55 protein-coding genes and 1 pseudogene (1 of these 56 running past the window's edge) are annotated in these 57,671 nt (G+C 65.8%); 22 read left to right on the top strand and 34 right to left on the bottom strand.

From position 1 onward, the window contains the following. Positions 1-949 carry the 3' portion of a family 43 glycosylhydrolase gene (locus C8J43_RS20035; protein ID WP_133032379.1) on the top strand. It extends 665 nt beyond the left edge of the window, so 949 of the gene's 1,614 nt are visible here — the last part of the coding sequence; its start codon lies off the left edge, out of view; the stop codon is at positions 947-949. Between the two features lie 16 nt (positions 950-965). On the opposite strand, the gene C8J43_RS20030 is transcribed toward C8J43_RS20035, so the two are convergent. Then, positions 966-1,958 carry an alpha/beta hydrolase gene (locus C8J43_RS20030; protein ID WP_133032378.1) on the bottom strand — a complete coding sequence of 331 codons (993 nt, stop codon included), beginning with the start codon at positions 1,956-1,958 and terminating at the stop codon, positions 966-968. Positions 1,959-2,036: 78 nt separating this feature from the next. Continuing rightward, positions 2,037-5,039 (bottom strand): TonB-dependent receptor, encoded by a 3,003-nt coding sequence (locus C8J43_RS20025; RefSeq protein ID WP_243645703.1) that lies wholly within the window; start codon positions 5,037-5,039, stop codon positions 2,037-2,039. Positions 5,040-5,342: 303 nt separating this feature from the next. Between C8J43_RS20025 and C8J43_RS20020 the strand changes: the two genes are divergently transcribed. Beyond that, on the top strand, positions 5,343-5,729 hold the full coding sequence (locus tag C8J43_RS20020; protein WP_197975336.1) for a cupin domain-containing protein: 387 nt from the start codon (positions 5,343-5,345) through the stop codon (positions 5,727-5,729). Here C8J43_RS20020 and C8J43_RS20015 read toward each other — a convergent pair. The 6 genes from C8J43_RS20015 to C8J43_RS19990 form a co-directional block, all read right to left on the bottom strand. Next, positions 5,726-7,285 carry a carboxylesterase/lipase family protein gene (locus C8J43_RS20015; protein ID WP_133032397.1) on the bottom strand — a complete coding sequence of 520 codons (1,560 nt, stop codon included), beginning with the start codon at positions 7,283-7,285 and terminating at the stop codon, positions 5,726-5,728. The genes C8J43_RS20020 and C8J43_RS20015 overlap by 4 nt on opposite strands. Further along, positions 7,272-8,279 (bottom strand): sugar kinase, encoded by a 1,008-nt coding sequence (locus tag C8J43_RS20010; RefSeq protein ID WP_133032377.1) that lies wholly within the window; start codon positions 8,277-8,279, stop codon positions 7,272-7,274. The genes C8J43_RS20015 and C8J43_RS20010 overlap by 14 nt, the downstream gene beginning before the upstream one ends. 142 nt (positions 8,280-8,421) lie before the next feature. Continuing rightward, complete coding sequence (gene kduD / locus C8J43_RS20005) at positions 8,422-9,177, bottom strand: 2-dehydro-3-deoxy-D-gluconate 5-dehydrogenase KduD (protein ID WP_133032376.1); 756 nt, start codon at positions 9,175-9,177, stop codon at positions 8,422-8,424. Positions 9,178-9,293: 116 nt separating this feature from the next. After that, positions 9,294-10,136, bottom strand: coding sequence for a 5-dehydro-4-deoxy-D-glucuronate isomerase (gene kduI / locus C8J43_RS20000; protein WP_133032375.1), 843 nt, complete (start codon positions 10,134-10,136; stop codon positions 9,294-9,296). 12 nt (positions 10,137-10,148) lie between these two features. Continuing rightward, complete coding sequence (gene uxaC / locus C8J43_RS19995) at positions 10,149-11,591, bottom strand: glucuronate isomerase (RefSeq protein ID WP_133032374.1); 1,443 nt, start codon at positions 11,589-11,591, stop codon at positions 10,149-10,151. A gap of 88 nt (positions 11,592-11,679) precedes the next feature. Next, positions 11,680-12,717 carry a LacI family DNA-binding transcriptional regulator gene (locus tag C8J43_RS19990; protein ID WP_133032396.1) on the bottom strand — a complete coding sequence of 346 codons (1,038 nt, stop codon included), beginning with the start codon at positions 12,715-12,717 and terminating at the stop codon, positions 11,680-11,682. Positions 12,718-12,811: 94 nt separating this feature from the next. Between C8J43_RS19990 and C8J43_RS19985 the strand changes: the two genes are divergently transcribed. From C8J43_RS19985 to C8J43_RS19950, 8 genes are all read left to right on the top strand, one after another. Continuing rightward, the gene (locus C8J43_RS19985) at positions 12,812-14,290 is read left to right on the top strand and encodes an altronate dehydratase family protein (protein WP_133032373.1); all 1,479 of its coding nucleotides are present in this window, start codon (positions 12,812-12,814) and stop codon (positions 14,288-14,290) included. Then, positions 14,287-15,726 carry a mannitol dehydrogenase family protein gene (locus tag C8J43_RS19980; RefSeq protein WP_133032372.1) on the top strand — a complete coding sequence of 480 codons (1,440 nt, stop codon included), beginning with the start codon at positions 14,287-14,289 and terminating at the stop codon, positions 15,724-15,726. Before C8J43_RS19985 ends, C8J43_RS19980 begins: the two co-directional genes overlap by 4 nt. A gap of 73 nt (positions 15,727-15,799) precedes the next feature. Further along, a complete protein-coding gene (locus tag C8J43_RS19975; protein ID WP_243645702.1) occupies positions 15,800-16,594 on the top strand; it encodes a fumarylacetoacetate hydrolase family protein in 795 nt (264 codons plus the stop codon). 24 nt (positions 16,595-16,618) lie between these two features. Continuing rightward, complete coding sequence (locus tag C8J43_RS19970) at positions 16,619-17,938, top strand: MFS transporter (RefSeq protein ID WP_133032370.1); 1,320 nt, start codon at positions 16,619-16,621, stop codon at positions 17,936-17,938. 130 nt (positions 17,939-18,068) lie between these two features. Beyond that, positions 18,069-21,869, top strand: coding sequence for a LamG-like jellyroll fold domain-containing protein (locus tag C8J43_RS19965; RefSeq protein ID WP_133032369.1), 3,801 nt, complete (start codon positions 18,069-18,071; stop codon positions 21,867-21,869). 150 nt (positions 21,870-22,019) lie between these two features. After that, entirely contained in the window at positions 22,020-23,459 is a 1,440-nt protein-coding gene (locus C8J43_RS19960) for a DUF885 family protein (RefSeq protein ID WP_133032368.1), read from the top strand. Positions 23,460-23,565: 106 nt separating this feature from the next. Beyond that, entirely contained in the window at positions 23,566-23,931 is a 366-nt protein-coding gene (locus tag C8J43_RS19955) for a hypothetical protein (RefSeq protein ID WP_133032367.1), read from the top strand. Between the two features lie 85 nt (positions 23,932-24,016). Further along, positions 24,017-24,349, top strand: coding sequence for a hypothetical protein (locus tag C8J43_RS19950; RefSeq protein WP_133032366.1), 333 nt, complete (start codon positions 24,017-24,019; stop codon positions 24,347-24,349). Here C8J43_RS19950 and rlxS read toward each other — a convergent pair. From rlxS to C8J43_RS19915, 7 genes are all read right to left on the bottom strand, one after another. Beyond that, positions 24,342-26,327 (bottom strand): relaxase/mobilization nuclease RlxS, encoded by a 1,986-nt coding sequence (rlxS, locus tag C8J43_RS19945; protein WP_133032365.1) that lies wholly within the window; start codon positions 26,325-26,327, stop codon positions 24,342-24,344. The two genes, C8J43_RS19950 and rlxS, sit on opposite strands and share 8 nt — an antisense overlap. 342 nt (positions 26,328-26,669) lie before the next feature. Beyond that, on the bottom strand, positions 26,670-27,041 hold the full coding sequence (locus C8J43_RS19940; RefSeq protein ID WP_133032364.1) for a hypothetical protein: 372 nt from the start codon (positions 27,039-27,041) through the stop codon (positions 26,670-26,672). A gap of 302 nt (positions 27,042-27,343) precedes the next feature. After that, on the bottom strand, positions 27,344-27,925 hold the full coding sequence (locus C8J43_RS19935) for a lytic transglycosylase domain-containing protein (RefSeq protein WP_243645701.1): 582 nt from the start codon (positions 27,923-27,925) through the stop codon (positions 27,344-27,346). A gap of 26 nt (positions 27,926-27,951) precedes the next feature. Then, positions 27,952-28,524, bottom strand: a complete 573-nt coding sequence (locus tag C8J43_RS19930; RefSeq protein ID WP_133032362.1) for a S26 family signal peptidase — start codon at positions 28,522-28,524, stop codon at positions 27,952-27,954. Then, complete coding sequence (locus tag C8J43_RS19925; protein WP_133032361.1) at positions 28,517-28,750, bottom strand: helix-turn-helix domain-containing protein; 234 nt, start codon at positions 28,748-28,750, stop codon at positions 28,517-28,519. Before C8J43_RS19925 ends, C8J43_RS19930 begins: the two co-directional genes overlap by 8 nt. A 184-nt stretch (positions 28,751-28,934) precedes the next feature. Then, the gene (locus C8J43_RS19920) at positions 28,935-29,255 is read right to left on the bottom strand and encodes a DUF736 domain-containing protein (RefSeq protein ID WP_133032360.1); all 321 of its coding nucleotides are present in this window, start codon (positions 29,253-29,255) and stop codon (positions 28,935-28,937) included. A gap of 154 nt (positions 29,256-29,409) precedes the next feature. Continuing rightward, on the bottom strand, positions 29,410-29,598 hold the full coding sequence (locus tag C8J43_RS19915) for a hypothetical protein (RefSeq protein ID WP_133032359.1): 189 nt from the start codon (positions 29,596-29,598) through the stop codon (positions 29,410-29,412). Between the two features lie 138 nt (positions 29,599-29,736). Here C8J43_RS19915 and C8J43_RS19910 point away from each other — a divergent pair, with 138 nt between their 5' ends. Continuing rightward, complete coding sequence (locus C8J43_RS19910) at positions 29,737-30,150, top strand: thermonuclease family protein (protein ID WP_133032358.1); 414 nt, start codon at positions 29,737-29,739, stop codon at positions 30,148-30,150. Beyond that, positions 30,147-30,548 (top strand): hypothetical protein, encoded by a 402-nt coding sequence (locus C8J43_RS22460; protein ID WP_243645700.1) that lies wholly within the window; start codon positions 30,147-30,149, stop codon positions 30,546-30,548. The genes C8J43_RS19910 and C8J43_RS22460 overlap by 4 nt, the downstream gene beginning before the upstream one ends. Before the next feature lie 162 nt (positions 30,549-30,710). Here the strand turns inward: C8J43_RS22460 and C8J43_RS22060 are convergent, their stop codons facing one another. From C8J43_RS22060 to C8J43_RS19880, 7 genes are all read right to left on the bottom strand, one after another. Continuing rightward, positions 30,711-30,881, bottom strand: coding sequence for a hypothetical protein (locus tag C8J43_RS22060; protein ID WP_165899711.1), 171 nt, complete (start codon positions 30,879-30,881; stop codon positions 30,711-30,713). 95 nt (positions 30,882-30,976) lie between these two features. Next, entirely contained in the window at positions 30,977-32,251 is a 1,275-nt protein-coding gene (locus C8J43_RS19900) for a chromosome partitioning protein ParB (RefSeq protein WP_347812526.1), read from the bottom strand. Beyond that, positions 32,252-32,875, bottom strand: a complete 624-nt coding sequence (locus tag C8J43_RS22640; RefSeq protein ID WP_347812525.1) for a ParB N-terminal domain-containing protein — start codon at positions 32,873-32,875, stop codon at positions 32,252-32,254. A 119-nt stretch (positions 32,876-32,994) separates the two neighbouring features. Continuing rightward, positions 32,995-33,447 carry a DUF2958 domain-containing protein gene (locus C8J43_RS19895; RefSeq protein WP_133032357.1) on the bottom strand — a complete coding sequence of 151 codons (453 nt, stop codon included), beginning with the start codon at positions 33,445-33,447 and terminating at the stop codon, positions 32,995-32,997. A 1-nt stretch (position 33,448) separates the two neighbouring features. Continuing rightward, a complete protein-coding gene (locus C8J43_RS19890; protein ID WP_133032356.1) occupies positions 33,449-33,748 on the bottom strand; it encodes a hypothetical protein in 300 nt (99 codons plus the stop codon). Then, entirely contained in the window at positions 33,745-34,785 is a 1,041-nt protein-coding gene (locus C8J43_RS19885; protein ID WP_133032355.1) for a zincin-like metallopeptidase domain-containing protein, read from the bottom strand. The genes C8J43_RS19890 and C8J43_RS19885 overlap by 4 nt, the downstream gene beginning before the upstream one ends. An 894-nt stretch (positions 34,786-35,679) precedes the next feature. Then, positions 35,680-36,204 (bottom strand): DUF2285 domain-containing protein, encoded by a 525-nt coding sequence (locus tag C8J43_RS19880; protein WP_165899710.1) that lies wholly within the window; start codon positions 36,202-36,204, stop codon positions 35,680-35,682. A gap of 553 nt (positions 36,205-36,757) precedes the next feature. Here C8J43_RS19880 and C8J43_RS19875 point away from each other — a divergent pair. The 7 genes from C8J43_RS19875 (at position 36,758) to C8J43_RS19845 (ending at position 41,935) form a co-directional block, all read left to right on the top strand. After that, the gene (locus C8J43_RS19875) at positions 36,758-37,501 is read left to right on the top strand and encodes a LuxR family transcriptional regulator (protein WP_133032353.1); all 744 of its coding nucleotides are present in this window, start codon (positions 36,758-36,760) and stop codon (positions 37,499-37,501) included. A gap of 120 nt (positions 37,502-37,621) precedes the next feature. Further along, positions 37,622-38,194 carry an acyl-homoserine-lactone synthase gene (locus C8J43_RS19870; protein ID WP_347812524.1) on the top strand — a complete coding sequence of 191 codons (573 nt, stop codon included), beginning with the start codon at positions 37,622-37,624 and terminating at the stop codon, positions 38,192-38,194. Positions 38,195-38,206: 12 nt separating this feature from the next. Continuing rightward, complete coding sequence (locus C8J43_RS19865) at positions 38,207-38,596, top strand: hypothetical protein (RefSeq protein ID WP_133032351.1); 390 nt, start codon at positions 38,207-38,209, stop codon at positions 38,594-38,596. A gap of 34 nt (positions 38,597-38,630) precedes the next feature. Continuing rightward, positions 38,631-39,251 (top strand): GntR family transcriptional regulator, encoded by a 621-nt coding sequence (locus C8J43_RS19860; protein ID WP_165899709.1) that lies wholly within the window; start codon positions 38,631-38,633, stop codon positions 39,249-39,251. Positions 39,252-39,369: 118 nt separating this feature from the next. Then, on the top strand, positions 39,370-39,492 hold the full coding sequence (locus C8J43_RS19855) for a benenodin family lasso peptide (RefSeq protein ID WP_133032349.1): 123 nt from the start codon (positions 39,370-39,372) through the stop codon (positions 39,490-39,492). Between the two features lie 134 nt (positions 39,493-39,626). Then, positions 39,627-40,199, top strand: coding sequence for a lasso peptide biosynthesis B2 protein (locus C8J43_RS19850; RefSeq protein WP_165899708.1), 573 nt, complete (start codon positions 39,627-39,629; stop codon positions 40,197-40,199). A gap of 140 nt (positions 40,200-40,339) precedes the next feature. Beyond that, positions 40,340-41,935, top strand: coding sequence for an asparagine synthase C-terminal domain-containing protein (locus tag C8J43_RS19845; RefSeq protein ID WP_165899707.1), 1,596 nt, complete (start codon positions 40,340-40,342; stop codon positions 41,933-41,935). Here the strand turns inward: C8J43_RS19845 and C8J43_RS19840 are convergent. The 5 genes from C8J43_RS19840 to C8J43_RS22455 form a co-directional block, all read right to left on the bottom strand. Then, complete coding sequence (locus C8J43_RS19840; RefSeq protein ID WP_133032346.1) at positions 41,878-43,914, bottom strand: Atxe2 family lasso peptide isopeptidase; 2,037 nt, start codon at positions 43,912-43,914, stop codon at positions 41,878-41,880. The genes C8J43_RS19845 and C8J43_RS19840 overlap by 58 nt on opposite strands. Continuing rightward, positions 43,908-46,778, bottom strand: a complete 2,871-nt coding sequence (locus tag C8J43_RS19835) for a TonB-dependent receptor (protein WP_165899706.1) — start codon at positions 46,776-46,778, stop codon at positions 43,908-43,910. Before C8J43_RS19835 ends, C8J43_RS19840 begins: the two co-directional genes overlap by 7 nt. 132 nt (positions 46,779-46,910) lie before the next feature. Beyond that, positions 46,911-47,924, bottom strand: a complete 1,014-nt coding sequence (locus C8J43_RS19830; RefSeq protein WP_133032344.1) for a FecR domain-containing protein — start codon at positions 47,922-47,924, stop codon at positions 46,911-46,913. Beyond that, positions 47,917-48,399 (bottom strand): sigma-70 family RNA polymerase sigma factor, encoded by a 483-nt coding sequence (locus C8J43_RS19825; protein ID WP_243645699.1) that lies wholly within the window; start codon positions 48,397-48,399, stop codon positions 47,917-47,919. Before C8J43_RS19825 ends, C8J43_RS19830 begins: the two co-directional genes overlap by 8 nt. 956 nt (positions 48,400-49,355) lie before the next feature. Then, positions 49,356-49,721 carry a hypothetical protein gene (locus C8J43_RS22455; protein ID WP_243645698.1) on the bottom strand — a complete coding sequence of 122 codons (366 nt, stop codon included), beginning with the start codon at positions 49,719-49,721 and terminating at the stop codon, positions 49,356-49,358. Between the two features lie 94 nt (positions 49,722-49,815). On the opposite strand from C8J43_RS22455, the gene C8J43_RS22450 reads away from it, so the two are divergent. Further along, positions 49,816-50,451, top strand: coding sequence for a hypothetical protein (locus C8J43_RS22450; protein WP_243645697.1), 636 nt, complete (start codon positions 49,816-49,818; stop codon positions 50,449-50,451). A gap of 138 nt (positions 50,452-50,589) precedes the next feature. Here the strand turns inward: C8J43_RS22450 and C8J43_RS19815 are convergent, their stop codons facing one another. The 4 genes and pseudogenes from C8J43_RS19815 to C8J43_RS22055 all read right to left on the bottom strand — a co-directional run bounded on the left by C8J43_RS19815 (position 50,590) and on the right by C8J43_RS22055 (position 52,576). Continuing rightward, positions 50,590-51,105 carry a ferritin-like domain-containing protein gene (locus tag C8J43_RS19815; protein ID WP_133032342.1) on the bottom strand — a complete coding sequence of 172 codons (516 nt, stop codon included), beginning with the start codon at positions 51,103-51,105 and terminating at the stop codon, positions 50,590-50,592. A gap of 107 nt (positions 51,106-51,212) precedes the next feature. Further along, positions 51,213-51,704: a nucleoside deaminase gene (locus C8J43_RS19810; protein ID WP_133032341.1), complete on the bottom strand. Its 492-nt coding sequence runs from the start codon at positions 51,702-51,704 to the stop codon at positions 51,213-51,215. Positions 51,705-51,796: 92 nt separating this feature from the next. Next, positions 51,797-52,428, bottom strand: a pseudogene (locus C8J43_RS19805) (SOS response-associated peptidase family protein). A 10-nt stretch (positions 52,429-52,438) separates the two neighbouring features. Continuing rightward, on the bottom strand, positions 52,439-52,576 hold the full coding sequence (locus tag C8J43_RS22055; protein ID WP_165899705.1) for a hypothetical protein: 138 nt from the start codon (positions 52,574-52,576) through the stop codon (positions 52,439-52,441). A gap of 304 nt (positions 52,577-52,880) precedes the next feature. Here C8J43_RS22055 and C8J43_RS19800 point away from each other — a divergent pair, with 304 nt between their 5' ends. Further along, a complete protein-coding gene (locus C8J43_RS19800; RefSeq protein WP_093400291.1) occupies positions 52,881-53,081 on the top strand; it encodes a DUF3606 domain-containing protein in 201 nt (66 codons plus the stop codon). Positions 53,082-53,239: 158 nt separating this feature from the next. Continuing rightward, positions 53,240-54,049, top strand: a complete 810-nt coding sequence (locus C8J43_RS19795; protein WP_133032340.1) for a transglutaminase-like domain-containing protein — start codon at positions 53,240-53,242, stop codon at positions 54,047-54,049. Positions 54,050-54,082: 33 nt separating this feature from the next. On the opposite strand, the gene C8J43_RS19790 is transcribed toward C8J43_RS19795, so the two are convergent. The 3 genes from C8J43_RS19790 to C8J43_RS19780 all read right to left on the bottom strand — a co-directional run. Further along, on the bottom strand, positions 54,083-54,529 hold the full coding sequence (locus tag C8J43_RS19790) for a hypothetical protein (RefSeq protein WP_133032339.1): 447 nt from the start codon (positions 54,527-54,529) through the stop codon (positions 54,083-54,085). Then, entirely contained in the window at positions 54,526-54,813 is a 288-nt protein-coding gene (locus tag C8J43_RS19785; RefSeq protein WP_133032338.1) for a hypothetical protein, read from the bottom strand. Before C8J43_RS19785 ends, C8J43_RS19790 begins: the two co-directional genes overlap by 4 nt. Further along, positions 54,813-57,671 (bottom strand): error-prone DNA polymerase (locus C8J43_RS19780; protein ID WP_133032337.1); only part of this gene is annotated, 2,859 nt, incomplete at its 5' end. The genes C8J43_RS19785 and C8J43_RS19780, both read right to left, overlap by 1 nt.

Here is a 57,671-nt window from a genome sequence, read left to right as displayed (position 1 = left end):
CAGTCCCGAAGGACCGAAGATCGTCCGCCACGGCGGCTGGTTCTACATGATCACCGCGGTCGGCGGCACCGCCGGGCCACCGACCGGGCACATGGTGATCGTCGCCCGCTCGCGCTCGATCCACGGCCCCTGGACGAACGATCCCGCCAACCCGGTGGTGCGGACCGTCAGCACCGACGAGAAATGGTGGTCGCGCGGTCATGCCAGCCTCGTCGAGGCCCCCGACGGCAGCTGGTGGTCGATCTATCACGGCTTCGAGAACGGCTATTGGACGCTCGGACGGCAGGCGCTGCTCGATCCGATCCGCTGGACCGCCGATGGCTGGTTCGCGATGACCGGTGGCGATCTGTCGAAGCCGCTTGCGAAGCCAAAAGGCGGCGCCGCGCTACCCCACGGCCAACCGCTCTCCGACGACTTTCGCACGCTACAAATCGGCAGCAAATGGAATTTCTTTCGACCAGGGCCTGACGAACGCAACCGGGCGCGGGCCGAAGGCGGTGCGTTGATACTCAAGGCCACTGGCACCGCGCCGGTGGATTCGTCGCCGCTGATGCTGATCGCCGGCGACCAAGCCTACCGGTTCGAATGCGACGTCGAGATTGCGCCCGGCGGTACCGCAGGACTCGTGCTGTTCTACGACGACAAGCTGTATTGCGGGCTCGGCTTCGACGAACACCGGTTCGTCACGCACCAATATGGCAATGAGCGCGGGCGTCCCGCCAATCCGCACGGACGCCGCATGCGGATCCGGATTACAAATACGCGTCACATCGTTGCGATCCATACCAGCGGCGATCGAGGCAAGACCTGGCACCGCTTCGATCGCGGCATGGAGGTGTCGGGCTATCACCATAATGTCCGCGGAGGGTTCCTGATGCTGCGTCCCGGCCTGTATTCGGCCGGTAGCGGCGAGGCCCGCTTCCGCGACTTCCGGTACGAGGCGCTCTGACCCCGGCGCGCGTCGCTCACCCAAGGCCTTGCGCGCGTGCCCATTCCTTGAACAGCGTCGGCCATGACGCTGCCGGCTTGCCGACCGCCCTGCTCAGGCCGAAACCATGCCCCCCGGTCGCGAACAGATGCGTTTCCACCGCAACGCCAGCCTTGATCGCAGCCGCCCGGAACGCCAGCGTATTGTCGACGGCGACGCTCCGATCATCTTCGGCGTGGACGAGGAAGCAGGGTGGCGTCGCCGACGTCACGTTGAAGGCGGTCGAATGCGCGCGCTCCAAGGCCGGTGTTGGCGAGGCTCCGAGCAGCAGCGTACGTGACCCGGGATGGGCAAGCGGCAACGCCATCGATTGCACCGCGTACATAAGCGCCGCGACGTCGGGCCGTGCGCTGCTTTGATCCACGGTATCGATCGGCGTGTAAGTTGGCTGCGCGAACCTCGTCGCCAGGTCGCCGCAGACGTGCCCGCCCGCCGAAAATCCCATCGCGGCGATGCGATCTGGCTTGATCCCGTACAGCCCCGCCCGTGCGCGGATCAGCCGCACCGCCCGTTGCGCATCGGACAGCGCAACGTCCGGCCCGGCCGCCCAGCCATCGCCGGGCAACCGATAGAACAGCACGAACACCGTCCAGCCGTGATCCGCCAGCCGGCGTGCGATCTCATACCCCTCGCGGTCGACGACGATCCGGACATAGCTGCCGCCCGGCATCACCAGCACCGCCGATCCGTTCGGCTTAGCGGGTCGAAACACGACCAAACGCGGGCGAGCGACGCCGTGGACGGCGCGATCGGTAGCCTGCGTACCGGTTGCCCGGTCCTCGACGATCTCGACCGGCAATCTCGGTGGCGCCCCCGGGGCTCCGGCTGGCCACAGGTCGATCGTTTCGGTCGGGTCGGGCAGTCGTGGCCCCCGGCTACCGACCTGCACGGGCGCCGGAGTCTGCGCATCGACGCCGGCCGACAGACCGGCGGCCAGCGTCCCCAGGATTGCACTCCGACGATCGATCATATGCTTCGGCCCATCAAAAAAAAGGGCGCACTCCATGAGGAATGCGCCCGAGGAGAGGAGAGACTGTGCTCGGCGCGCCTACATTTTGAAGCGCGCGCCGACGAGGAAGGTGCGGCCGAAATGATTGTTCTCGTAGTTCCGATTGGCATCGAGATCGACGTAGCGGCTACGATAATTGTCGGTCAGGTTGGTCCCTTCGAGCGAGACCTCGAGTGCCGGCGTCAGCTTGTAGCGCATCGACGCATCGACGTTGGTCGTCGCGGCATAGCCCTCGAACAAATTGCCGGTGGCCGATGCCCCGTCGATGTACGGGCTGCGATAGCTGATCGATCCGCGCGCGCTGAACTTCGCGTCCTCGTAATACAGCGTGCCGTTATACGCGCGCTTCGACAGGCCGTAGAGCGTCGCCGAGCGGGTCGTGTTCGGCAGCGCGCCGAGCGTGCCCGCAGGCGTGACGATCGTCGTCGCCGGACCACCTTGCGAATAACCGGCGCTGGAGTCGACGAAGGTCGCGTTGGCCAAGGCGCCGAAGTTGCGCAGGAAACCGGGCAGGAAGCGGAAGGTCGTCTGGAGCGAGATTTCCGCCCCCTTCAACGACGCGCCCGTGCCGTTGATCGGCGAGGTGATCTGCCACAACTGGCCCTCCGGAGCCCCCGCGGCAGGCGAGCTTGCCGGGATCACCGAAAGCGGCAGGCCGGTCGACGCGAACGTCCCGCTGCGCGTCGCCGAGACCGGGAAGCTCTCAACATTCTTCTTGAACAGCGCGACCGAGAAGATCGACTGCGGTGCGAAATACCATTCCGCCGAGATATCGAACGCGGTCGCGCGGAACGGATCGAGCTGCGGATTGCCGAACGTCACGCGGTAGTTGAAGCCATCGACCGAACCGCCCGGCGTCAGGCTGCCGAGGCTCGGCCGGGTCAGCACCTTGGCGATCGCACCGCGGATGATGACGTCTTCGGCCGGGAAAAGCGCGACGTTGATCGCGGGCAACCAATCGTCATAGGTGCGCTCGACCGTCGCGGGGGTATTGACGGTTACACCAGCGACGGTCGCCGAGGACAGCCCGGTCGAGCGCTGCTTGGTGTGGACGTAACGGATGCCGGCATTGGCGGCATACCGCAGCCCGAGGATATCACCCTTAACGTCGAACTCCGTGTAGCCGCCGGTCACCTGCTCGGAGACGCTGCGGGTGTCACCGACCAGCACGGTCGCGGGCCGGTTGTAGAGCCCGGTATACGCCGCCGACGCATCGATGTTGGGGATCAGGAAGCTAGTCGTCGTCCCCGCAGGCTGGCCGGCCTTTCCGAGATTGAAGATCTCGCCAAGGTTTCCGGCTGGGAACCCGTACACCGCGGTCGGTCCGAACAGCGTGTTCGGCGAGCAGGTCAGCGTCCCCAGCACGACGTCCTTGCCGCCGGCGTTGGGGCAGACGACGGCATCGCGCGAGAAGCCCTGCGTGTCGAATGTGAACTTGCGGTACAGCCCGCCTGCCTTGATCTGGAACCCCTCGGCGACGTCCCATTCGGTCCGCAACTGCGCGGTGCGGAACTTGTTGACCGTTTCCGACGGCCGATCGCGGATTTCCGCAAGCTGGAAGTTCGCCGGATCGGTGACGCTGGTGCCGAAGGTCAGCGTCGGGCGCTTCATGTCGGTATAGTCGTAGCTATAGCCCTGCGCGTCGCGATCATCGAACACGAAGGTCGTCTCGACCGGGATCGTTGCATCCGACTTCGAGATGCCGCCCATCAGCGTGAAGCGCAGCTTGTCGGTGACGTCCTGATCCCAGCTGCCGCCGATCTGGTAGAATTCGGTCTGCGACTTGCGCAGATAATGCTCGGTCCGCACCCAGGCGTCGTTGAGCGTTGCCTTAACCAGGTTGTTGTTCGCATCGATCGTGTATTTGCTGATATCGATCGACCGCTCGTTGGAGCGCAGCAGGACTTCGCCCCATTTCTCCTCGCGGGTTTCCTTGAAGCGCGAATACAGCCCGTCGATCGAGATCTTGGTTGCCTCGCTCGGCGACCATTGCACGCTGCCGGTGATACCCAGCCGCTCGCGCTCGTGCCGGACCGAGCCGTAGCGCGGGATGCGCGGGTGGAAGGCGAGCGCAGCCGCGGTGCAGGCCGTGCTCGGTACATAGACGCCGCCGCGGTTCTGCGTGGTGTAGCAGCGCGTGCCATCGACCGAGTCGAACGGCCCTTGCGCCCAGCGGACCGTGTTGTTGCCGAGTTCGAAATTGTTCGTCTTCGAATAGGCGGCAGATGCGGCGACGCCGAAGCTGCCGTCCGCGGACTTCCACGACAGCAATCCGGCAAGGCGCGGCCCGGTATTCTTGCTCAGGTCATTGTAGCTGGCCTGCGCCGACCCGACTGCGGTGAAGCCGATCTTGCCGCCAAGCGGGTTGCCCGTGTTGAGATCGACGACCGCCCCCAGCGAGCCTTCGTCGAGCGAAGCCTCCGCGGTCTTGTGGACGACGATCGAGTTGAACAGCTCGGATGCGAAGACGTTGAAATCGAACGCGCGATCGCGGTTCGAACTGGCGCCGTCGGTCGAGGTGGCGACCGTCTCCATACCGTTGACGCGCACGCGCGTGAACTGCGCGCCGAGACCGCGCACCGTGATCGCGCGACCTTCGCCGGCATCGCGCTGGATCGAAATACCCGGGATACGCTGGAGTGATTCGGCAAGGTTCTGATCGGGAAACTTGGCGATGTCCTCGGCGACGATCGCGTCGACCGCGGCGACCGACTGGCGCTTGACGTTGAGCGCAGCGTCGAGCGACTTGCGGAAGCCGGTGACGATGATCTCGGCGGTCTCGCCTTCCGCCTGCACCGTCTCCGGGGCGGTCTGCGGTGCGGTGGTCGCGGCCTGATCCACGGTCTGGCCCTGCGGCACGACGGCCGTCTGTGCGGGCGACGGATCGACCTGCGCCGGCGTTCCCGGCGATACGCTGTTGGGGATCTGTGCAGCCTGCGCCGCTGCGATCGAAGGCATCGCGAGCGCCAGAACCAGACTGCCCGCAGACACGCCGCCCAGCCAGCCCATCCGTCGAACCGCAACCGTTGCTTGAACTTCCATTGCATCCACTCCCCGTTCGGCGATCACCGATGACACCGGTTGCGCTATCGGCGGCTCGCCGTTGCGCTTCCGACCTGACTATCTTGGAGAGTTCGAACCGTTACTGACCACGGTGGCGCCCGATCCTCTCCCGAAAAGCCAGCTCTTGCTGGTCCTCCCACCCGTCCCTTGTCTGCCTAGGTAACCGGTGTCACAACAATGTCGAAGGATCTTTGGCGTGTCAACATGCCGCGTCACACATCGTATCAAGCAGGAGATGCATCGATGAAATTGTTGCGAATTATCGCCCCCGCGCTCGCCGTCATGCTGTCCACGACGGCACCGGCACAGCAGCGCGCCTCGCGACCGATGGTCATCGTCGACGAGGTTGACACGATCCGTAACGAACCGCCCCCACACGGCGCGATCGGCTCCAGCACCGCCTATCGGATCAGCGACGCCGTACCCGGTCGGACGATGGAGTTCCGCAAGCGTATCCTGCACCCCGGCAGCGCGATCGGCCTGCACCGCATCGCGCATGACGAGGTGTATTACGTGATTTCGGGCACCGGCGCAGTCTCGTCCGACGGTGTGACGCTACCGGTACGGACGGGTATCGCGGCCTATCTGTTCGACGGCGAGACGGTCGGCATCCGCCAGACCGGCAGCGACCCGCTCGTGCTGATCATCGCCTATCCGATCCCGCGCTAGGTTCCGGGCTGGATATACGGGACGCGCGCGAACAGTTCGCGTTCCCATCTACGCGGATCGTTCTCGACCCTGGACCGGGCGTCGAAGATCATCGTCGCTCGCGTCGCCCGATCGTACCGCGGCCAGTGCGGTGCGCCGGCATGACCGGGATCGCCGGTAATCGCGAACGCGACGAAACTGTCCTGCATCGCCTTGGACGCCGCCTGCGCATCCGCCGCGGTGCCGGTCTGCGAGCCGGTCGCCCCCAGCGTGCCGAACACCAGCGGAATATCCATGGTATGGAACGCACCACGCCGCGGGTCCGTCCGCGACGCGAAATCGACCTGATAGACCCAGGTCGGCGTTCCCGTATCGGCGCGCGCCTCGGCCTCGATCACCTGCCCGCGCCAGCTCCGCCCTGCCGTGGTCACGCCGTAGAAGACGTCGGTCGGCGACCAGTCCGGATAGCGCGCGCGGTACTGCGCCACGACCCATTCCGGCAGGATGTCGATCTTCAGCTCGGGCGCCATCCGCGCGGCGACGTTGCTCCAGTCGAGCCCCCTCACCTTCGGCGAATCAAGCCCGATGAACGCCCGCGTCTCGTCATGCGTGTTGCCGAGCAACATCGGGATACGGTTGCCGAGCGGGTTTGCGTCCGGCCAAAACGGGTGCCGCGTGAGCCACTTCATGTCGAGCACCGGCCCGAAATACACCCCGCCACCCATGATCGGATCGGTCGCCGACAGCGCCTCGACCAGCTTTTCGACCGGCATCGTCAGCAACGGCGACAGGTCGCTTTCGGCCACCCCCAGCTTCGTCAGATATGCCCTGGCACGCGCCGTCGCGTTGAGGGGCCCCGATGCGGTCACCTGCTGCCCGCTCATAGTCGCCGCCCGGTGGAACAGCCCCGTAGCGGCGGGCATCCCCATCATCGTCGCGATCTTCGCGCCGCCGCCGGACTGACCGAACACCATTATGCGGGCCGGATCGCCGCCGAACGCCGCGATATTGTCGCGCACCCATTTCAGCGCGAGGATCAGGTCGAGCTGCCCTGCATTGCCACTGTCAGGAAAGCGTGGGTCGAGCCGCGCCAGATACAGATAGCCGAGCGCGTTGAGCCGGTGGTTCACCGTCACGACCACGACATCGCCGCGCGCCGCCAGCGCCTGCCCATCGTTCTGCGGATCGGTGACGCTGCCGTTCGAATACGCGCCACCGTGGATATAGACCATCACCGGCTTCTTCGCGCGGTGGTCGGCGTCTGCGGTCCAGACGTTCAGGAACAGGCAGTCTTCGGATTGCGGAGCGTAAGGGCCCGACTGCGGACAGACCGGCCCGAAATCGCGTGCCGGTCGGGTCTGTCCGGGCATCGCCACGGCTACCGGCGCCCGAAACCGTTCGGAGCGACCGTAGCGTATCCCCTTGAACGCGAGAATTTTCCGGTCCAAGGATCCGACGAAATTGCCAGCTGGAGCACGAACCGTGAGCGACGTCGCCGCGCCAGCGCCGGACGCCAGGATCAGCGCAGCGGCCCCGCTCAGGGTGCCGCGGCGCGTCCAGCCGTCAGCGGCGGACATCGAGCCCGCCCGACAGATACGCATCGATATCGGCTTGGCGGAACAGGCTCGCATCACCCGGCAGCGAATGCTTGAGCGCGGCGAGCGCTAAACCGATCCGCGCAACGTCTGCGATATCCTCGCCCGAGCGCAACCCGTGCAACACGCCCGCCGCAAACGCATCGCCGCCGCCGATCCGGTCGACGATCCCGGCAAGCACGACCTCCTCGGTCTGGACATGCTTCGCGCGCGTGTCGATCCGTGCGGACAACCGGTGGAGATCGACATGCTCAACGTGCCGCGCGGTCGAGGCGATCGTCTGCAACCGGGGGAACGCCGCGAACGCCGCTTCCGCTGCCTCGCGCCGCCGGTCTTCCGCATCGCCGGAAAAATCGCGGCCCAGCAGGAGGGCGATGTCGCGGTGGTTGCCGAACATCAGGTCGGCATGCGCGACGAGGTCCGTCAGGATCGCACGCGGGTTCGAATCCCAGCGCTCCCACAATTTGCCGCGCCAATTGCCGTCGAACGAGACGGGAATCCCGCGACCGGTGGCCGCCTTGGCAGCGGCAAGCGCGGCTTCCGCCGGGACCGGCCCGAGCGCCGGGGTGATGCCGGACAGATGGAGGCGGTCGACGCCCGCCAGCAGCGTATCCCAGTTCCACGCGCTCACTGGCGCCTCGGCAAACGAGGACCAGGCGCGATCGTAGACTACTTCGGTCGCGCGCAGGCCGGCGCCCGAGGTGACGAAATACAGCCCCATCCGCTCGCCGCCGAACACGATGGTCGATGTGTCGACGCCGTGCCCGCGCAGCGTCGTAATCGCTGCGCGGCCGAGATCGTTGTCGGGCACCATCGTCGCCATGCCGACGTCGTGGCCCAGACGCGCAAGCTGCGTAACGACGTTCGCCTCCGCGCCGGCGACCCATACGTCGAGCTTGGGCGTCTGCAACAGCAGTTCGCGACCCGGTGGCGAAAGCCGCAGCATGATCTCACCGAACGCCAGGAATTTGCTCATATCGCCCTCTCTAGTTCCTCCCCGGCGCGGGGAGGGGGACCGCCGCCGAAGGCGGGGGTGGAGGGGGGCCTCCACGACCGCTACGCCCGTGGAAGCCCCCCACCGTCAGCCTGTAGCTCTCACCTCCCGTGCCGGGGAGGATTTACCGCGCCAGCCAGCCGCCATCGACCGCCAGGATATGGCCCTGGACATACTTCGCCGCTGCCGACGACAGGAACACCGCCGCGCCGCCAAGATCGCTCGGATCGCCCCATGCGCCAGCCGGGATGCGGTCCATGATCGACTTGTTGCGCACTTCGTCCGCCTGCAACGCCGCGGTGTTGTTGGTCGCGATATAGCCCGGTGCGATCGCGTTGACGTTGATGCCCTTGCTCGCCCACTCGTTCGCCAGCAGCTTGGTCAGCCCGCCGATCCCCGACTTGGACGCGGTATAGCTCGGCACGCGGATGCCGCCCTGGAACGTCAGCATCGAGGCGATGTTGACGATCTTGCCGCCACCATTTGTGATCATGTGTCTCCCGGCCGCCTGGCACAGGAAGAACACCGACTTCAAATTGGTATCGATCACCGCATCCCAGTCCGCCTCGGTGAAGTCGACCGCATCGGCGCGACGAATGATGCCGGCGTTGTTAATCAAGATATCGAGCCCGCCGAGCTTCGCCACGGTCTCGTCGACGACGCGCTGAACCGGTTCGATCGTCGACAGGTCCGCGGAGACGATCTCCGCTTTCCGCCCAAGCGCGCGGATCTGCGCGACGGTATCCTCGGCAGGTGTCCGGCCGACGCACGCGACGTCAGCCCCGGCCGCAGCAAGCGCAACCGCGATCGCTTGGCCGATCCCTGTGTTAGCGCCGGTCACGATGGCGACCTTGCCGGTGAGGTCGAAGGGATTTGTCATGCTTTCTCTCTCATTCCCCTCCCGCTTGCGGGAGGGGTTAGGGGAGGGGAAATGCGGACCAACGCTCGTGACCACGCCCTCCCCCGACCCCTCCCGTGAACGGGAGGGGAGAAGATTTACGCCAGCTGGCAGATATCCAGCACGTTCATGTCGGTATAATCCTGGTTCTCGCCGGCCATCGCCCAGATGAACGCGTACGCCTTGGTGCCCGAGCCCATGTGGATCGACCACGGCGGGCTGATCACCGCTTCCTCGTTCGCCATGACGATGTGGCGGGTCGCCTCGCCCTCGCCCATGTAATGGAACACGCGATCCTTCTCGAGGTCGTCGAGCTCGAAGTAGAAATAGATCTCGCTGCGACGCTCGTGGATGTGCGGCGGCATCGTGTTCCACACCGAGCCGGGCTTCAGAACGGTGAGGCCCATCACCAGTTGCGCGCTGTCGCAGATGCCCGGGATGACCATCTGGTAGATCGTCCGTTCGTTCGACTCCTCGAGCGAACCGCGCTCCAGCGTGGTCGCATCACCGACCGAGATAACCCGCGTCGTGAACGCCTTGTGCGCAGGGCACGACGCCAGATAGAAGCGCGCACCGTCGCCCGAGAACTGCACGTCCTTCGCGCCCATCGTCACGTACAGGCAATCCTTGTTGCCGAGCGTGAACGTCTCGCCGTCGACGGTGACGGTGCCGCCGACCTTGCCGACGTTGACGACTGCAAGCTCGCGGCGTTCGAGGAACGGGTGCCCCGCTGCCGACGCCGGCTCGGCCTGATTGGGCAGCTTGACGCTACCGCTGGAGACCGCGACGCCGCCGATCACAAAGCGCTCAGCATGCGTGTAGTTGAGCACGCATTCGCCGTCGCGGAACAGGTCCTGGATCAGGTAACGGTCGCGCAGTTCGTCGTTGGAAACGCATTCCATCATGTCGGGGTGCGTGGCATAGTAGGTGCGGTCGTACATGATAGGCTCCGGTCAGGCCGCTTGCGCAGCAAAATGGGGTTCGTCGATACGGTAAGCGCGGCGGACGAGGCCGCTGGTAAGTTCGTGGGCAAGGTCGGCCGCTTCCCAGTCGGCAAGCCGGTGTTCCGCCACCAGCCGCGCGAGGAATCCACAGTCGATCCGCCGCGCGACATCGTGCCGCGCGGGAATGGAGAGGAACGCCCGCGTGTCGTCGTTGAAGCCGACGGTGTTGTAGAACCCGGCGGTCTCGGTCGTCATCTCGCGGAACCGGCGCATGCCCTCGGGACTGTCGTGAAACCACCAGGACGGCCCGAGCTTCAGGCAGGGGTAGTGGCCAGCGAGCGGTGCCAGTTCGCGCGCGTACGTGCTTTCGTCGAGCGTGAAGAGGATGATCGACAGCCGGGTGCTCGTCCCGAACCGGTCAAGCAGCGGTTTCAGCGCATGCACGTAATCGGTCCCCGTCGGGATATCGGCGCCCTTGTCGCGGCCATGGCTCGCGAACAGCCCGGCATTGTGGTTGCGCGACGAGCCGGGGTGAATCTGCATCACCATCCCGTCGTCGACCGACATCGCCGCCATCTCGGTCAGCATCTGCGCCCGAAACAGTTCGGCGTCGGCCGGCGTCCAGTCGCCGCGCGTCACCTTGGCGAACAGTGCCTCGGCCTCGACGCGCGACAGGTTCGCAGTCGCAGCGGTCGGATGTCCGTGATCGGTCGCGGTCGCGCCTGCCGCACGAAAGTCCGCACGACGCTTGCGGTGCGCCGCAAGATAGCCCTTCCAGTCGTACACGTCCTCACCGGTCAGTTCGGCGAAGCGCATCATCGCCGGCTTGAACGCCTCGTGCTCGACGTCGATCACGCCGTCCGGGCGATAGGTCGTCACGACGCGCCCGTTCCAGCCCGACTGGCGGATCCGGCGATGCGCGGCGAGATCGTCATGCGCGCCCTCGGTGGTCGCGAGAAACTCGATCCCGAACCGGTCGAACAATGCGCGCGGACGGAACGCGTCGGAGGCAAGCATCTCGCCGATGAGGTCGAAATACCGGTCCGCGGTCGATGCCTCCAGCGCGACGTCGATCCCGAACACGTCGCTAAATACATGATCGAGCCACAGCCGCGACGGCGTGCCGCGGAACAGCGTGTAATGCTCGGCGAACAGCTTCCACGCCGTCCGCGGATCGGTCGCGGGCATGCCGCTCAGCCGCGGGATCGCCAGCGCGTCCAGGTCCACGCCCTGACTATAGAGCATCCGATAGAGATAATGGTCTGGCGCGAGAAGCAGCGAAGTCGCGTCAGTCCAGTTGGCGTTCTCTGCGAACCAGGTCGGATCGGTATGCCCGTGCGGGCTGACGATCGGCAGCGTCGCCACCTCGGCGTACAACGCCCGCGCAATCGCGCGCGTCGCCGGTTCCGCCGGGAAAAGGCGGTCCGGATGCAGTTCCAGAGCCCTTGCCATCGTCCATCCTCCTTGCCGCTTCGCGCGATCCTCTGACAATCTGGTAACCGGTGTCACAGGGTCGCGCAACCACGAATTCGGCCCGATACTACGTCTCGATGTCGACCGGCGGCGAAACCGACGCGCGCCGGATCAGCGTCGAGAGGAACAACGACGGCTCCTCGACCAGATCGCTGCCGTCATCGACGCCTGCGATCAACTTCAACGCGGCCGAGCGCGCCATCGATGCGATCGGCCATCGCACCGTGGTCAGCGGCGGCCAGACATGCGCGGCGATCGGCGTGTCATCGAACCCGATGATCGACAGGTCGCGCGGGATGTCGAGCCCGCGTTGCCGCGCGGCATGAATGATCCCCGCCGCCATCTCGTCGTTGGACGAGAAGATCGCGGTTGGTCGCGGCATCACGTCGAGCAACCGCTCCGCCGCGACCAGCCCAGACTCGAACGTGTAATTGCCATCCGCGATCATGCTCCGCGGCAAGGCAATCCCCGCTGCGGCCAAGGCGTCCTCGAACCCCAGACGCCGCTCGCGCGCCGAGCGGAACCCGTGCGGTCCTGCGACCAGTCCGATCCGGCGATGCCCCTGCTCGATCAAATACTCGGTCGCGGTCCGCACCGCCTCGCGGTCGTTCGATGCGACCATATGCTCGGTATCGTCGATCACCGCCGAACCCATGCGGACGTACCGACACCCGATCGAATCGCAGAGCTTGGCGACCGAATCATTCTCGCTGACCGGCGGCATCAGCAGCACGCCGAATAGTCGCTGCCGCTCCAGAAAGTGCCGAAGATCGTCGAGCATCGTCGCGGAGCCGCGATCGAGCGGGCGCACTACCATCTCGAACTCGGTCCCCTGCAACGCCTCCAACATGCCCTGCTGCACGTTCAGCACGGTCTGCGCATTGGGGTTGTCGTGGACCAGCCCAATCAGGAAATTGCGGCGAAGCGCCAGCGCCCGCGCCTGCGGGTTGGGGATATAGCCGAGCTCGCCGATCACGTCCTCGACCCGCTTTCGGGTGTCGTCGTTGAGCAACGGCGACCGATTGATCACCCGGCTCACCGTCTTCTTGGAGACCCCGGCGATCCGGGCAACGTCGTTGATCGTCGGCTGACCGGTCTTCTGCATAACAACGACATAGCCGGACCAGACCAAGTCGTCTTGCGGAAAAGCCATCGCCGCCGCATAATGCTGACACCGGTTACCGATATAAGAGGATGCGATGGCCAAGGCTCTGAGGGTCGATCCGCGCGACTGCGTGGCGACGCTGCTGCACGATGCGCTGGCGGGCGAAGTCGTGACGATCGGCGAAGACGCTTTGGTCCTGAACGCCGATATCGGGCGCGGTCACAAGGTCGCGCTGGCACCCATCGCGGCGGGCGAACCTGTGGTTAAATACGGCTTCCCGATCGGCACCGCGACGCAGCCGATCGCCCCCGGCACGCACGTCCATTCGCACAATCTCAAGACCGGCCTCGAAGGCACGCTCGCCTATCGGTTCGACCCGGTCGATACCGCGTCTGCCCCCGGCGCATCGGCCGCGACGTTCGAAGGCTATGTCCGCGCCGATGGCAGCGTCGGCACGCGCAACGAGATCTGGATCCTGTCGACCGTCGGCTGCGTCGCGCGCACCGCCGAACGGATCGCCACCAAGGCCGCGGCGCTGGTCGTCGATAGCGTCGACGGCGTCCACGCCTTCACGCACCCACATGGTTGCTCTCAGCTCGGCCAGGACCTGGAGGGCACGCGCACGATCATGGCGAGCCTCGCCTGCCATCCCAATGCCGGCGGCGTACTGATCGTCGGGCTGGGCTGCGAGGAGAACCAGATCAAGGCGTTGCTCGCTACGATCCCGGAGTCGCGCCACGGCATGATCCGCACCTTGACGACGCAGGTCAGCGGCGACGAGATCGCGGAAGGCTGCGCGCTGGTCGCCGAACTCGCCGCGCTGGCAAAGGCATCGCGCCAGACGGTCGGTGTCGACAAGCTCGTCCTCGGCGTCAAATGCGGGGGGTCGGATGGCCTGTCGGGCCTCACCGCCAACCCATTGGTCGGCCGGATGAGCGACCGCGTCACCGCGGCGGGCGGCCGCGTCCTCGCGACCGAAATCCCCGAAATCTTCGGCGCCGAGCAGATGCTGATGAACCGCGCAGCGAGCGAGCCCGTGTTCGACCGCATCGTCGCAGTCGTGAACGATTTCAAACGCTACTTCCTCGATCACGGCGAGACGGTGTCGGAGAACCCCTCGCCCGGCAACGTCGTCGGCGGCATCACCACGCTCGAGGAAAAGTCGCTCGGCGCCGTCCAGAAGGCGGGTCGTGCCGCGGTAGCCGACGTGATCGATTATGGCGCGCGGGTTCGGATTGACGGCCTCACGTTGCTGGAGGCGCCGGGCAACGACGCGGTCTCGTCGACCGCGCTGGCGGCGGCGGGCGCGACCGCAATCCTGTTCACCACCGGACGCGGCACGCCACTCGGCTTCCCTGTGCCGACGATCAAGATCGCGTCGAACACCGATCTCGCCACGCGCAAGCCCGGCTGGATCGACTTCGATGCGGGCGCGGTACTTGAAGACGGTTTTCCGGCCACGGAAGAGGCGTTGTTTACGCGGATTATGCAGATCGCGTCTGGTGCCGAGACCGCTGCCGAACGCAACGGCGAACGCGAGATCGCGATCTGGAAACGAGGCGTAACGCTGTGAACCGACTGTCTTTCGCCAGCCTCTCCACCCTGCCCGGCTCCGTACAAAGCCCGAAAGGGCGCCCAGCCGGCGGCGTCGGCATCGTCCATTTCGGCCCCGGCGCATTTCACCGCGCGCACCAGGCGGCCTATGTCGACGACGTCCTTTCGCACGATGCTCGCTGGGGGATCGCCGCGGTATCGATGCGGACGCGCGGCACGATCGACGCGCTGGCAGAGCAGGACGGGCTTTATACGCTTGCGATCCGCGACGCCGATCCATCGCTGCGCGTGATCGGCGCGCACCGCCGCTTCCTGGGGCCTGAGGACGCGGCAGAGACCCACGCGCTGCTTGCCGACCCGTCAGTTGCGCTGGTGACGACGACCGTGACCGAGAAGGGCTATTGCCTCGCAGGCGATGGCACGCTCGACCTGAGCCATCCCGATATCGTCCACGACCTCGCCGGAACGACGGTTCCGCGCAGCGTCGTCGGCTGGATCGTCGCCGGCCTCGCCGCGCGCCGGGCCGCCGGCATTGCGCCCTTCGTACCGATGCCGTGCGACAATCTCGCGAGCAACGGCGCCAAGTTGCATGCCGCACTGGTCGCCTTTGCGGGACGGACCGATGCATCACTGGCGGACTGGATCGCGGGCGAGGTCCGGGTGCCCTCGACGATGGTCGATTCGATCACCCCGGCAAGCGACGCCGCGCTCTACGCCGATGTCGCCGCAGCACTCGGGATCGAGGATCGCGCTGCGGTCCAGCGGGAATCGTTCACGCAATGGGTCATCGAGGACATCGGGCGGCCGCTCGGCCCCGACCTCGCCAGCGTCGGCGCGACCATCACCACCGACGTCGGCGGCTACGAAAAGGCCAAGCTGCGGATCCTCAACGGCGCGCATTCCACGCTTGCCTATGCCGGCCTGTTGCGCGGATCGACCAGCGTCGCCGACGCGATGCGCGACCCGGAACTGGCCGCGTTCGTAGACGCGATGATCGTCCGCGACATCATCCCGATGCTGCCCCCCGTCCACGGCCTCGACATCCAGGACTATCGCGCAGCCGTACTGCGACGCTTCCGCAACCCGGTGATCGTCCACCGGCTCGACCAGATCGCGCAGGACGGTTCGCAGAAGCTCCCCTATCGCCTCGGCGATACGCTGATCGCCAATCGCCGCGCGGGACGCATGCCGACGCACGTCGTCGCGGCGTTCGGCGCCTGGACCGCGTTCCTGATCCGCCGATCGCGCGGTGGACAGCCGATCGTCGACCCTGCCGGCAACAGGCTGGCCATACTCGCATCCGCGGGCAGCCCGGCGGATATCGTCGCGCGCTTGACAGACGAAGGCCTCGGCATTTCTCGCGAAGTGCTTGAGGACGCTGCACTAATGGCAGCGCTCGGCCGTGCCGCGACCGATGCTCACGACGAAAACTGGTGCTCATTGTTCGCGGGCTGAGCAAGTCGGCTTGTCAATGACACCGGTTTCCCATACGCTTCGAAAAAATAGAACGACATCACAGGAGGGGTTCTTGGCGGCACAGCCGAACACGACCAACACGACACGGATCGCCCAGACCTTCGTGGACGCGCGCCGCGACGGTGGCGTCGTTCCCGAATTTCCCGGCGACGTGCCGGTCACGCTCGACGAGGGCTATGCCGTGCAGGACGCGGCGCTGCTGCTCGCGGACGGCGTCGTGGCGGGCTGGAAGGTCGGCCGGATCAACCCGCCGCTCGACGGTATCGACCGCCTGACCGGCCCCATCTTCGCCGATCAAATCGTCATGGCCAGCGCCGATCCGGTCGCTATGCCAGTGTTCGCGCAAGGGTTTGCCGCGGCAGAGGCCGAATTTCTGCTCAGGATCGGCACCGCGCCCCACCCTGCCAAGTCGACCTATACGATCGACGAAGCCCGCGCGATGATCGACGCGGTGCATGTCGGGATCGAGATCGCGAGTTCGCCCTTCCCCGGCATCAACGCGCTCGGACCGACCGTCACCGTCTCCGATTTCGGCAATAACAACGGCCTCGTCGTCGGCGCCGATGCCAAGGGCTGGCGCGATGGCGACATCAACGACTGGCCGGTCGAGCTGTGGATCAACGGCGCCTTGATCGGTGCGGCCACGAGTGCGACCATGCTCGACGGCCCGTTCGGCGCGGTGCGCTATCTGCTCGAACACCTAGCCGCACGCGGGATCGCGCTGTCGCCGGGACAATGGGTTTCGACCGGCGCGGTCACCGGCGTCCATCCGGTGGCGATCGGCGACCGGGTCGAGGCGCGCTTCGACGGACGGTTAGCCGTCCACTGCACCATCAAGGCCCGCTAGAGGCTGTCTTTAGGAGAGAAGCCAATGGCGAGCATGAACATGCCGGAGGTCGCGGGCGCTCCCGGCGCGAACGGGGTGGGCGAGGCTGGAATTGGCGGCAATATCGGCCGGTATCGCTGGCTGATCTGCAGCCTGTTGTTTGCCGCCACCGCAATCAACTATGTCGACCGGCAGATGATCGGTGTCCTGAAGCCGACCATCTCCGCCGAACTCGGCTGGAACGAGACGACCTATGCCGATGTCATCTTCTGGTTCCAGGCGGCCTATGCGATCGGTTATCTGAGCTTCGGCCGGATCGTCGACGTGCTCGGCGCGCGGATCGGTTATTCGGTCGCGTTCGTGATCTGGACGCTCGGCCACACGCTGTGCGGGTTCGCCGGCAATGCGTTCCAGTTCTCCGCGGCGCGCGTCGTGCTCGGCCTAGGCGAGGCGGGCAACTTCCCCGCGGGCATCAAGGCGGTCTCGGAGTGGTTTCCTGCCAAGGAGCGCGCGTTCGCGACCGGCGTGTTCAATGCGGGCGCGAACATCGGCGCGGTGATCACCCCGCTGATCGTGCCGATCATCACGATCGCATTCGGCTGGCGGATGGCGTTCATCATCACCGGCGCGATCAGCCTGATCTGGCTGGTCGCCTGGATCGCGATCTATCGCCGGCCGCGCGAGGTGGTCAAGCTGTCGCCCGCCGAACTCGCGCATATCGAAAGCGATCCCGCAGACCCCGCGAAGAAGATCGGCTGGCTCAAGCTGCTCGGCTACCGCGAGACCTGGGCGTATGCGCTGGGCAAATTCCTGATCGATCCGATCTGGTGGCTGTTCCTGTTCTGGACGCCCGATTTCCTCGCCAAGACCTATCATCTCGATCTCAAGAGCTTCGGTCCACCGCTGGTCGCGATCTACCTGCTCTCGGACGTCGGCAGCGTCGCGGGCGGCTGGTCGTCGTCCAAGCTGATGAAGCGCGGTTACTCCGCCAATTTCGCGCGGAAGATCACGATGCTGGCCTGCGCGTTCTTGGTGATGCCGATTTTCTTCGCGCAATATGTCGACAACCTCTGGCTCGCGGTCGGGATCGTCGGGCTGGCGACGGCGGCGCACCAAGCGTTCTCGGCGAACCTGTACACGATCCCGTCGGACATGTTTCCGCGCGGCGCAGTCGGGTCGGTGGTCGGCATTGGCGGCACGGTCGGTGCGATCGGCGGCATGATGATGGCCAAGTTCACCGGCTACGTCCTGCAGACCACGGGGAGCTACACGCTGATCTTCGCGGTCGCCGGGAGCACGTACCTGATCGCGATCACCGTCGTGCACCTGCTCTCGCCGAGGCTGGCGAGAGTGGACGCGGGCTAGGTCTGCCCTTCCTTGTTCTCCCGCGAAAGCGGGAGTCCAGTCTGGGCTCCCGCCTTCGCGGGAGAACAAGCTTCTGACGACGAACATTTGGCCAAATCGCTCAACGCTGATTGGCACCAGGGAGAGAGCAGTGAAGCGTTCCACCACGGCGTCCGTCCTAGCATTAGCCGTTGCGAGCATCGCTCCGGCACAAGCGCAGGACGCGACCGGCCTCCTCTTCCGCGCCTCCGCCGACAAGAGCCTCACCGCCGACTACGCCACCGGCGACCCCGTCCCCAATTTCCGCAGCGGCGTCGACGTAACCCCGGACGGCACGATCGGCGGCGCCGTGCGCTGGGCGGACGACGGCTACGTAGCGTGGAAAGCCCCCGGCAACATCCGCGCGGACCGTGGTACGCTCGCTTTCTTCTGGCGCGCCCGCACCCCCGTCGGCGAAGCCCCGTTCGTGATCTTCCGCACCGGGTTCGCGGACCATTCGAGCTGGGACATGGCGTTCCTACGGATCGACTGGAACGGCCACGGCTTCGACGCCTTCGTCACCGACGCGAACCTCTCGCGCATCCGGGTGTCGTGGACGATCCCCCAAGCCCCCGCCGCCGACGCCTGGTCGCACATCGCCTTCACCTGGGACGAAACCATCGGCGTGCAGCTCTATATCGACGGTAAGCTGGTCGTGCGGAAGGACCAGAAGGCCGACCTCGACAGCGGCCTCGACCAGTTCGGCCTCGCCGGCCGCGTCATGTCCCCCCACCAAGTCCAGAGCCGCTACAATTTCATGCGCGGATCGGACCTCGACGAGATCCGTGTCTACGACCGCATCCTCCCCGCCTCCGATGTCGCAGCGCTCGCCGATAAGCGCGAACCGGCCCCCGCCCCCGCGACCGATCCGGCAGCCAGACGCACGGCGTGGCTCCACCGCTACGGCTGGGACAAGTCCGCGCCACCCGTCCTCGACGCCCCTGTCACCCGCGTCCGGAAAGTCGAATTCGCCGACGCGAAGGACCTGAAGGAATGGATGTGGAAAGGCGTCGACGGAATCGCAGAGACGACCTGGCCCGGCGTCTACAACCGCTCCCGCCTGCCCGGCCGCGACGATTATTTTGAGCTGCCCGACTGGAACACCTATGTCGAAGGCGGCAAGCGCTACGACCTGACGATCCCGCCGAACGAACGCGTCAACCGCGTCGAGATCCGCGGCGCGGCCTATGGTCGCCTGGACTGGAGCGACGGCACCAAGCCCGCCCTGATCGCCACCCGCGCCCGAGGCACAGTCCGCAGCGTAAACCAGTTCGCCCCCCGCACCGGCGGCACGCTGAGCTTCACCAACACGATGCAGGAGCAGCCGATCCAGGAGCTCTGGGCCTATGACGTCGGCGCAGGCGCGGAACCCGCCGGCAGCTTCAAGCTCTCTTACACCATCGACGCCGCCGCCTCCCCTAACCTCGCCGCGCTCGCACCGCTCAACACGTACATCGCCGGCCGGTTCGCGCCCAACGAACGCAGCACAGTCGTCGCGATGCCCTCCGCCGGTCTCAAAGCCGCGGTCGGGGCAGGCACCGGTGGCGCATCCGGCGCGCCCGTCCGCCGCAAGGACGCCGCCCCGATCGTCCACATCCTGATCCCGGCAAGCTTCGGCGACGCGCTCCCCGACCGCCCGCTCGCCCGCGCGTTCGATTACGGCTGGCAGAACCTCAACGACGGTCTCGACGGCATCGCGATTGATATCCCCGCGCTGAACGCCAAGACTGACGCCGCCGGCCTGATCGCTCTCAACATCTGCGTGAAGGACCCGATCTGGCCCGGCCGCGACATGATCGACCTCTCCGTCTCGGTCCGCCCGAACGAAGCGCGCACCCTCTGGCTTGACCTGCGCGACCGCATCCTCCCCAATGACAGCCTCTATCTGACGATCGCCAGCGCCGCCCCCGACTTCGACGCCACCGCGCTGAACGGCGCCAAGATTCGCTTAGTATTAAAGTCTCGCGCCGCAGCCCTGCCCGAGCACATCGCCGACCGCATGGCGCAGGTGAAAGACAATTGGGGCTTCCTCGTCGAGGAACACACCGCCTCGAAACGCGCCGGCCTCTACCAGCGCCTGTTCGCCGACATCTCCGACCTGCTCCGCGTCGACGCCGACAACGCGCGCGCCCGCGCCTATTGGGCCGACATCAATTACCGCCCCGAGAACCTGCCAGCCTTCGTCCAGCCGGTCGCCCCCGCAGGCGTTCCCCTATGGGCCTTCCGCCAGCTCGAAGACCTCAAGCGCGTCCGCCAATTCGTCACCTGGTGGATCGACGAGCGGCAAGTCCCCTACGGCGATTTCGGCGGTGGCATTTCCGACGACACCGATCTGAGCCAGCAATGGCCTGGCTTGGCGCTGATGGGAGTCGAGCCCGACAAGATCAACGCCTCGCTCCGCGCGCTGTCCGACGCGGTCTACAAGAACGGCATGATCGTGAACGGCCTCGGCTACATTACCGCCGACGAACTCCACGCGTACGAAGAGGGCCTGAACAGCAACGCCGAACGCCTGTACCTCAACTGGGGCGAGCCCAAGGCGGTCGAGCGCCTGATGGACAACACGCGCGCCCTCCAGACCGTGATCCTCAAGAACCCCGCCGGCCACATGCACTTCGCCAGCAACTGGTATGGCGGGCGAAAGATGTACCGCGAAGGTGCGTGGGAATGGCAGAAACCCTATGCCTTCACCGTCATGCACGGCCCGATGCTGGTCGGCCTCTACAACGCCAATCCGCTCGCCCGCGGCCTCGTCACCGGCGTGATCGACGGCTGGATGGCGCACGGCAAGCAGGCACCCGACGGCAGCTGGAGCTATCCCAACGAGATCAACTGGCGCACCGATGCCGAGCGCACCGGCGACGGCGGCGGCATCACGACCTCGTTGCAGGCGACCTGGGCCGCGTGGCGCTACACCGGCGACGCCAAATACCTTCGCCCGATCGAAGCGCGGCTCGCCAAGGCCGGTCCGGGCGCGCTGGCCGAATTCAACGAGAACGCGTTCGACGCACTCCCCGGTGGCGCCGCGGCCCGCACCAAACTTGCCACGGCCAAGTCCGAAGACCCGTTCGCCCGCTACACTGCCTGGGCCGCGACCGGCGACACCGCACCCCTGGAAGCGCTCCATGCCGACGCGATCGCCGACAAGTCGCTGCACATGGACATGTACACCGAAGGCCATTGGTGGAGCGACCGCGTCGACCAGCCAAGCGAGATCCTGCAACGCGAGCGCCTCGGTGGGATCGCGCTGCGCCGCAACCAGAGCTGGCCCGGCAACACCGTAAGCTGGCGCTTCGCCGAGCCGGGCGCGGCGACACGGGTCGCGCTCCTGCTGCCCGGCGCGACGCCGACCAGGTTCCGGGTGATCGCCTACAACACCACAGACCACGCCCAGCGCGCGACGATGTCGACCTGGACCGTCACCGCCGGCCGCTGGTCGATGCAGGCGTCTAGCAGCACCGACGGCGGCAAGACGCTCGCAGCGATCGGCGCTGCGCAGACCATGACGCTCGAACGCAGCGCCAGCACCGACGTGACGTTCGCGCCCGGCACCACGGTGTTCGACTTCGCGCTGATCGAGCCGGGCACCCCGGTAGACGAGCGCGCGGACCTCGGCATCGGTACCGACGATGTGGTCGTGAAGGGCCGCACCGTGACGGTCATGGTTCACAGCCTCGGTGCAAAGGACGCGAAAGGCGGCCGTGCGGAACTGATCGACGCGATGGGTAGAGTGGTGGCAACCAAGAGCATCCCGCCGCTGGCCGCTCCGCTGGATCTGCGACCGAGGACCACGACCGTGACGCTGGCGATACCGGCCCGCGTAAACCCCGCAACGCTGACCGTTCACGTCGCGCTTGCTGGGGACGAGCCCGAGATCACGCAGGCGAACAACCGCGTCTCGCTACAGCGATGATGCGCCCTCGATGACGGTTCCTGTATCCCGCAATGCCTTCTCCGCCCAGAGCCAGAGTAAGACCGCCTCCACCCCGTTCGTGCTGAGCGAAGTCGAAGCACACGCGTCCCAGGGTTCACCGTTCGCTCAAGACGCACGGAGGGGCATAGAATGACGCCAACCCGCAGAAGCATACTCGTCGGACTGGCTTCAACAGCCTTCGCCTCCGCAAACGCCCGCGCCCAATCCGTCCCGCTTCTTCGCCAAGCCCTGAACAATGCCGCCGCAACCAACCCGGACGAAGCGCTCCGCCTGCTGACGCCGTTCGACGCAAGCTCCCTGCAACCGAGCGACCGCCTCGACCTGATCACCGCCCGCGCCGGTCTGGCAATCGACGCCGCCATCGCACGGTCCACGTTCGGCCGCACCGGACGCAGCCCCTACCGCGTCACCCCTGCGACCGGCGCCTGGAAGGCAGCACGTCCGGATCAAGCCAGGATCGACGCAGACACCACCGCGATCTTCGCCGACGCCGAAGCCGGCATCGTCCTTCCCCGCCTGTCGCTCGACCGCACGGTCGACGCGCTTCGAACCGCCCCCACAAACCCCGCGATCGACCGACAGATCGCCGCGCTCGAAAGTCTCCGCGATATCGCCCCGTCCGCGCCCGGAGTCGGACGGTTCAGGGGCGGCGCGGACTGGTATGCTCTCCAACTGCAACGCCCGCTCGGCGCCATGACGCCAGCCTATGCGGAAGGCCGGCTCTTCGTCGAACTGAACCGCCTTCACGCCCGCGCCACACACCTGTTCGACCGGATCGGCGCATCCAAGGGGACCGTCGCAGCCCGCTATGCCACACTCTGGCGGGACGAACGCTTTCTCTATCCTGACACCGACGCTGGCCGCGCAGAGGCAATTGGCGACATGAACCGCATGCTCGCCACCGCGCGAGCCAAAATCCCGACGGCGTTCGGCGCGCTCCCTCCATGGTGCCTGAACGCCAGCGCCCGCGCGTTATCCGCGCAAGACATCGCCGCCGGCCGCGGCGGCTATCGAGAGGTCCCGACTCCGACCCGCGCCGGCGCCTATGTCGTCGACCTCAAGGACATCCGCTGCCGTCCATGCTGGACGCTCCCGAGCGTCGTCGCGCACGAACTCCTCCCCGGCCACATGATCCAGCTGGGTCTGGAGAGCGCCACCCCGCCCCACCCGCTCCGCATCGAATACGCGTCGGCCTTCGTCGAAGGCTGGGGCATCTACGCCGAGCAACTTGCCGAAAAAGCCGGTGCCTATACCGACCCGCACGATGCGCTCGGCCACATTCACTGGCTTCTGTTCCGCGTCGCCCGCGCGCTCGTCGATCTTGGTATCCACCTCCACGGCTGGTCGATCGAGCAGGCCCGCGAGCGCTTTACCGAATGGCAGGGCGAACCCGCCTATTTTGCACCGTTCGGCACCGAGCTGGCCCGGATCCCGCTCGAACCGGGCACGCGCGTTGCAGAGGCAATGGCGTGGCTGGCGATCGTCGACCAAAGCCGCAGTAGATCGCCTACTGTATATCATAGGGGGCTATTGCTCCCCGGACGAAAACAAATTCTATCTCCTGGATAATAAAGTCGATAGTCGTCGATCAAATATAATCTAGTTGGAAAAGGTTATTCTTTGCTTATTGAGATAAGTCCCCCCGTTTTGACCCAAGCCGTCTCTACTCTTAAATATGAACGTACGTCCGCTGATCCGCGAGTGGCGTCCGAAAGCGGCCATTCCGCTTTCCACCAGTTTTGCCGAAATGCATGTCGACTGCATTTTCGTAGTCGCGCCACCGGCTGACAGCCTTATGGCATCGCGGCAGGTGGGGCTGGTGCTGGCCGAAGCGGTTGGCGAACACATCCACCAACCCAGCAAGGTCGGCGTCCTTCCGTCCGATGCGATCACGCCCGTCGTCCTGATGCGCGCCAAGCTGTTCGACCAACGGCGCAATCACGACGCCTATGCCGCCGCGCCGAGCCGAGCCGGAAGGCAGCGTTCGAAGCCTGGGGTTCGGACCGCGATCTATTCGGGCGCGGTTTGGCCGAACAGGTGACCGACGAGAACCTGACACGCCACGCGTTCGTCAACCGCGCCATCAGATCTTCCCGGTCCGCTTGTGGCAGCGCTGGATTCGATGCTTGCCGAAGCCGTCCTCGCGCGATGAAGCACGGCCTATCCGAGGTCGCAAGCGGCGGCGCGACGCCAGCCATTTTCGCGAGAAGCTCGACCGCGTCGGCGCCACTACCAACTGCAGCCACGGCGTACGCAACTTCTCGGCGTCGACTCCGAACGTGTCCGTCCAACATCAGACGACAGAGGATCCGTCGGGCGCGATCCGCGACGCGTCCTTCGGCCCGCGCCATGTCCTGTCGTCGGCCATGCGTCTTATCCCGATCCCCGTGAAACGACCGCGATCCCATTTGGATGCGCGCACCTCCGGTCGATCGGTGGGCACCGCCGCGATCACATGATGGTCGGTCCCTGCCGGCCGCGCCCGATCGTCCAGCTGACGCCGTCCCCCCGAAGCACGCCAGACACCGGCTTCCCGATTTGCCGCTCGAGCACCGGCCGCCACGGCACCAGCGTGAATTCGCGGCTCCTTTCGATCATCGCGAACCGGCCGCCGACAAGATCGACTCGCCGCCGCAAAATTCCCTCCACCCGGTCGCCCGACGCCGTTTCCCGAAACCCCAAGGACAGTTCGCGCGACAATTGCCCGGCGGCACGCAGCAACTCGCGTCGCTGCAAGGTCGCGAGCAGCCCGGCGCGGTAGCGCGTGCCACCCTCGTCGAGCTCCGCGAGGCCGTTCGCGGTCAGCCATTGTCGGCGGCGATCCTGAGCCGCACGAAGCTCGGCGCCGAACCCCGCGTCGCGCGCTGCGATCGGTTCCTTTGCGACCAGATCGCGATCGAGCCAGGTTGGGGCGTCCACGGTGCTCAGCTCGGACAGTGGCCGGGTCGACAGGATGTCGATCGTGACGGGACGATCGCGCAGCAACCGTGCTTCGTGCGCATCGACCCGTGCGAGATGGTCGTCGGCGATGATCCACTGGCCCGCTGCATCGCGCGTCACGAGCCCGCCTTGCCGCCGCATCGCTTCGAGCCGTCGGACATGGGTCTCGGCGAAGGTGTCGGTCGCGCTGGGATCATGCCGCAGATGCGCGTCGATATCGTATCGGCCGCCATTGGCGGCGGCGACCGCGACGATCGTCCGATCCACGGCACGGACCCCGGCACGGAGCGGCTCGATTCGTACCACCGCGCCCTCAGCCACGCTTTCGTGCGCGGCGCCCTTGCCGATCTCGACGAAATGGCTGCGGCCATCGACCCCGTCCACGACGAGATAATGCCGGTCCGCATGTTCGTCAGCGAGACCGCGCCCGACCACCCGCCCGATCAATTCACGTCCCTGCGCTGATGCTGGATCGTAGATCGCCTGGTCGGCGGCCGCACGCGCGACCCCGCGCCGTGCGAAAGCGCGCTGCATCGTCCGGACGATGTCGCCGCGCTCGCCCATCCGTCGCAGCGTGTCGTCCAACCCCTCGGCAAGGCGCCAGCGTGCCCCGCCGACCGGCTCGGCGAGGCCCATGTCGCTAAGTTTCGCGAGGCGACCGGCGCGCAGCGCTTGCCCGAACGCGTGGCGCTGCACCGTCGAGACCATCCGCCCATCGTCCATATCGCGGAGCAGCGACCGGTCGAGCGAGGTCAACCGCTCCTGTTCGACTTCGGCCCGCAAGCCAGCCTCGATGGCCCGGACAGAGCGTGGCCCGAGATCGAGATCGACCAGTTCGCAGGCACGCTCGCGCATGCCGCTCGTCAGATAGTCGCGCGCGATCACCAGATCGGCACCGCAATCATCCTTCCCCCGCACGACGATATGGGTGTGCGGATGGCCGGTGTTGAAGTGATCGACCGCGACCCAGTCGAGCCTGGTCCCGAGGTCTTCTTCGACCCGCTCCATCAGACGCCGCGTCAGCGGTTTCAGATCCTCGTATTCGGCGCCGTCCTCGGCCGACACGATGAAGCGGAACTGGTGCCGATCGTCGGCGCCGCGCGCGCGGAACGCGGTACGATCAGCGTCGTCGGACTCGCGATCGTAGAGCGTCCCCGCCGCACCGTCCCGCGTGGTACCGTCGCGCTGCAGATATCGCAGGTGCGCCGCGGCGCCGGCGGCACCCTTGCCCGCGAGCTTGACGATGCTGGCTTTGATGACGACGCGTCGCGCCGCAAAGGCGGACGTGTCGCCGCGAGCGGCGAGCACGCGCCCCACCCCGGCGCCGCGCCCAATCCGGCTCCCGGTAAACGCGCCGCGTCCGGCGCCCAGCGTGGCCGCGCCACCCCGCGCGAGGTTGGTCGCCGCGAGTACGCGCCCGACATATTTGCGCGCGCGCGTTCCGCCGCCGCTGCGCATCCGCCCGAGGTGGGGTTCGAACTCGGTATCGTCGGCCATGACTCGAGGTCCGCTAGAGGGTCACGCACCATCATGGCCATGGCCTTGCACCATGAAAACCGGTGCCATCGGAACCCGCGGAAAACCGCCATAACCTGCTCCTTTGGCACTGGTCGCTCGCCACCAGTGCCGATCACACCGCCAAAAAACGGTGTGCAGACAAGCATTTAGCGGCACACCGGTGCCGCAGCTTTATCTTGCCTTACGCTGCCCCCTTCTCCCCCCACGCCTTTCCAGCCTTGAACCCCTCTCATCCTCGCCGCGATCGCCACCGAGCCGAGGCAAAAAAGAGACCGGGACACGATGCTGTTCGCACCGCATCCCGGTCGTCGTCAAAACCGATCAACGCGCCGTTGCCATCGCCATTCGCGCCGCGCTTTGGCCTGGGAAACTTCGGCATCCGAGCATCCCGTGCGCCCGACCATCGGTATCCACGATCATCGTCGCTGCGAACCATTTCCCGTCCAGTCGGCCGCAAATCGCAACCCGATCGAGCATTAGATCATCGTCGTCTCCGCCTTCATAGCGGCCGAGCCAGCGCTCCGACCGCCGTGCTTCCCAGCGATAGTCCACCTCTTCCGCCTCCAGGAAATGCCGTGCCAGCCCTTCGCCCGCGCCCCGTCCGAACTCGATTTCGAGTCCCGCGATCAACGTCGCCATCACGTGATCCGACGCCATCCCAACAGGTTGAACCATGGTCATGAGAACCTCCATACGATTGACGTCCCCATCATCGAGGACAGCCCTCGTCCGGCGGTCGGCGTGGCGGCTGTCAGGGCTGCCGGAGCGCAAGCGGAGGCACCGCGAAGCGGCGGCGGAGGAACCGATTTTGTTGCGCTGCTACAAACAGACTCGGCTGCGCAGCAGCCTCTGCCTCGCGACAAAATTGGAGGGGCCGCCGGCCTTGCACAGCCGCCGCGCCGGCCGCCATGCTCGGACGACCCGAGACGAGCCCTCCACCGTCGTTCGGGTCGCACCGCTCGCCCGGTGACCGCTTCGACGCCTTACGCCTTGCGTCACTGCCGGGGCATCACGGCGAACAAAGACGATGGCGATCGTGTCGAAGCGGACGGCGCGGCGGTGGCCTGCGACGCCTCGATCGCAGGGCCCCCAAGCATGACGAACAGACGGTCGCGCGGCGGCGGCGCGGGATCACCAAGGCCTATCTTGCCTGCAACCGTGACAAGATAGGCGCGCGTTTCGGCCGGCAGCGCCCTTCCGCCCAGATGATCGGCGTAGCGGCCCGGCCCGGCATTGTAGGCGGCGAACAGTCCGGGATAGCCGAACCGATCGTACATCAGCCGCAGATAGGCAGTGCCGGCGATGATGTTGTCGTGCGGGTCGTCGGGATCGTATCCCAGGCCATGGCGCGCCCGCATCTTGGTCCAAGTCGCCGGCATCAACTGCATCACCCCGATCGCACCGGCGCGCGACCGGATCGGCCTGCCCTGCCACGTCGTGCGGCCGCCGCTCTCGGCCTGCATCACCCGCTCGATCCACACGGCCGGCACCCCGAACCGCACCGACGCTTCGGTCACGAACGCTCGCCAAGTTGCGACCGATTGCGCGGCGCCCGGCGACGAAATGATCGTGGTCACGGCAAGGCCAAGGCAGGCCAGCCGGATCAACGCACCCACAGCGCCGTCGCCTTTCCCACCACGTCGGACGCGCTAGTCGGACCGAAATACCGTCCGTCGAACGAGTCCGGCGTCTCCGCCATGAGCAACAGCAGCGCGCCGTCCGTCAAGGTCCGGCACCCGGTCCACCACGGCAACGGACGTCCGCTGGCGTCATGCGCGAGCCGCGTCGCGACGCGGCGACCGTCGACGAACACACCGTTCCCGATGCCGCAGATCCGGTTCCCCGGAACGCCCGCGACGCGCTTCACCAGCGGCACGTTTGCGGGAATGTAATGGCGCCTCGCCGCCATCTCCCGGACCGATATCGGCGTCCGCGCGATCACCATGTCGCCGCGCGCGACGGTGTCGCCCGGTGCAACCGCATAGAGCCCGATCGGCGCGCTCGCGCTCGCGTTCCACACCAGGCGAGGGCGCGGCGGACACGCGATCGTCAGCCCCACGCACACAAGCCCGATGCCGATGGCGACGCTGCGCCGGACGATCGTCCGGCGCTGGCGGCGTGCCGCACGAAGTGCGTCGCCGAAGGCGAACAGCGGCAGGTCGCGACGGTCAATCATGACGGCCGCCCTTCGCCGCGGCGGCGGACCAGGCCTCGATGTCGTCGATATGATAGTACCAGGCACGGCCATGAAGCCGGCACACCGGCCCCCGTCCCTCGGCGCGCATGTCCTTCAGCGAACTCGCCGCAAGCCCGAGATGGAACGCGGTCTGCTTGGTGGTGAGGAACGGGCAGGTCACTCGCGCACGCTGCGCGCGGCGCGCGGTATCGTCTGGGTCGGTCATGTCGCATCTCGTCGGTGCAGGGCGGGTCGCCGGATCGCGCCGCCACGCGCACCAACTGGACGCTGCGCGCCTCGCCCGGCAGGGTCGCAAATCGATGGGTGCGTTTCCGCCCCCCCTTGCCCAGGCTCGGTCCGCGCGGGTTCGGCGCCCGCTCCCCCGTGGAGCGCGGGCGCCGTTGCCGGTGTCAGTCGGCGGGGTTCCAGATGATCGCGAAGGCGTCCTCGTCTTCCTGACCCGCTGCGCGGCCGAGATTGGCGTAGAGGCGGCGCGGCCCGAATTCCGGTGCCGCAAGACTGAGCGACACATATTCGTTGCGGGACGTTTCGCCGATCCGGTTCCAGCCGGCACCGACCTCGACCCCGCCGGCCATGACGCGGAAGTCCGGCTGGCGGTCGTTGCTCTTTCGGGACGTGGGTTGGATCTCGATCTCGGTGCGGATCGAGAGGGTCTTGAGCTGGCCCTTGAAGCCGTTTCCGTCGCGGGTGACATAACCGATAGCGGGCATTGTTCGTCTCCTTGAATGTCGACCGGACCGTTTCCGGACGATGGCGCGTGCCGAAGGACGGCGACGCGCCCCGCGCGAACCTGAAAGGCCGCAGCGGCAGCGGAGGACCGGAGCAAGGGACTGATTTGGAGCGAAGCGGCCGCGAGGAGACCGCTCAGCAAGCGGTCGGGGAAATCAGTGCCGCCGCGATGGTTTCGCGCGGGGCGTAGCCGTCCAGGCCATGCGCTGAGGAGCTGGAACGGGTCACGGACGACCCAAGGATCAGGACGCAACCGCCAGCCGGTATCGACGCCGCGATGCGCACAATGCCGGGCCGCCCTGCCGTCCCGATCTCATCGAACATGACGAATACACCACGACCGACGCAACCATCGCCATCGATCCGTCATCGGGGCTGGTGCCGAGGTTCGGCGCACGTCAGAAAAGGCGGCGATGCACAGAAACATGATCTCGACGCGTTGCGGCATGGTCGGGGGAGCTCCTGCTGACCGCTGCAGCGCAGCCGGACCTGGTACGAGTCCGCGACGTCACCGATGGCGACACCGTCCGGCTGACTTCCGGTGAACGGATCCGCATCGCCGGAATCGATGCGCCCGAAACCCATGCCGACCAGGCCCGCTGCGCGCGTGAAATCGCGCTCGGCGACGCGACCGCGGCGCGCGCGCGGACGCTGCTCGATGGCCGATCGGTCGGCATCGACCGCGTCGGTCGCAGCTACGATCGAACGGTCGCCCGCGTGACGCTGGATGGCCGCGACCTCGCGACATTGCTGGTCGCGAACCGCGTCGCCCGCTGGTGGCCAAGCTACGCCCCCAAGCCCGATTGGTGCGGTGACGCGACCGACCGGCAGGAGGGCCAGAACCGGCGCGGCGCGCGCCGCGCGGACCGGCGATGACGACGCAGTCCGGGCGCGTCGGGGCGCTGGTCAGGCGGCTCACGCCGCATCCCGTATGCGATGCCTGTGTCGCCGATCGGCTCGGCCTGGAGTCGGCCGGCCGCGCCAATCCCGAGACCCGCCGCCTCGCGGGTTCGCAAGGTTTCGAACGGCGGCGATATCTGCTCTCTCTGCTATGGCGAACGATTGGTCATCCGGCTGCGCCCGCAGCACGGATGACGCCCGCGCGATCGAGCCCGGGCCATCAGGGTCCGGGCTCGATCGCGCGGGCGATTTTTCACCGCGAAACGACCGGGCGCGAGACCGCGACATCGGCTCCGGCGAAATGCGACAGGATCGCCGCGTCGCTGCCGAGCCTGCCTGCAGTCATGCGGCAGATCACGGGCGCTTCGTCGTGATCCGCAGCGAACGACCGGGCTTCGCCCGTGCCGGTGAAGACCAGGATCTCGGGTCCGAACCTGATCGGACAGCCGCGCCACCTTCGTAGGAATGACGGCGCCTGAACAGCGCGGTCTCGACGCACAAGGCTTCGCGCGCCTCGAGCCCATCGCCGGGCCATGTCAGGGGCACAGAGCCGCAACGTGTCGGTGTGGCAGCGGTCGTGCGTCGAAGACCGGACCGTCCCATTGCGCGGACAAGCCTGCGTCGACGACGTGATCGACGAGCGGGACAATGCGGGTCGCGGCGAGCGAGCCGCCGATGGCGATCGATACGGCAACGCGGGCGGCCATAAGCGTTGCGCGTGCCGCGCCGGCGGGGCGCGAGCACGGGGCTGTCTTTTCAGGGTCGGGAATGAGGGGCGGCGGCCGCCGCCGCCCGTCTGGCTTCACGCCGCCAGGCGCCGGTCGCCGCCAGAGGCGTCGGGGTCCGTCACGACGGCATCGTCGGTGCCGATCCTGTTCGCCGCCGTATCGGACGCCGCGATGGTCTGCGGAGTGTCGGCCTCGCTGGTGCCTCTTCCCTGCGCCGTCGCGCGCGCCGCCTGCGCACGACAATGCGCGGCGACCGTGCCGACCCCGCCGCGCGCGGTGTAGGCCGCTGGTGGAAACGCCATCCATTTCGGCACCCAATCTTCGTGCCTTTTGCGACCGTCGTTGCCGTCGAGGTGATCGCCGACGATGCGTTTGAGCGTCTTGCCCTTTTCGCCCGCGTTGGCGGCGGCGACGGTCTCGCCCGCGACCTCGGCGACGATGGCTTGGAGCACGTCTCGGTCGCGAATCAGATCGAAGAAGGCGGCGTCGGCAGACCAGAATTTTGCCATGTCGACGCCGATCTCAACGCCGACCGCTTCGACCATCGGCGTGCCGCTGGCGAGCGTTTCGCCCATGACGATGGCGAGCACCTCCATCACGACCGGATCGGGCAATTCAAGCAACCGCGCGAAGATTGCGACCGCGCCATCGCCGACCGGCCATCCTTGCACGCTGCCCGTCACGGTCGGGGCGTCGGCATCGAAGTCGAGCACCGCCAAAACCGCACGACGGCGCTTGTCGAAACAGGTTTCGGCAAGGCCCGTCTCGACGCTCTCCTGCGTGGCCGCGTCGCGCGCGGTCTGCGACTGCACGCGCACGCTCCACAGGGGCGATCCGGCGATGACATGCGCGACCATGACGCGTAGCGCGACGGCCGGACGGCCGATCAACGCCGCGCGGACGGCGGCATGACGATGCAGGTCGATATAGGTCTGCATCGTACCCGTCACTTCGGGACGCGGCGGCTTGTGCGGGGCCGATCCGGTCTCGCCGCGCGCGAGGCGCGCCGCCTCCTTGCGGCTGACATAGCCTTCGTGGACGGTCACCTCGCCGCTCGCGCGGACGTCGATATAGACCCGCCCGCCCTTGCGCTTGGCCGCCTTTTCATAGTCCCATGTCGAGAAATGCTCGGACGGCGGCACGACGATCGCGTCGCTCCAACCGGCCTCGACATGGCCCGCGCGGAGCGCCTCGACGGCGGCATTCTGTGCGGTCCAGAATGCGTCGGCGTGCGCGAAATAGCGGTCCTCGCCGAACAGGTCGGCGATCACCGCGAGGCCGCTTGCCTCGACGTCGAACAGCGCGTGTTTGACCGCTATCGATTGCCCGCCGAACAGCCATGCCTTCAACTAGTGGCCGGTCGGCAAATAAGCATCATCGTCGGCGGCAAGCGCGAGCCACGCCTGTTGCTGGCGTTTGCTGGCGAGCGTCAGGTGCCGGACGGTAGCGGCGTCGATCCGCTCGGCGGCGTACAGGCGGCGGATCGCCGGAAGCAGATTGCCGAGCGCAAGCGCGCGGCGGACGGTGAGGTCGGGCAAACCGAACGTGACCGCGATATCGTCGACCGTGCGGCCTTCCTTCACCAGCCGGGTGAAAGTTTCCCAGCGGATCACTTCGTCGGCGTCCAGCCGCGCCATGTTCTCGATCATCGATGCCTCGATGGCGTCGGCATCGTCGCCCTCGTCGAGGATCGCGCACGGCATGTCGTCCACGTCGGCCTGGGCCGCGCGCCGTTCCTCCGCGACGATTGCGGCGGCGGTGAAGCGTCGCGACCCGGCGACGATCTCGAAACATCCGGCGGCACCCCCAGCGACGCCGCTCGGGACGGGCTTCGGGCGAACGAGGACCGGCTGCAGGACGCCGCGCTTGCGCACGCTCGGCAAAATATCGGCCACGTCGGGCCGTTTCCTGGCGAAGCGCATATTTGTCTTGCTGACCGAGAGCTTGCCCAAAGGCACAAAAGCGAGTTTCATCGTGACTACTCCGTGTGAGTGCCGGTCCCGTCTGTTGTGCAAAGGTGGGCGGGACCGGTCGATACGGGCGAGACGCGCCCGCGCGTCAGAGACCAGCAAAGTCTTCCTTTGATGGTCCCTCAGCCGTCCTCGGGGTCCGAGGACGGAAGCTCGTGGGCGGGGTCAGGCGGCAGCGGGCGCGACGGCGAGGACCGCGCGGCGCGCATCACCGCCTCCGCCTGTAGGATCGACCCCGTGCGACGCGCGGTGTCGGCCCAGACCGACAGCGCGGCCTCGCTCGAAAAACCTTCGTCGCGTTCGATGGAGAGACCGAACGGCAAGCGCACCGCGGCGATCTCGGCAAGGCTGAACGCGCCGAGTTCGGGACAGCCGAAACCAAGATCCGCAAGACCGAACACCGTGTCACCATCGGCGTCGAGTTCGCTCGCGAGCCACGTCGCTGCGCCCACGGGATTGAAGAATTTGACGACCGGCGCGGGATCCGGTTCGCAAACCCCCGCGGCTTGTGCGGCGCGGTGCGCGGCGGCGTTGGTGCGCAGCGCAGTGCGCAATTCGGGCGTGAGCAAGTCCATATCAAAGGTCCTTCGGCTGGAAGAGATCGAGCGGGCTTCGGGTGCTGAGGTCGAACAGGCCCCATCGAGCGCCCGCACGGCGAGCGCTCTCGAAAGGCTTCACGAAGGGGCACTGCCGCCGCCTCTTTTGAAGCGAGGCGACAGCGCGCACGATCAGGCGGTCGAGCGGCGTGATCGACACGAGGGCGGGCCCGAGACGGGGCACGGGCGCTTGCGCCCCGATCGCGGTCACCTCGACATCGAGGCGGGCGCGCATAACGGCGGCGGTCTCGCCGTCCGCGACGCTGCGGGCGACGGTCATGCCGCGACCGCCAGCCGGTCCGCCTGCGCCTCGGCATGGCGCGCCAGCAACCAATCGGCGGCCTTGCTGGCAGCGCTTGCCGCGCGGAAGATCGCGCGCCCTCGCGGCGCACCGGTCCCCCGGACCGCCGCATCTTCGCTCAGGTCCGCGCGCAGCACGTCGAGCCACGACGCGATATAGTCGGCATGGCGGACGGTCGGCACGATGCCGAGCGCGGCGCACAGGAAGGCCGACCCCATCTCGGCGACCAGTTCCTCGCGGGCGTAATCCTTGGTTCCGAACGCGGTGACCAGCTTGCGGTCGAGCCGCGACGGGTGCCCCGTCGCGTGGGTCAGTTCGTGCAGGACGGTGCGATAGAAATTGATCTGGTCATGGAACGCGGGCTGCGGCGGGACCTGCACGATATCGCGCGACGGCATATAAAAGGCCTCGTCCCCGCCGACCTGGAAGCCCACCCCGCTCGCCGCGATCACGGCCTCGGCGACGGGCACGATCTCGCGCTCGGCGAGCGCGAGATCGTGCCCGTCGCCGAGGCCGGGCCGCAGACCCTCGCATTGCGCCACGTTGAAGACGGTGAAGCGTTTGAGAAAGGGCACCGCCTTCGCGGCCTTGCCGGTGTCGACCGCCCTCGCCTTTTCCCCATCGGGCACGAAGCTGTCGGCATAGACGACGGTGGTGCCGCGCTCGCCCTTGCGGACTGTGCCGCCCGCCGCGATCGCCTGTTTGAAGGTCAGCCATGCCTGCGACGCAAAGCCGTGCTCGATGACCGCGCCCCACAATGCGAGAACGTTGATCCCCGAATAGCAGCGCGCCGTCAGTGCGTTGCGCGGCATTCCGGGCGCCGGTACCCCGTCACGCCCCCAGGGCTGCGCCCACGGCACGCGTCCCGCCTCCAGCTCGCCGATGATCCGCGCGGTGACCTCGGCGTACAGATCGACGCGGTCGGTCGCGGAGCCGTCGCCGCTGGGTGTCGCACCACCGGTCGGCGCGCTCCTTCGCGGGCCGGTCTTGGCGGAACGGGAATGATGGACACGCATCGCAAGCCTCCAGACGCCACCCCAAAAACCCCATGGCCTCCCCCGGAAGCGGGGGTGGGCGGCAGCAGCGAACGGAAAGGACCGCTGGAGCGGCTCCGGCACTCGAAGAGCCGCAACGCAGTGGAGGAGCCGAAGCGCAGCGCCCGGCTTGCCGGGGCCGCGGGCGGGCCTAGCAGGGAGCGCCGCCCACTTCCGCGCTACCGGGAGAGGCCGAACCGACGCCGTCGCGCGCCGGCGCGACGCCCGCATCCCCCGGCGGCAGCGCCGCCGCGTCTAAAGACGGGCACTCCGGCGAAGCGGGCGGCAGAAGGTGCTGGGTCGGGCTTCGCCCGCCCCGACGTGGCGGAACGCCGCCAGAGGGGCGGCGCGAAACCGGGCGCACCGTCCGCGCCGCCAGAGCCGGCTCGCCCGCGGGGCCCCTCGCGATCTGTGCCGCACCCTGTCCGGGCAAGCGCAGCGGCCCGGCAGCGTGCGTCATGAGCCCCGCTCCACCGGGGGCAGCGCCAGCTGACCCGCGCCAGCGATCGTCACCGACAGGCCGAGACCCTGAACGGGGGCTCGGTGGCGCGTTCCATCGCGCCATAGAGCGCCGGTCGCGCGCGACGAGCGCGCGAGGCGCAGCCGCGGACACGGACACGGACAAACACCGCAGGTCCCGGCTACCCGACACGACCACGCCTGTCGGTTGAATGGTCGAGTCCGGCCGCCTGACAGGATGCCATCGCCCCATGCCCGCATCGGGACATGTCGCCACCACGCGGTTGTCAGGCCGCAAGCCCTGGCCCGCCCCTGTTGCGAGGCTGACCTAACCCCGAACTCCGGCCGGGTCCGCAGCGCGTCACGTCCCGTCGGAACGCAGCGGCATGGATCGACATGGGCCATCGACGGATCAGACTATCGGCGGGACTGACGCAGCGCCTCCCTGTATCCGCCGCGTGCCATGACGCGCGCTTCGCGAACGAGCCGCCGGATCTGCGAGCGCAACGAATCCGATGGATCGCGCCAGTCGCGGGCGACGCGATCAACACCAAACAGGACTTCCGCGATTTCCCGCTGGCTTGCGCCGGCAGTCAAAGCATCATGAACCTGCAGGACGAGTATCGCACGATGGGTCCGCCGATCGGCCGGAAACAATGCTGGCGAAAACTGGCCATGACGGAGCAAATGGAGGAACTGGCGCAGCGAGCGGAGCTTGGGGAGCGCCGAAAGCACGCCCTGGAGGCGGTATTGCAGCACTACCGGCCGGGCGTCGGCAAGGCTGCCCTGATCGATGTCGAGCCGGATATGGCGATACCCATCGGACACCACGGCGCGCTCGCGACCCTCGGCGTCGACGACCAGCGTCAGCCAGGGTGCCAGATCCCGCGGATCAATTCCGTCCGGGTCCGACCCGTCGGTCGGCTGCGCGGCGACCTGCAACGTTCCGGGATCGAACGCCGCATGCCAGACGATCCGGGCATCCGGGGCCGCAACCTCGGGACGCTCGGCGAAAGTGAATCCCCCATTGCGTCGGGTCGGCGATCAGGGACGTCGCCGGACTGGCCGTTCCTCGGGTCGCCGTGCTCGCCGCGGTGTACCAGGCGACATAGCCGGGATCGCGACGCAGCCACTCCCACATCACACCCGCGAGATCGATGCCGATCAGCCGATCATAGACCGTGGTATCGCGCCATGTCCCGTCGACACCGGGCTCGGCCTCGACGCTCACGACCTATGCCGCCAGGCCGATAGATCGAATATGGTTCGATCGGCCGCGAGACGATGTGCCATATAATTGTAATATTATGGACTCGCGCCGGTCTTCGTGCCAGCTTTCCTTATCGCACGACAACAAACGGAGGGGATACATCATCACCTGCCGACGGTCGGACTGAGAACCCGACCGGCGTTGCGAAGACGTGTAGGAAAGGGCGGTCGCGGGGATTGCGGATGCTTGAGGCGCCGCCCGGGGCCGCGGCGGTGCCCGATGGGCATGCGAACGACCGCGGAAGCGTTCATCGGACGGATCACGTCCGTTTCGACCGTAGACGATCTCGAAACGGCACTCCACACGATCTGCGAACCACTCGGCTTCGAATATTTCGCGCTGTCGCATCATATCGACGTCGCGCGCGCCGGCGGCGCGGCGATCCGGGTGCACAATTATCCGGAGCGATGGGCCGACTATCACGATGCGAACGGCTTCGGCGTCACGGATCCCGTCCATCGCGCAAGCCACGTGACGAGTGTCGGCTTTACCTGGTCGCGCCTGCCCGAGATGATCCCGCTGACCCCACATGACCGCGCGTTCATGGCCCTCGGGCGCCAACATGGGATCGGGGACGGGTTCACGGTCCCGGCGCACGTGCCGGGGGAAGCGCGCGGATCGTGCTCGTTTGCCAATGGGGCGGGCCGACGGATGCCCCACGAGATGCTCCCGCTCGCCCAGCTGGTCGGCGCGTTCGCCTTCGAAGGCGCCCGCCGCGTATGGCCAGCGCGGCAGTTCGATCCTCTTGCCTCCCCCTGCCTGACCGACCGCCAGCGCGACTGCATGCTGTGGGTCGCCCGCGGCAAGAGCGACTGGGAGATCAGCCGACTTCTCGGCATCAGCGAGGAGACCGTGACGCGCCATGTCAAGCAGGCCTGTGAGCGCTATGGCGTGAACAAACGAACATTGGCGGTCATCCGGACGCTGTTCGATGGAACACTGACGTTCGGAGATATCTTCTGGCGGTGATATGCCCCTTTTCGGGCATAGCGGTGGACGACGTTTTCAACCGACCCTTGGCACTTCGCCAAGGAGATCGTCATGCTTCATATCCTGCATCCCGCCGTCGAGACGGTTCCAGACGCCGTCATGCGGGCGATGTTCGCCGCCCGAAAATCGGTGTTCGTCGACCTCCTCAAATGGAACGTTCCCGTGCTGGACGACCGGTACGAAAGCGACCAGTTCGATGATCACCACGCGCAGTATCTCGTCCTGACCGATTCCACCGGGGCGCATCTGGCGTCCGCCCGGCTGCTGCCGACCGTGCGGCCCCACATTCTTGGCACGCTGTATCCCCAGCTCTGCGACGACGCCGTTCCGACCGGGCCCGACATATTCGAGATCACGCGCTTCTGCCTGGACCGCCGGCTGCGCGCCGCGGAACGTCGCATCGTCCGCGATACGCTCGTCACCGCGCTTGCCGATCATGCCCTGCGCCATGGCATCGCCTCCTATACCGCGATCGCCGAGCTTGCCTGGTTCCAGCAGATCCTCGCCTTCGGCTGGGATTGCCTGCCGCTGGGATTGCCTCGGGTCATCGATGGCGCGCCGCTCGCAGCACTGCGGATCACGATAACACAGCAAACCCCCGCATTGCTCGCTGCCGCCGGAATTCTGCCGCGCGACGCGTACACCGGCCATACCCGGCGCGAAGCCGCCTGAAGGAGTTTCGCCATGACCAATCCGATCGGCAGCGTCGATCGCTGGACTCTCGAATGCGCTGGCAAAGACGGGGGTATCAGCTGCAATGCCCCGCCGTTCGCGACGATCGCCGGGCTGGACGCCGACCTCGATCCGGCGTGTTCTCGACAACAATTCCGGCAGGGCGGCTTCCACGGCGCAACGACCAAACGCTTTGGTCGTCTGCTCGTGGGTTGGCAGAATACCACCCGCCGCCGGGCGCGGCGCACGTTCCGCCGAAAATGTCAGCACGTGTCGGCTCCCCCCCGCATCGCTCCAGTCTCGGCACTGACCAAACGCCGCATCCATCGATCCTGCTGGGTGAGGAGGTATCCAACCATCTCGCCGCGGTGGATGCGCTGCGCCCCGGACGAGGGGCGATGATGGCACAGTATCTTGGCGATCGGGGAGTTCGTCCGTGAACTCGGGCGTGACGTCAGAGCGGGTGTACGACGCGCTCAAGCGGCGGATCCTCATCCGTGAATTTCGCCCGGGGGAACGGCTCGACCCCGCCGCCTTGAGCGAAACGCTGGCCAGCAGCGTGACGCCGGTGCGCGACTGCCTCAATACCCTTCGTGGCGAGCACCTGATCGAAAGTCGTTCGAGCGAAGGATTTTTCCTTCCGCATATCGATGCGCCCGCCTTGCGGGACCTCTATGCGTGGAACGCGGATATCCTGCTCGCAGCGCTGCGGCGTTGGCCGCGCAATCCTGGCGGTGTGGACCCGGGCCGTCCGGTGAGTCCATCGACCACCGCGCTGGCCGATGCCACCGCCGCGATCTTTGCGCTCGCAGGACGGCGCTCGCCGAACATCGAGGACCGGCGCGCAATCGGAGCGGCGAATGATCGCCTGCATGCGGTGCGCACCGCCGAGGCGAAAGCGCTTGAGGGCGGGTGGACGGAATTGACGGCGCTGCAGCTATCGGTCGCCCGTGGCGAGGCCGGCGAGACCCGTCGCCTGATTTCCACCTATCACCGTCGTCGGCACCGCGCGGTGGATCAGGTCATTCACGTCCTATACCGGAATGGCGATCGCTAAAGCCTCCGCCCACCCCCGAAACAATCGCAAAATAGGCTCAGTATAAAATTCGGATATCCGGCGCTCTTGCATAGCCTTGGTGTGCTGCAGTGTCGCAGCGATAACGAGGAAAAGCACCATGGCAACGGAACAGCACGACGTGATCGAACTCGGCGTCGCCAGTGTCGAAACGCAGGGCGATGGCACCGCGCAGGTCGAGATCGGTGGTCTTCAGCCCCGCATGGGTCTGAGCGACGACTGATCGCACGCGGAGGCGCGCGGGCTTCTGCCCGCGCGCCTTTGTGGCCGAGCCTTATGTCCATGCGCTCCACCCTCAGCTTTTGTGCCATCGACGGGGCTTTGGTCTTCCTCGATATCGCCGCGGATCGCTATTTCATGCTGTCGCGGCGCGATGACGATCTCGTGCGCAGCCTGATCGACCGCCCCATCGCCGATTGGCCGGATGAGGCGAAAGCACGGCTGCGTCAGTTGGGCTTCCTCGCGGATCCACCAGAGTCCGGCGCCGCCCTTCGTCCCATGGCGTCACTCCCGTGTCTTCAGGATCATCGCGCAGACCCCGCACGATCGGCAAACCCGGGAACGGTCGCGTCGGTTGCCTGGCAGCTCTTCAGGATCCGGCGAGCGCTTGATCGGGGGCGTCTGGCGCAGCTGCTCGACCATCACGGCGCCGCACAGCGCACCATGCGCCCCACTCCGCCTAAACGGCGATTGACGACGGAGCTGAGCGTTTTCGCGGCGGCGCGCATGGCCGTGCCGATCCGCCATAACTGCCTGCTGGATTCGCTCGGATTATGCGCATTCCTCGCGTCGCGCGCGCATCATGCGACGCTCGTCATCGGCGTCCGGATCGCACCGTTCAGGGCACATGCCTGGGTCCAACAGGGCAACGCGTTGCTCAATGACGATCGCGAACGGGTGAACAACTTCACGCCGATACGCATCGCATGATGCCCGATTTCGTCTTGACCGTCACTAGGACCAGACATGCCAGCGCAGCGCTTCCTGCCATAACCGCGGCGCTGCACGGCGATTCCACCTTATCCTTGCATGCGTCGGCCCCTGGATACCGGCTCAGTGCGGCCCCCCGCTTGCCGATACTGCCTCTTGGTCGGTCGGGCCATGTCATCGGCACGATCTTTGCGCGTGGGTCGCAGACCCGCAAGACGACGTTTACCAACGCCGAGGTCGCCGCAATCCACGCATCCCGCGGTCATTGGCTAGTGGACCATTGCTGGGGCGGCTGGCTCGCTATCCTCGACGACGACAGCCTTGATGGCACCGCGATCATTCGAGACGCCTCCCCCGCCCTTCCCGTATTCTACGCGGCTGCCGAAGGACACGATCATTTCACGAACGCCGGACACCGATTGATTTCGGCCGGCGTCGCGAGACCGGTGCCGGACCCGGACTATGCCCGACAGATATTGGCGTGGCCCGGTCTGCAGACGGCGCGCGTAGGCATCCGCGGCATCTCCGAGCTGCTGCCCGGGCAACGTTTCCGCCGCGCCGCCGATACGCCGATCACGTCCCTATGGTCGCCTTGGAATTTTACGGGCGCGGACCAGGCGATCACCGATCGCGCGACCGCGATCGATCTTGTTCGCCGCGAAACGCTTGCCTGTGTCGCAGCCTGGGCGCGGTATTGCGAAAAGCCGCTGCTCGAACTGTCGGGCGGCCTCGACTCCTCGATCATCGCAGCCGCTCTGCGGCAAGGCCGGATCGCCGCCGATGCCGTTACGTTCGCGACCGCAGCCAGGGACGGCGACGAGCGCCACTTCGCCCGCATCGTCGCCGGTCATACAGGCTTGGCGTTGCACGAAGCGACGATCTCGCAAGGGGCCTCACCGTTGACCGGTACACGCACGCCGACGCTCCGGCCGGGGACCCATCCGACGCTGAGCGGGATCGACGCGGTGTTTTCCAAGCATGCCAACGCGATAGGCGCCGATGCCTTTCTGAGCGGCACCGGCGGCGACAACATCTTCTGCTACATCAGCACCGCGTCACCGCTGCTCGACGTGATCGGCAGTCCACGACCGCGTTCGCCGATCTTGTGGACGCTGCAAGACCTTGCACGGCTGCATGAAACGACGGCGTGGCACGTCGCCCGGTCTGCCTGGCGCCGGGCAAGACGGCGCGCCCCCCTTTGGCGCCATGCCGACGACATGATCACGGCGGACGCGGCGGCAATCGACCGAGACCCGCATCCATGGCTCGACGTGCCGACAGGCACGCTTCCCGGAAAGCTGGACCATGTCCGCGCGCTGCTCCGAATCCAGGCGGTCCTCCATACCAACGATCGCAGCACCGCCCGTCCGATGCATTACCCCCTCCTTTCGCAGCCGCTGGTGGAGGCATGCCTGCGTATTCCGACATGGCGATGGATTGAGAATGGTCGGGATCGATCGGTCGCCCGCGCCGCATTTGACGATCTGCTGCCGGAAGCCGTCCTCGCGCGCCGCACCAAGGGCCGTCTCGAACATCAGTCGATGCAGCTGTACCTCGCCAATCGCGAGGCCATTCGCGATCTGCTTCTGACGGGCTGGCTGGCAGCGCAGGATATCGCAGATCGACGCGTCATCGAGCGATATACGGCCGACGATTCGCCTCCACGGGACGACGGCTATTACCGCCTGTTCGATCTTGTCGGCGTCGAGCTCTGGGCCCGCGCATGGCTCGACTGAGCCGGTTTCCAGCGGATCGCGAGTGTTTGCCAGCGTTCATATTGTCGGGCCTTGTCAGGGTCCGGATCGATCTGGTCCTGCAACCAGAACCGAAACCAGTCGATGTTGCGCCGGTACGCGGCCAGCCGATGCGCTGGCTGGATCAGGATATGCGGTTCGTCGGGAAACACATACAGTTCGGCGGGCGTCGACGAGTGAGTCAACCGGGCGTAGAACTCCATCGACGTGCGGGCCTCCTGCTCGGGCAATTGCAACAGGACCGGTGTGGCGATCCGGTCGATATTGAGCGCGGGCGACATCCGTCGCCACTGTTCGGGAGTCTCGTCAGGCGCGCCCAGACCCCAGGTCGTCGCGAGTTGCGCATGGTTGTCGCGTCCGCGGACCCCGTTCATCCAGAAATAGGCGGCCTCGAGTTGCAACGAGGCGATCGAAACCGCACGCAATACCGTGCTGCGCATCGCGGTCCACATCGTCACTTCGCTGCCAAAACTCAGCCCGCCCATGCCGACGCGCGTCGGATCTATGGTCCCGTCACGGGCCAGCTGACCGATGATGGCCGTCACCCCCGACAACGCGCGGTCATAACCCGGTTGCGCCAGGGTTTCCCCCTCAGGCCCAGGCGGTTTGTTGATGCACAGTGCTGCAATGCCGGCGTCAGCGAACGCAGCGAGCGGCCATTCGTCGCCGAGCCCGCCCCGAACGAAACCGGGGCAACGATAATAGGTGACGAATAAGGGCGCATGCCGCGCGCGCCTGGGAGCAAAGAGCTGGCCGGTGAACCGCGCCCCTGCCCCATCGCGCCAATCGAGGCGCGTGACTGTGCCCGCAAAGTTGCGCATCACCGCGCCGTTGGGGGCGTAGAGTATCGCGCCGCGTCCCGTTCGGCGATCGATTCGCATCAGGCGCGGCGCCACACCAGCGGAGGCCATGACGCAAAATGCTGCGCTGGCCGTCAGGGCGCAAGGCGATGACGGGACTTCGCTCCCGGCGACGAGACCAGACGACCGGACAAGTGCCGTGATGCGGTTGTCGCGTGGCGACCAGTCTACCAAGGTCTGCGCGAACCCCTCGTCCTGAAGGGTCACCAAGAGGCTCTTGCGGTCCGGCCACCAGGTAGAAGCTGCGATACGATCCGGGAAGCATCGTCGGATCGCCGGTGGATCGCTGCCGGCGCTGCCCGGATGGTTCGACACCGAGAGGCAACGTCCGCCCTTATCTGGCGTCAAGATGCTAGGCTGCCCGGTTGACGCGGCATCTGCGGATGGCGCAGCCATCGTCGACAGGGATGATCCGCGCGACAGCGGTTTTTTCGGTTCGATCACGATCACGCGATCGGGCGTCTCGGCGAGCAGGCCCTGCCGGGCGAACCATCGACCGGCCAGCCTTTGCGTCGCGTGGCGTCCGTTGACGATCGCCCCATGATAGACGGACTGCGCCATGTCGACGGTCGCATCGACGACGATACCGTCACGATATTCGCGGTCCTCAGCGGCCATGATTGCGGCACGCGACGCACCGATCGTGTAGGTTATCCGGCCGGAGACGGGATCGACCTCGTAAGATCGGACATCCGCGTCGCCGATCGCGACAGCGACCCGCCCGAACGACGATGGTGACGCGCGCCATAACCCCACCGCGCCATCGATCAGCGCACGAAATACGAAGCCGTCCGACCCTGGCAGCCATTGAGGCGGCGCGGGGGTGGCGCCGCCGGCGTCAGTCCAGAGCGGAACGCCGCCGTCAGCAACGATGCGCACGGGCATCGACAGATCGGTCGGTGCGACATGCCAGGTCAGTCGATACCCGTTATTGCCGATATCGGCTTGTCGCGTCCGAAACGCGAGCCAGCGCGCATCCGGTGACACAGAGAGCGAATCGATATCGGTCGTTTGAATCAGCGCCTGCGGTGCCACGTCAGCCGAGGCCGTCGCTCCTGCGGCCAGGAACAGGAGGACGGAACCGACGATCGATCTCACCATGGCTTGGTGATCTGCACGGCAATCGTCCGACCGATCGGACTCGCCTTTTCAGGGTCATAGGCCAGCGTCGAGGCTGCGGATGGATTGATCACAAAGGGCGGATTGCGATCGAAAAGATTGGCGGCATTGACCGAAAGTCGCATGCCGCCCGGCACGATCCGGTCGCTCAGCGCCACGCCGAGCTGCAGGTCGAAGGTCGTCCAGGATGGGACGGACTGCGGCACCGCCGGCACCCGGTTGATATAGTCGCCGGTATAATTGGCGAACGCCGCTACGTTGAAACGGCCCTGTGTCCATGAGAGCCGACCGCGGAACCGCAGGTCGACCGGATATCCCAGCGTTCCCAGAACGGAGGCCGATGGCGACGTTGTCGTGACCTGCTGCGCGAACCGGGTCAGGTACGATCCTGCGATGCCGGCGGCGAGCGCCCCGCCCCCGAGTGCTGTCGAATAGCCAAGATCGAAGTCGATTCCGCGCACCGTCACGGTAGCAAGGTTCGTTGTCCTGCCATCGATGATGGCAACGATGTCGCTTGCCGGGATGTTGAGCGGATTGGAGAATACCCGTGACGTGTAATAGCGCGCGAGCGTCGCAGGGTCGGGCGTATCGGTGACCAGGCCGCCATAGATTGCGCGATTGGTCAGAAACGTCGCGTAATCCTGCGACGCCGACGCAATACGGTCCCGGTAGCTGATCGAGAACCACGTTGCGGCGATGCTGAGCCCGGGCGCGAACTGCGGACGCAGATCGAGCCCCGCCGTCCATGTCGATGCCCGCTCGGGTCCAAGGTCCGGATTGTAGCCGAACAGTCCCAAGACCTTCGATGTGCCCGTGGGCGACGCCAGATCGTTCAGGAGCAGCGGCTGATAGAGGGAATTGGCTTCACCGACGAGCTCGGTAAAGGCCGGTGCGCGGAAGGATCGGCCATAGGAGGCACGCGCCGTAACGCCGCCGATAGGGCTCCAGGCCAGACCGATCTTGGGGTTGGTTGTCGTGCCGACGTCGCTATAATGCTCGTACCGTCCGGCCACGGACACTTCGAGGCGCTCGAGAGCCGTTCGGCGATTGCTCGGGCCGAACACCGGAAGGAAGAGCTCGGCATAGCCTGCGCTGATCCGTCGTGTTCCGGGAAGTCCGGATAGCCCCACCGCCGTCGGGGCAAGGGTGTTTATGTCGGTGATGGCCGCGTACCGAAAGCGTTCCGTGCGATACTCGCCACCGAGTGCGAGCCTGACATCGCCCGCCGGCAGGGCGAACAGCGGGCCGTCCGCTTTTCCGGCGGCCGCAAAGACGCGGTAGGACGTCGTGTTGCGGGTGCTGCCCCTGATCCGTTCGATCGTCGCGGGGTTGGTGAAGGACCCGTCGCCGAAGACGTTATAGGCCGTCGCGCGACCGGGATCGGCGAGTGCTGCAGCCAGCCGTGCCCGGTTGGGAGCGTTGGCCAGCACATTGCGTTCTTTCTGCTCGCCATAGGTTCCGTGTGCGTCCAGGCGCCAAGCGCCCGCTTCGCGCGTCAGGCCAACGGTGCCGTTATAGCCCTGGACATCGCCGCGCTGCACGACAGGGCCGAGATCGCGGATAAAGCTGTACAGGACCCGCACCGGCTGCCGCGTCCCGATAGGGTCGACGTAGAAAGCATTTGTTACCGGGACTGTGACCGCAGCGTTGCTCAGGGGAAGCCAGCGAGCGTCGTAGCTCCGCCGGGCGAAATTGCCCTGCCCGTATAGCGACAGTCTGGCGCCGAGATCCTGGTGGAACGACCCGTAAAACGAGTGCGTCCGCTGGCGCGGCAGGACATCCGTGTAGCGTCGCGCGTCTTCGCGGTTCGTGACGCCAGGTAACAGCTGGGCGGCGGTCAGTGCCATGCCGTTCTGTCCGCGCGGGATGCCGAAAGCGGCGCCGTTCGCCGCGACGATCGTACCGGGATTGGCATAGGTCGATCGGTAATCGAGACCGCCATACGGGGTCAGATTTTCGGTGACGAACGACCGGTCGCTCGCCGGCAGTCGGCCGCGCTGATCATATTGATAGGCAAGAACGAGGTGCCCGCCAGTCCACGCCTTGCCATAGAGCTGACTCGCCTGAAGTTCCTCGTAATCGCCATCGGCGGTTCCCAGCCGGAAGCGACTCTCGGCGCCGACGAAACGATCGCGGAAAAGGATGTTGACGACACCAGCGACCGCGTCGGACCCGTAAATGGCCGATGCCCCGTCCGACAGGATTTCGACCCGTTCGATGATGCTGGCAGGCACCAGCGACAGATCGGCAAAGACGCCCGAAAAACCCCCCAGCGCCGCACGATTGCCGTTGAACAGTACGAGCGTGGAGGACGTGCCGAGGCCGCGCAGGTTGATGCTCGAGCCGAAACCGGTATTCGCGCCTGCTCCGTTGCGGACCCCCGACCCAAGCGTGGCCTCGTTCGCACCACCGCCGAAATTCTGCGGCAACGACTGGAGGATGTCCTGTGTGGTGCCACGTCCGCTTTGTTCGATCGCCGCGCGATCGAGCGTGATGAGTGGCGAACCGACGGGCCCGGCGCCGCGAATACGACTTCCGGTGACCAGAATATGCGCGTCCGAACCGCCAGTAACTTCGTTCGGTCTGCTTGACGTGACGGCGTAGCTTCCACCGCTTCGTGCGTAAGTCAGTCCCGATCCCGCCAGCAAATATTCGAGCGCTTCCTCGACGGTGTAACGGCCCGAGAGCGCGGGCGCGCGCCGATCCGACCCCAGCTCACTCGGAATCAGGACGGTTTCACCGGATTGCAAGGCAAGGGCCCGGACGGCGTCCACAAGAGGCTGGCTGGGCAGATCGTAGGCGCGGCGACCGCGCTCCTGTGCATGGGCGGCAGGTGCCACGACCATTGCGCAGGACAGGATCGACGCCTGTAAAAGAACGGAAATATGTTTTTTCGATCGGTTCATCGTCTGTCTTCCCCCTCCCCGTCAAAAAACGGGGTCGAAGGAGAGACACGCCGATCGGCAAACGCCCGCCCGTTATTTTGCGGGATTGGCGCGTCGTTGGGAAGGCACGCGTAAGACAATGCGTCCTTCGGAGCGGTCAAGACTCAGGTGGAACATGGCCGCCACGCTACGTGCGAACCCCTCGACGTCGCGAGCGCGGAACCCACCGCTTATCGTGGATGTGGCAACCGAGCGATCGACGAGGAGGATCTGGGTCCGATTGTACCGGTTGATCGTAGCAACCGCCTCGCCGAGCGGCGTCCGGTCAAGCTCCAATAATCCGCTCGGCCACGCGGCGGTGCTGCGCGGTAACCGTGCTGCCTTTTGCCCCGTATCGATCAGAAGGGGTTGCCCCGCCGTCAGCACGCGATCAACAGTGATGGAACTACCAGGACTATTGCGGAGTCTTGCGGAGCCCTTGACGGCTATCACGACTGCAGGGCGTTCGATGGCGTTCACATCAATCGTAGACCCGCGCTCTGGTTCGATCATTCCCCGTCCCGCGATGACGGCAAAAGGGCCGGGGGCGTCGGACGTGGCGATACGTACGCGTCCACGCCGCACCAAGATCCGGCGTTCGCGACCAGCGGGATCGATTTCGATGGCCGTGTTCGTGTCGAGCGTGAGACGTACGCCATCGGGCAGAGAGACGGTTCGAATTTCGCCTATGGTCGTGGTGTAGGTTGACGCGACGGCAGGAGACACCAGCGAAATCGGCGAACCGTTATGGATAACAGCAATGCCGGCCACGCTGACGAGGGCAACGAGACCCAGCGCGGCAGCGCCGACATGGGTGGAATGGCGCATCAGCAAGGGCGCTTTGTCGATGCGTCGAGTCCTGATGTCGAAGCGCTCGCCTAAGGGTGCGCTATCGTCCCACATGGCCTGTGCCTGATCATAGGCGCGTCGGTGATCTTCCGATTGCCCTAGCCATTCCTGCAATGCCGCCGGCGCACGATCGTCGTGATCTCGCTGTATGCGTTCGATCCAGTCTGCGGCAGCATCGTGGATGGCCGGTGGGATCGTGCGGGAGTCTTTATCAGTCATCGTGGCGAAGGTGCCGACCGAGCTTGTGCAGCGCAATACGCATCTGCTTCTCCACCCCCCGTTCGCTCAGCCCCGTCCGGGCGGCGATCTCCACATAGCTGTAGCCATCGACCCGACGGGCCAGGAAAACCTGCCGCGTCAGCGGTTTCAACTGCTGAACCGCGCGTTCGATACGGTCAAGACGATCGCGCGCTTCGAGACAGGCCACTGGATGGAACTCTGCCAGGTTATTGGATTCGCCCGCAAGCGCATTTCGATGACGGGCAACGAACCGCGCCTCGTTCTTCACCTCGTTCGCCACGGCCGCTCGCAGATACGCGCGGGGGGCCTCAACCGGCGCGACCGCACCACCGCGATGCGCCGCCAGGCGGACGAAGACCTGCTGGATCGCATCATGCGCAATATCAAGCGACGTAAAGCGCGCCAGATATCGCAAGAGGCCCGGCTGCTCCGCGCGATAGAGGTCCTCGAGCATGACGTGAACCTGCGGCAGATCGTGCGATGGTGGCAGCGGGTCGTCGCTGGCCAGAACCGCTTGTCTAAGCCCTATCGACGACGGCATCGCACCGAACCGCCAAGCTCATGCCAGTGTGCGCTGGTCACATCGGATCTCCTCGCTACAATCCGCGAGGCGACCGGCGGGAGCCGGGAGTTGAGAACATGCTTGAGGCACGCGCCTACGCTTTTAGCCGCAAACGGCCTGGACATCTGCGAAGGCCACCCGGCCGCGGAACAGCGGCAACTTATCTCAAGCGAGGTTCTCACGCCTCGACGCTACGGACACGTAGCGTGGTGCCAGATTAGCTCCATATCGGATAGTATCAAGTCTGGATATTGCGTAACCGAGAAAGACGTGACGGAGTGGGGTTTAGTGCCCGACCCTCCCGAATGGCTAACTCAACTGTTTACTCGGTCACTCGTCGACGCCGATCATCGTGCGTTTGAGAACGTGAGCGACACCCGAACGCGTTGATCCGGTGCTGACCGTTCCAGCACTTGCATCGTAACAACGTGCCCGCGTTGCTGGCAGACTATACCTTTGAAAGCGGCCGTTACGTCCTGGGTACTACCGATCTCGTTATCCTATTGGACCGCGCACCAACAAACTTCGAGCGTCGAGCGCTCCAGGTGGAGCGGTAGCGTGCGCCGCCAACCGCATCTCACCGGAAATTAGTATGGGTGTCTGAGCACGGCGCGAGTCGCCTGGAACTGGTAAAGCGGCCTGGAGAGATTTGCGTTTGTGTCAGCCTGGCCGCATGCCAGTCGCTATCGTGACCGGCCTCGTCGCCTTCCGCGTCGTAGGTCCGACTACTTTGAGACCCAGCAAGGAACAGAGGCCCCGATTGAGCCTTGTTCGGCTTTTCGTTTAATCCAAATGTATACGCGCATATGTCGATTTCGACATGGCCGTTTCCGCTGTTGCCGCTGGCATCAAGGGCCGGCCTTCTTCATATTTGCGCCGAATACGCGGGGCACCCGATCCGGATCACCTCGAACGACAAGGCGGCATGGATGGAGGCGTCTCGCCACGGCTTCCTGACAGGGGATCACCGCGCCATGGCTGCAGCTCTCGCCGTTGCGGCGATCCGCCGCGACCTGGCGCCCGAAGCGCGGATCGGGCCAGCCGGAATCGCCATGCTGCCGACGCGCGCGCCGCCCACCGAGCAGCGCTACCGGGTTACCCTCAACAAAGCGCGCGAGGAATTGGAACGCTACCTTCCCGCGGCGCGCCAGCAGGCGGCTGATCGCCTGCACGCGCTTGTCAGGGAAGAGGCGCCATCGGCAGCGATAGCGCATGCGCGCACGGAGCTCGCCTATGTCCGGCATCCCAAAGGCCCGGTGTATCAGTCGAACCTTTTGACCTTATCTCGGGATACGGCAGGTCGACGCGGTGATCGGTCCCAAGCAGACGCCGCTCGAGCGGGTCCGCGAGATCGGCGCCGCGCTCGGCGTCCAGATCAACGCCCAACAGCCCTCGCAACTGCAGCGCGCGGTACGCTCGCTCGAACGACCGATCCTGCCACAGGGCCATTCCCCCGGGCAGGAGCGGCTTGCCGCCTTGTTCCTGAAGAACGCGCCGGAGAAGAATCGTGCCGATCCGCGCCTCGCACCCGCACAGACGATCGTCGACACAGCGATGCAGTTAGCGCGGAACCGCGGCGACAGTGCGCGCAGCGTTACCGCCCAAGGGGAAGCCGCGCGTCAGCGTATCGCGAATAGTATCAGGATCGGTGAGACGCTCGACGCGGGCGTCAGTGGTCGCGCGCAGGACAACAAACCTGTGCCCCCTGCCCCCGACAAGGGGTGCAGCCGCTGGCCTGGTAGGGCAGTATCAATGCTCGTTGGAGTGCCGGTCCTCGGCCGGCGTGTAGTAGCGCGCGATATCCGCGTCTGTGAGCGCATGACCGCTCGATTCCTCGACAAGCGCGGCGATTTCACTATCGGTCCTGCCAGCGTCGCGCAGCTGTTCGATCTCGTCGCTTACCATGTTGATGAAGGCGGGGACCGGGAACCGTTCCTCGCCTAGGCCCAGCGCATCGCGCATGTGCTTTTGCGCGCGCAAAGCTTCGGGAAGCGTGAACGCGATATCATCGGCCATCGAACGTGCCTTTCATGAAAAGCTGTAAAATGGTCGGGGGGCGTCGGCCCCCCGACACCGAAACGCTTATGCGGTGACCGCTTCCGCCTTGGCGTTCACGCTCGACGTTGCCATCGCCGTCAGCTTGTCGTCGGTCGCATATTCTTCGTCGAGCGTTTCTTTCAGGATTGCCGCGATATCGGCGCGGCCGAGCTGGTTCGCCCAGGCGATCAATGTGCCGTACCGGGCGATCTCGTAATGCTCGACGGCCTGGGCCGACGCGATCAGCGCGGCATCGAGCACTGCCTTGTCCTCGATCTCGCCGGCGACTTCGTTGGCTTCCTTGATGATGCCGTCGATCGCCGGGCAGGTCACTGCCTTTGCCTTCTCGCCGAGCAGGTCGAAGATGCTCTCGAGGCGCGTGATCTGTCCTTGCGTTTCACGCAGATGGGTTTCGAAACCCTGCTTCAGGGCTGGCGCCGTTGCCTTGTCGGCCATCTTCGGCAGCGCTTTGGTGATCTGGTTTTCCGCGTAATATACGTCCTGCAACTGGTGCAGGAACAGGTCGTCGAACGTCACGATGTCTTTGGAAAACAGGCCCATGATAGTGTCCTTGCTGAGCGGATAGCCGCGAAGCAAACTGCTCCGGCACCGTCGCAACGCGCCGGCTCCGGTGTAAGTTTCGTTCGGATCAGCGCGGCCTCAGCGGGCTATAGATTTGCCTGCTCGTCGACCGGCAGCTCTGCGCCGGGACCATAATAAAGCTTGGTGCAATCGTCGCGAAGGCACCCTCCCTCGATGACGATGTCATCGCGGTAGGCGTCGCCGATGAACGCCAGCGTGTCGACGTGCTGCGCTTCGAAATACATCTCATGAACATCATCGCGGCCCGCCCCGTAAACGACGCGACCGACCTTCGACCAGATCGACGCCATCGTACACATGCCGCAAGGCTGCAGCGTGGAGTAGAGCGTCGCACCGCGCAATTCCAGTTCTCCGGTGCTTTCACAGGCCCGTCGGATTGCCATCATCTCGGCATGCGCGGTCGCGTCCGGTAACTCCTTCGTCTGGTTGCGCTCGCCCGCGATAACCTTGCCATCGAGCACGATCACGCATCCCAGCGGCGAGGTCGAAGGATCGGATCCCTTCGATCGTGCGATCGCGATCGCTTCGCGCATCCAGCGTTCGTCATCCTGCGTCATCGTCTTGGCTCCCTGCTACGGCCGCACAACGCGTAGCGGACACAATGGATCGTTCGGTGCGGTCATCTTCGAATGCGAAGATTAGCCAGCCGCTACCGCTCCTTGCTGCGGGTCGGGAAGACAGGCCCCCGGACAGTCATTTTGGCAGGATCGTAGGGTTTCTGCAGCCCAGCGATATCGTCATAGGATCCGCGCAACCACGTATCGATGTCTGCAGGGTCCAGGATCGTGATCATGGCTTTTGGGTGGATCGGCGCCACTAGCGTGTTGGGATCGCACGTGACCATCGTGAACCCGTTCCCTTCCGCGGTATGCTGCCAAAACCCGCGACCGCGAACACCGGCTGATCGACAACGCTGAACCACATTTCGCCTTTGAGCGGCGGTTTGCCGTCGCCCAGGTCATGCTTGTCGGGCGTGAACTCGCAGAATTCGGTCAACGGCACGAGTCACCGGTTTTCCGGCTTCTCCGCCAATTTACGCCATTGTGGGAGGGCCAAGTTAAGGACGTTGGTCAAAGGCCATGGTGCCTTGCCGCCCAGCACATCCCACGACATCACATCCTAGGCACGCTCGCCGTCCTGTTCCCGCACCACATAGTTTCGGCTCTTGGGGCGAAGCTCGCGCGGGTCGAACCGGTTGTCGCGCGGCCGCTCGCTAAAGATCTTTGCGGCAGACTCCCAATGGGTTTCGGGTTCACCGAGCATGCGAGCGCGATTGCACATGGTCGCTGCCTTAGTTGTCTATTGCATGGTCACGGATCGCGGCTTTGATCCGGGCCAGCAGGTCAAGAATGCGTTCGTCGGTCTCGCTTTCGGAGAACGCCTCGACGATCTGAGCCGCCTGTTCGAAATCACTGTTTGGCTCACTCATCGTGCTACGATGCCCGAGCATGAGCCAACCGGCAATGCGGCGGGTTGCATAGTCCTGCGACAGAGCGCCCGCGGGACGTCGCTATCGCCCTATGAGCGATCTTCAGCGCGGCCCCGCCGCACAGATGGCGTCGAACGGATTATCATCGCGGGCAAGCGTCTGGAGGGACGCAAGGCTCGTGCGCGCTCAAATGCCGGCAATTTCGGGAAGTGTGCCACGTGGCACACCTTAATCGACATCATGCCATTGAAACGGACACGGTCACGAGGCGGTGCGTTCATGTCCAATTGGACGGAGAACCACAATGGCCGATGACAAAAGCAAAACCGACGAGCGTGATCGTAGCCGTGTCTCGGGTAGCGAGACGTATGAGGTCCAGTATTTTGCCGAGAAGCACGGGTTGACCGCGCAGCAGGCGCGCGATCTGATCGCCGACATTGGCAACGATCGTGAGAAGCTCGATGCTGCCGCGGGCGAGCTCAACGGTGGGCGCGGTAAAGCTTGAATGCTACCGGGGGCGCCGGTTCCCGTTGGCAGGAGACGGGGCAGAACTGCCTGTGCCGCACAACGGGGCTCCCGTATCGTAAACCGGTTAAGTATCAGGCGCCCCGTCTCCCGACATGGCCATAGAAACGATCGAAGCAGCCTCCCATCTAACCGCTCATGACCAATAGCATTCTTCATATCGGGCTGATGGAAGACGGGGAGATCGAGCTTGATCTAGCCGCGCTAGAACTCGCAGCGCTCGATCATCCTGGTATCGATCTCAATGAATATATTGACGAGCTCACCGACATAGAAATATCCCTGCGCGCCGCTGACGGCGACGCAGCGAACAGCGTCGCTCAGGCCCAGGCTCTGAGCAGCGTGATGGTTGAAGAGTTCGGGTTCTCCGGCGACCGCACGCACTACGACGATCCCCAGAATGCGGACCTGATCGCTGTCGTTGATCGTCGGCTCGGGCTGCCGATCAGCCTTTCGATCCTTTATGTGGCAATGGCCCGTCGCCTGGGATGGTCGGCGATGCTGCTCAACACCCCCGGCCACGTCCTGGTCCGTCTCGGCGACACATCGGATGCGCTGATCATCGATCCCTTCAATGATGGTCGCATCGTTGCCCCTGAACAGGTGCAAGCGTTGTTGGAGCAGATGACAGGCCAGGCACGGTTTTCCGACGGGATGCTTCCCCTGTCGAACCGATCAGCGCTCGTTCGACTGCTGCTCAACCAAGCGACCCGTGCGGAGCAGGCTGGCGACCCCGCGCGCGCATTGGTCCTGTACGACCGCATGACGATCGTGGCACCCACACACGCCCATGGTTGGTGGGAGCGCGCCAGACTTCAGCTGATCGCAGGCGATGTCGCCGGCGCCCGCAGCAGCCTTAGCGCGATGCTGGAAATTACCCGCGACGACGATTTGCGCCTGCAGGTATCCGCAGCGCTCGATGCGCTTCCCCGGCCAACGCCGTCTTGAACGCCGCGGTGGCCTGGCTTTCGCCGTGATGGCTTATCCCAAGCGCTTCCACCGTCGATCATGCCATGCCCGGGACTGAACCACGTCTCCGAACCGCCAGAACCGGGTTTCCCGCGTATGGGGACCTGCACGAACAAGTGTCCAGCAGTCGCCGGTCGGCAATTCGACGATACGGTGAATGTGCGTGGCATCGAGATGGTAGGTTTCGCCGGGAAGCCGGTGAACGAGTTCGCTGTGCCAACCGCCGCTCGGATCCAGGTGGAACACCTCTTCGACATAGCCGCCATCGAGGATCTCGGTGTCGAAACTCCAGGGGTGATCATGCGGGGTCGCATGCGGCTCTTCCATCTTGAACCGGTGCACCGCGCGTCCGTCATCAAGATGGTATTTGATGAAAGCCCGCGACATCCGTTCGACGCTGACGATCCGCGTGCCGTCGGGAACGCGAGCAATTGCTGCTCGCGGTAGTCGCATACTCACGGTTCGGTTACCTCTTCATAACAGCCGGCGCGGCGCAGCTGACGGATAATCCCGTTGAACGCCGCGGTGACGCCCTGTGCCCTGCCAATCTCGTTCTCCTGCCGGGCGGCATCCCAGTAGAGCTCGAGGGGCCAGCGTTCCGGGCAGTGCGGCAGCAGACAGCGCAGCGCCAACCGGATCTCGACGACGTCGACGCGAGCATCCGAGCAGCGCGCCACACCGTCCCGCAAGATATGCACCGACAGCGCGATGACAACGCGTTGGTGGCGGATGAGTTTGGCCATCAATGAAAGTCGTGAGATTTGAACTTCACGACAGCTTCCGGATCCATGCCGTCCGCATGGGGCGGCCAGTACGAGTTGCGCGGGCCCGGGCTCCAGCCCTTGTCGCCGCGGTCGGGCGAGCCGGCATGCTTCGCGCCATCACCGCGCCCGGTCCGGTGCGGGAACGACATCTCGCCGACCCGGTGCAGCAGATCGCCGTGGTCGATGATCCGGTCGCAGATGACGTGGATGACCTCGCCCTCCTTCTGCACCCTGCCCTTCATGCCGATCATCGAGGCGGACATCACGGTGCGGCGCTGGCGCTCGAACCGATCGGGCCACAGGATGCCGTTGGCGATCCCCGTCTCGTCCTCGATCGTGATGAACAGCACGCCCTTGGCAGAGCCGGGCTTCTGGCGGACGAGGATGATGCCGGCGACTTCGACATGCCGTCCGTCGCGGATGGTGGCCAGGTCTGCGCATTTGGTCACGCCCCGCCTGGCCAGCTCATCGCGGACGAAGGTCAGCGGATGCGCGCGCAACGAGAGTTGCAGTGCGCGGTAGTCCTCGATCACCTCACGACCGTCGGTCAGTGGCCGCAGTTCGACATCAGGTTCGATCCCTTCCGCGCTGACGGCCTGGTCGGCGCGGTCGGCCGCGGCGAACAGCGGCAGCGGCGCTTCGCCGAGCCCCCTCACCTTCCACAAGCCCTGCCGACGATCGGCACCGAAGCTATGGAAGGCGTCGCCGTCGGCGAGCTTCTCGATCGCCGCGCGCTGGACGCCCGATCGCCGCCAGACGTCTTCCACGCTCTCGAACGTGGTCAGCTCGCGCGCGCCGACGATCTTCGCGCCGTCCGCATTCGACAGACCGCGGATCTGCCGGAGTCCCAGCCGTACCGCGAGGTACCGCCCGCCATACGGCTCCAGCGTGCAGTCCCAACGGCTCGCATTGACGCAAGGGGGGCGGACCACGACGCCGTGCTCGCGCGCGTCGCGAACGATCTGGGCGGGTGCATAGAACCCCATCGGCTGCGCGTTCATCAGTGCCGCGCAGAACACGTCAGGATGATGATGCTTCATCCACGACGATGCGTAGGAGATCTTGGCGAACGAGGCCGCGTGGCTCTCGGGGAAGCCGTAGGAGCCAAAGCCCTCGAGCTGGCGGAAGGTGCGCTCGGCGAACTCACGCGGATAACCGCGCTCGACCATGCCCCCGATCAGCTTTTCGCTGAAGTGCGACACGCCGCCCGTGAACTTGAACGTCGCCATGGCGCGGCGCAGTTGGTCGGCTTCGGCCGGCGTAAACCCGGCGCCGACGATCGCGACCTTCATGGCCTGTTCCTGGAACAGCGGCACGCCGAGCGTCTTTTCCAGCACCGCGCGCAGCTCGGGTCGCGGGTATTCCGGCTTCTCCAGCCCTTCGCGTCGGCGCAGATAGGGATGGACCATGTCGCCCTGGATCGGGCCCGGTCGTACGATCGCGACCTGGATGACGAGATCATAGAAGCGCCGCGGTTTCATGCGCGGCAGCATCGACATCTGCGCGCGGCTCTCGATCTGGAAGGTGCCGAGCGTGTCGGCCTTCGAGATCATCGCATAGACGTCGGGATCATCGTCCTGCAGATCGACCAAACCGACGCGCAGCCCCTTGTCCGCCTCGAGCATGTTGAAGGCGCGGTTCATGCAGCCGAGCATGCCGAGACCCAGCACGTCGACCTTCATGAACTTCAGCGCATCGATGTCGTCCTTGTCCCATTCGATGATCTGCCGGTCTTCCATCGCAGCGGGTTCGATCGGGACGAGATCGTCGAGGCGGTCATGGGTGAGCACGAAACCCCCCGGGTGCTGTGACATGTGCCGCGGTACGCCGATGAGCTTACGGGCAAGCTCGAGCGTCAGGCGCAGGCGACGATCGCCGATGTCGAGGTTCAGCTCGTTGACCTGCTTTTCGCCGACGCCTTCGGCCGACCAGCCCCACACTTGCCCTGCCAATGACGAGGTCAGATCCTCGGGCAAGCCGAGCGCCTTGCCGACGTCGCGGACGGCGCCGCGCGCCCGGTAGCGTGTGACGACCGCGGTCAATGCCGAGTGGTTGCGGCCATAGGTTTCGTAGATCCACTGGATGATCTCTTCGCGGCGTTCATGCTCGAAATCGACGTCGATATCGGGCGGCTCGCGGCGCTCACCACTGACGAACCGCTCGAACAGCAACTCGTGCTTGATCGGGTCGATAGAGGTAACGCCGAGCACGAAGCAAACGCAGGAATTGGCAGCCGAGCCGCGCCCCTGGCACAGGATCCCGCGCCGACGGGCTTCGCGGACGATCGCGTAAACCGTCAGGAAATATGGCGCATAGCCAAGCTCGCCGATCAGGCGCATCTCGTGGGCGATCTGCTCGGTATAGGCAGCCGGCACCGCGCCGTTGAACATCGTGTCAACGGCGTCTTCCGCGAGCTTCTGCAGCGCCTCCTGCGCGGTCAGTCCGTCGATCAGCCGCTCATGCGGGTATTGATAGGCCAGTTCCTCGAGATCGAAGGTGCACAGGCGGGCGATGTCGACGCTGGCGCGTAGCGCGTCGGGATACGCCTTGAACCGCCGGACCATCTCGTCGGGGGATTTGAGCGCACGGTCGGCATTGACCTCGCGCCGGTAGCCGAGCTCGTCGACGGTGCATTTCTCGCGCACGGCCGTCACCACGTCCTGCAGCAACCGTGCCTCTGGCGCGTGGTACAGGACATCACCCGTCACCACCGCACGAACGCCAGCGCCGCCTGCCTGGCGCGCCAGCGCGTCGATCCGCACGGCATCGTCCGGCCGGCGCCGCTGGAACAATGCCATATACCCACGCCGACCATAGACCGTCTTCAGGTCGGCGAG

Source organism: Sphingomonas sp. PP-CE-1G-424, from assembly GCF_004341085.1.
In the GTDB taxonomy this organism is placed as follows: domain Bacteria; phylum Pseudomonadota; class Alphaproteobacteria; order Sphingomonadales; family Sphingomonadaceae; genus Sphingomonas.
This window is presented reverse-complemented; position numbering and strand designations above follow the sequence as displayed.

Bases quoted from the DNA above. Each gene is read 5' to 3' on its own strand.
- C8J43_RS22640 (WP_347812525.1), bottom strand. From the start codon at position 32,875: ATGAAACTCGCTTTTGTGCCTTTGGGCAAGCTCTCGGTCAGCAAGACA.
- C8J43_RS22055 (WP_165899705.1), bottom strand. From the start codon at position 52,576: ATGAGTGAGCCAAACAGTGATTTCGAACAGGCGGCTCAGATCGTCGAG.
- C8J43_RS19815 (WP_133032342.1), bottom strand. From the start codon at position 51,105: ATGGGCCTGTTTTCCAAAGACATCGTGACGTTCGACGACCTGTTCCTG.
- C8J43_RS19955 (WP_133032367.1), top strand. From the start codon at position 23,566: ATGAACGTACGTCCGCTGATCCGCGAGTGGCGTCCGAAAGCGGCCATT.
- C8J43_RS19850 (WP_165899708.1), top strand. From the start codon at position 39,627: ATGCTGTCGCGGCGCGATGACGATCTCGTGCGCAGCCTGATCGACCGC.
- C8J43_RS19895 (WP_133032357.1), bottom strand. From the start codon at position 33,447: ATGGACTTGCTCACGCCCGAATTGCGCACTGCGCTGCGCACCAACGCC.
- kduI (WP_133032375.1), bottom strand. From the start codon at position 10,136: ATGTACGACCGCACCTACTATGCCACGCACCCCGACATGATGGAATGC.
- C8J43_RS19825 (WP_243645699.1), bottom strand. From the start codon at position 48,399: ATGCTCGAGGACCTCTATCGCGCGGAGCAGCCGGGCCTCTTGCGATAT.
- C8J43_RS19800 (WP_093400291.1), top strand. From the start codon at position 52,881: ATGGCCGATGACAAAAGCAAAACCGACGAGCGTGATCGTAGCCGTGTC.
- C8J43_RS19990 (WP_133032396.1), bottom strand. From the start codon at position 12,717: ATGCAGAAGACCGGTCAGCCGACGATCAACGACGTTGCCCGGATCGCC.
- uxaC (WP_133032374.1), bottom strand. From the start codon at position 11,591: ATGGCAAGGGCTCTGGAACTGCATCCGGACCGCCTTTTCCCGGCGGAA.
- C8J43_RS19835 (WP_165899706.1), bottom strand. From the start codon at position 46,778: ATGGTCGTGGCACCTGCCGCCCATGCACAGGAGCGCGGTCGCCGCGCC.
- C8J43_RS19885 (WP_133032355.1), bottom strand. From the start codon at position 34,785: ATGCGTGTCCATCATTCCCGTTCCGCCAAGACCGGCCCGCGAAGGAGC.
- C8J43_RS19785 (WP_133032338.1), bottom strand. From the start codon at position 54,813: ATGGCCAAACTCATCCGCCACCAACGCGTTGTCATCGCGCTGTCGGTG.
- C8J43_RS19855 (WP_133032349.1), top strand. From the start codon at position 39,370: ATGGCAACGGAACAGCACGACGTGATCGAACTCGGCGTCGCCAGTGTC.
- C8J43_RS19865 (WP_133032351.1), top strand. From the start codon at position 38,207: ATGACCAATCCGATCGGCAGCGTCGATCGCTGGACTCTCGAATGCGCT.
- C8J43_RS19920 (WP_133032360.1), bottom strand. From the start codon at position 29,255: ATGCCCGCTATCGGTTATGTCACCCGCGACGGAAACGGCTTCAAGGGC.
- C8J43_RS22460 (WP_243645700.1), top strand. From the start codon at position 30,147: ATGACGACGCAGTCCGGGCGCGTCGGGGCGCTGGTCAGGCGGCTCACG.
- rlxS (WP_133032365.1), bottom strand. From the start codon at position 26,327: ATGGCCGACGATACCGAGTTCGAACCCCACCTCGGGCGGATGCGCAGC.
- C8J43_RS19925 (WP_133032361.1), bottom strand. From the start codon at position 28,750: ATGACCGACCCAGACGATACCGCGCGCCGCGCGCAGCGTGCGCGAGTG.
- C8J43_RS19940 (WP_133032364.1), bottom strand. From the start codon at position 27,041: ATGGAGGTTCTCATGACCATGGTTCAACCTGTTGGGATGGCGTCGGAT.
- C8J43_RS19870 (WP_347812524.1), top strand. From the start codon at position 37,622: ATGCGGGCGATGTTCGCCGCCCGAAAATCGGTGTTCGTCGACCTCCTC.
- C8J43_RS20010 (WP_133032377.1), bottom strand. From the start codon at position 8,279: ATGAGCAAATTCCTGGCGTTCGGTGAGATCATGCTGCGGCTTTCGCCA.
- C8J43_RS19810 (WP_133032341.1), bottom strand. From the start codon at position 51,704: ATGACGCAGGATGACGAACGCTGGATGCGCGAAGCGATCGCGATCGCA.
- C8J43_RS19875 (WP_133032353.1), top strand. From the start codon at position 36,758: ATGCGAACGACCGCGGAAGCGTTCATCGGACGGATCACGTCCGTTTCG.
- C8J43_RS19960 (WP_133032368.1), top strand. From the start codon at position 22,020: ATGACGCCAACCCGCAGAAGCATACTCGTCGGACTGGCTTCAACAGCC.
- C8J43_RS19890 (WP_133032356.1), bottom strand. From the start codon at position 33,748: ATGACCGTCGCCCGCAGCGTCGCGGACGGCGAGACCGCCGCCGTTATG.
- C8J43_RS19840 (WP_133032346.1), bottom strand. From the start codon at position 43,914: ATGGTGAGATCGATCGTCGGTTCCGTCCTCCTGTTCCTGGCCGCAGGA.
- C8J43_RS19795 (WP_133032340.1), top strand. From the start codon at position 53,240: ATGACCAATAGCATTCTTCATATCGGGCTGATGGAAGACGGGGAGATC.
- C8J43_RS22455 (WP_243645698.1), bottom strand. From the start codon at position 49,721: ATGCGCTATCGCTGCCGATGGCGCCTCTTCCCTGACAAGCGCGTGCAG.
- C8J43_RS19930 (WP_133032362.1), bottom strand. From the start codon at position 28,524: ATGATTGACCGTCGCGACCTGCCGCTGTTCGCCTTCGGCGACGCACTT.
- C8J43_RS19985 (WP_133032373.1), top strand. From the start codon at position 12,812: ATGGCCAAGGCTCTGAGGGTCGATCCGCGCGACTGCGTGGCGACGCTG.
- C8J43_RS22060 (WP_165899711.1), bottom strand. From the start codon at position 30,881: ATGGCCGCCCGCGTTGCCGTATCGATCGCCATCGGCGGCTCGCTCGCC.
- C8J43_RS20020 (WP_197975336.1), top strand. From the start codon at position 5,343: ATGCTGTCCACGACGGCACCGGCACAGCAGCGCGCCTCGCGACCGATG.
- C8J43_RS20015 (WP_133032397.1), bottom strand. From the start codon at position 7,285: ATGTCCGCCGCTGACGGCTGGACGCGCCGCGGCACCCTGAGCGGGGCC.
- C8J43_RS19915 (WP_133032359.1), bottom strand. From the start codon at position 29,598: ATGTTCGATGAGATCGGGACGGCAGGGCGGCCCGGCATTGTGCGCATC.
- C8J43_RS20025 (WP_243645703.1), bottom strand. From the start codon at position 5,039: ATGGAAGTTCAAGCAACGGTTGCGGTTCGACGGATGGGCTGGCTGGGC.
- C8J43_RS20030 (WP_133032378.1), bottom strand. From the start codon at position 1,958: ATGATCGATCGTCGGAGTGCAATCCTGGGGACGCTGGCCGCCGGTCTG.
- C8J43_RS19970 (WP_133032370.1), top strand. From the start codon at position 16,619: ATGGCGAGCATGAACATGCCGGAGGTCGCGGGCGCTCCCGGCGCGAAC.
- kduD (WP_133032376.1), bottom strand. From the start codon at position 9,177: ATGACAAATCCCTTCGACCTCACCGGCAAGGTCGCCATCGTGACCGGC.
- C8J43_RS19830 (WP_133032344.1), bottom strand. From the start codon at position 47,924: ATGACTGATAAAGACTCCCGCACGATCCCACCGGCCATCCACGATGCT.